The following is a 57,671-nucleotide window of genomic DNA, read 5'->3' on the forward strand; positions in this document are numbered from 1 at the left end:
TGGTGTATCCCGCAGCCTGTACATCTAAATAGGAAATGCCATGCTCGCGGCCGAAAGCCTCGCGACCATCTTCAAAATAGGTAATATAGTAGCCATGCCATACGATACCAAGGGGATCCGTTTCATTAAACCGAACTCGTATTTCTTTAGAAACCGTCAATTCAGGAATTTCCTTATACAAATCTCTTCTTCTTATCATAACCTACCGCAACCGCGACCATCAATACAAAAAATAAAAATAACAAAATTATCTCTGGAATAACTTCCAGAAGGCCAGAATGACGTAATATTATATCATAAAAGCCTTGTAATGCCCAGTTCATAGGTGATATCTTGGCTACATACTGCATTATATGGGGCATCGCAAATACAGGCACCCATATGCCACCTACAGCAGCGAGAATAACCACCAGCGTTGCACCAAAAGGTGCAGATTGCTCTTGTGTCTTAGCAATAGTTCCCAACAGCAGTCCGAGCCCTATCGCAGCCAAGCCCGCAAAGATAGTCACTACTGTCATCAGCATCAGCCTGCCCGATATATCCAGGGCCGGCAAACCGAAGTATGGGAATACAAAGACACCCATCAACAGCATCAGGTAAAATTGAACAAGACAGATGACCAGGTAAGTGACGGTCTTTCCGGCAATCAACATCCAATACGGGATGGGGTTAGTGATCAAGCGAATGAATGTTCCTTGGCTTTTCTCCTTGACGATGTTAATCGATAAAGGGACAATAACAAAGAATATGGCAAACAATGACCAAGCTGGAACATTGTGTTGTACGGCATTGGGTATCACTTCCTGCTTCCCTATCTTTGGACTAGCTTCTTTGAAGGTAATAAAATTTTGCGGTTGGATGGTTTTTTGGGTATTGCCATCCCCCAATTGATCTTGAAAAGCTCGATAAATCTGCTTAGTTTCGATTCCCGAAATCAATTTGTCAATTCCATTTTTGACTTCGTTCTTAAATGCCATTTGCGTAGCTGGGTCAAAAAAAAGTTTAATCTCCTTACCCGAGACTTTTGTCTTTAAAAGCGTAGAATCTACCTCTGTTAGACTATATTCTCCCAAAATACTTTCCACATTCTGGCTCACTTTAATATTCAAATCACGGGTCAGATACTTGGGTAGTATGATTGCCAACTGAAAAGCTCCACTATTGACAGCTTCTCTTGCAGCTTGCTCGGTCAGCTTTCTCCCGTCCAGGGTAGTCACGATTTGGAGTGCATTGGATTGCTCCAACTGCAATTGGATAGTCTTAGCGACTGTATCTTGATCCTCATCGACCAGCAGTACGGGAATCTTCCGCTCAGATATTGCATCAAAACTATCCTGCTGGATCAAAGTGACAGTAATTACCAACACCAACGGCATCACAAATAGAATGACCAACCCACCGAAATCACGCTTTAGTAGCAAGTATTCTTTGACAATAGATTGTCCTAATTTATATAGCATCGCGTAACTCCTTTCCTGTCAACTGTATGAATACATCCTCTAGATTGCGCGCATTGGGCAACGCTGCAACCAACTCTTGGGGCGTCCCGGTGCGAAGGATTTGCCCTTGATCAATAATGGACAAACAGGTACAAAAATCCTGTGCTTCTACTAGATGATGGGATGTATAAATGATGCTCGTACCTTGTGCATTAATCTCTTTAAGGAACTGAAGGATTGCATTTTTGGATTGGACGTCTACTCCTACAGTCGGTTCATCCAGAAACAGCACTTTGGGCTGATGTATTACACCAGCCAGCAGATTAACCCGCCGTTTCATACCTCCCGAAAACGTGTCTACACATTTGTTAGCAAACTTCTCCAGACCCATCTTCGTTAATAAGATATCAACTCGTTGATTCAACTCATGTCCCTTCAGGCCATACATACTTCCAAAATACACCAAATTTTCCTTTGCTGTAAGTGTCGGATATAATGCATACTCCTGCGGGACTACGCCTATAATTTTTTTTATGGCCATACCCCTATCGCTGTAATGTAGACCATCTATGGTAAAGCGGCCAGATGTAGGTCTCAACAAACCGCATAAGATAGAGATAAGAGTAGTTTTGCCTGCACCATTAGGGCCAAGAAGCCCATATATTTCCCCCTCGGGAATCTGTAAGCTCAAATCTTGCAACGCAAATACATCGGCATCTTTATACTTTTTTGAAATCTTATCAATATGGATGATTGGCAAACTTGACATCTCTTATATTGCTTTCTTAAGTCTCTTGAAAAAATCTTCTTCTAGGTCTGCTATGTGCAACAGTTGCTGCGAGAGCACCTGATAGACATCGTCCTGATTACTACGCTTCTTGTATACTCGTGAAGCACATAGTGCAAAATCGCGCCATAAATCACCGATGTCTGTCATTTCCTTTGAGAAAGTACGCATGGTCTCATGATTTAAAACCTCTGCTGCCTCTTGTAGGAATGCCGCATATATAAATCGGAAACCTCCACCCCCCGTCCCAATTTCTTCCTGCATCCTAACCATCTGCGCTAGATAATGATTTGCCTTTCTTACACCATGCTTCTTTGGCCACTTCACAAGGTGACGCGCCACCATTCGTATGCCTTTGACGCCAACGATGGGCACTGGCGCTAGCATATCACGACAAGTCTGTCTAATGGCTTTTCGGATAGCTGGTTCCAAATCCAGCTTTTCGGGAATATGAGTCGGATAGTAAAGATGTCCTTTGGGAGCCAATACGCCTTTTGCAAAACGTGCTTTTTCCAAATCACGGGCATGTAATCGTGTAACCTGTTCCATAACTGGATCGCTAACTAGGAATTCTTCACCCTCCTGTCCATAGATGACCAGATTATGTGCATTGAAATGAAAGCGATATTCATCTGGAAAGTAATTCAAATAGTATACACTCACCTGCAGTCCTGTGGGTATCTGCTGTAGAAGGTTGGCCTCTAGGGCTTCTTTCGCTTTACCTTTGTCCGAAAACTTCACCCGCTTGATTTTAATATTCAAGCGTTTGCTCATGCGGTTAAAAATCCAACCTGGCATGGGTCGATAGCTGATTGCTGGAGCATGATTGACCTTTAAAAAAGGAAGGTATACAAAGAAAAGCCCAGACCCCAACCCGAAGACCATCGGCTCACTGATATCATAGCCCTTGTCTCGCAGCAGATTAGAAGCTACTCCATTTTCGCAATGGGCTGTTTGGTGGTGCGTAAAATTCAGCTGCATTATTCTCCCTTATAATTTTGTAATTCTTCTATGGTGATATCGAATGCTTCTGCATATCGATTTAATAATTTGCAATTCATTTTCTTAAAAACATCTGGACGTATATGTCGCTTGACCCGCCATTGCCACATACCAACATAGCTGGACAAAATCTGCCAATCCATCTTGTGCAATTCCATAAAGTACAAGATGGGGCTTGCTTCTCCCTGTCGTACTTTTTGCCGGGCCTCTTCAATCCGTTGATTGATTGAATCTATTGTCTGCTTCTGAACAATGGTCTTCGCCTCCCAACCAGAGCTTAGTGCTGTACCGTAGTTTCCACTATCATCTACTGCGTAACAGATTTCCTTTATACTATGCTCTGATAGGTTGCTTTTATCTTGAGGGACCTCTGATTTTTTCATATGCTTGGTGTTAGTACTCCACAGAATTGGTATATCGTTGTATGCTATCCATATTTCGGCTGTCAACCATTGTCCAAAATTATAAAACGCTATTCTTCTTGTTTTTGTAGAAACAAATTAATTTCAGCTTCTGCAATAACAGTACCGGCTAGCAGAGTCTTGGTACTCAATGTGCATATCTGATAAGCAGAGCTCTCAAATTGATGAATCAATTCGGCTTGGGTAAAGATTTCATCGCCGACCTGAGGTAGGCTATATATCTTGACATATTTAATGGCACTGATGAATCCTATGACCTTGGCATCGACATTGCCATCTTGAAAATATGTCTGACCAAGGACTGACGAGCATGTCTGAGCTGCATTTTCAATAACACCAATTTCCTGTAATCGACCGTTTTGCACAAAAAGCGTATCCATCTTAACCACAAATGTACTGCTGACGCGCTCGGGATGTATATCTACCAAAATATCTACAAAGAGCATAGGAGCGCGATGTGGCAGGTAATTATTTATTTCAACAGCGTTATATTGAGGCGACTCCATTTCTATTTTACGAGTTTGCAATTACAGTTTTCATTTGACCAAAGGCTATGATTTCGTCTTCTATTTTTGTCACAACATCCACTAAAGTGACTCCCATAATTTCATGGAGGATAGTGGCGGTTGTCACCATCTGTTCCCCTACTCTTGGAAGACGAGTGATAGCCAACTGCTTGATGGCTCCAATGTATCCCATAGGAGCAGGTTGGTCCTTCAAAAAATATTGATAGCCCGTGAATAAGGCTACAGATTGGGCCATATGCTCTATCACTCCACATTCCTGAAAATAAGCATCTTTTACAAAAATAGAATTGTTCGATATGATAAGTCCTGCGATAACACTGTCCTCCTGATAGCCCAATAGACTATCCACCATGACGATTGGCTTTCTCTGCGGAATTAGCTGCTCCACTATCTTCGGGTCGAGTACAGGCATGGATAATATCGCCATATCAACAAACGGTTAAGTACGCATACGCATAAGAAAAACGCCCGCTTTCGGGGACAGATAATAGTATTCGTTCGCCCTTTTTCAAGTTTCCCGCATTCATTAATTCTTCCAACATGAGGTAGATAGAGGCTGATCCGACATTGCCTACATTGGCCAAATTGGTAAACCATTTATGCTTTTCGATGGCAATCCCAGCTTCGGAGAACTTTTGATAAAGTCCATCTATAAAATAGTGGGAGGAAACGTGTGGTAATAGATAATCTACATCATCTGGACCGATGGAGTGCTTCTCCATGGCTGCTTTCATACTCTCCACACCTTTTTCCAAGATATTTTTATCTAATATCTTCACATCTTGCTTAAGCGCAAAAACAGATTGCTCAAGCCACTCTTCGGCCGTGTAGTCACTCCATGGTTTCAGGGTGCCATCCACCAACTTATCTCCGCCAGCATACATACAGGCTTCCAGTTGATGTGCATAAGAAAAAGCTTCCATCCATTCAATCTTAAGGGATATCTCCCCCCTACGACGATTTTCCAATAAAAAAGCGGCGGCTCCGTCCGACAACATCCACCTCAAAAAATCTTTCTTGAATGCGACAATGGGTTGCTCGTTCAATTCTTTCAAATTTTCGATCTCTCTTTCAAATTTATTCGCCTGCATCCATGTTGACACGCGTTCGGATCCGGTACATATCGCATTTTCGGAATTACCTGATTTTACGGAGAGGTATCCATATTTGAGCGCATTCATCCCCGAGCAACAGACACCGCTGGAGGAGTTGAGCTCGACTGATCGATTGCCCAATAATCCATGGACCATAGCCGCATGCGAGGGTAATAAGTGGTCCGGGGTGGATGTCCCGCAGGAGAGTACTTCAACATCGTGTGCTGTAAACTCGTCATTAAACAATTTTTCAATCGCCAGCGATGTCAAATCAGCATTGGAATGCGTTGCTCTCCCAGATTTGTCCAAGGCGTAATATCTATTCTTGATACCGTTATTGCGCAATATCAACCTTCTTGCCTTTGAGGCCTTCTCATCAACCCTGCCTAAAAAATCTTCCATTTCATCATTAGAAATGGGTGAATTTGGCAAATATTTAGCGACTCTTGTAATATAAACTGCAGACATATAAACTAATCAACCCCCTGAAAATAAGCTTTCTCTCTTTTTATTTTAAAATATGTAATGGGCAAGAATATCGTATGTATCAAATGAACCAACGGTGACAAAAACCAAATGGCAAAAAACAGGTAATAATTGAAACCTATCAGCCATTTTTTTCTGGCCTGTCCCTGCTTATTTGCGATGATTCCTGACCATATCTTGAACATCCGATTTGCCTTTTTATCCATCGAGACCAAAAAATGTCTAATCTCGACGGCCTTGTTAGTAACAAGCTCTCGTTGTAGGGAACCGAGCTCCCCATTTCTCAAATGTGATACTATAATCTTGCCAAATTTAATACTTTCCTTTATTTCCTCATCGGAAATACCGGGTAAAGGTAAAATTCCGTAAACTTTCCGCTTCAAACCCGTGAACATCCAATCCACAATGGTGATTACGCTGACCAAATTAATATGACGATCGACAAGAGCAATATTTCCCACAAGATTAGCCGAATGGCTTTTAAGCAGTATCTTAACTTTCTCTTGTGCCATTACCCACATATTACGACTTCCACTAATCGTTACAACATTCGTATTATGTAATATCTTCTTAGCATAGTCACTTTTTAAAAAAGATGTAACAGGTATCGAGGGAGACAAGTACCAAACTTGGTAAAATAGCAGCACCAAATCGAACTTGGTATTCATAATCTCCGGAGATGGCTCTTCAATATCGACGGGAACTTGTCTAAACGACTCAGGAAACACCTCAAAAAAAGCTTCCTTTGGCCAAGGGAAAGGATACACCTTCTTAGGTTTAATCTCTAGGTATTGGACATGCACGTCTGTGGATTGGTCAAATGGTAAAGCAATACGTTGACTCACTTCTTTTAGTTGTCCAGATTGTGAATAATATACAACAAGTACATTTTTCATATGCATTTAATTTGTTCTTTATGGGTCATATGGAATGTCCAAAATAAATTATGACCCTATTTTTGTCTTAGCTGCTATTCATGCTGCTTCGCAGCCATTTGTACGTGGGCTGTATATACTCTAGGCGTATTTCATAATAATTTACACTATCAAGAAGGTAATGCTATCAGATTTATTCCATGAGCTCGCAAACTCGGTTTTCACTAATGTAAATGTTATAAACGATATTCAAGAGAGCTAAAGCCATTTATTTATTCATCCATTATGTGAGCCAAAAAAATCAAGATAGTTTCATAGTCAAGCATTGAGCTTCTTCCAGAAATCAAAAAAATTATACCATTGATAAGGATATCGCTTCACTACTTTTTCGAGGCTTTGGCAATAGCTGTTGAGCAGAGATTGTGCGTCCCTATGCTTCACTTCCGCCCTACGGGCGTAGAGGTGATAGTGGAGACGAGGTTCCTTCATCACATACACAAATACGACGGGTACGCCTAGTCTCGACGCAATCATAAATGGTCCCGCTGGAAAAAGAGCGTCCTCTCCTAAAAGCTGCTCTGATAACAATTTATTCTCCTCAAAATAGCGATCTCCTGTAAAACAAATCAACTCATTATTGGAGAGTGCATTGCTGATCTCGAATATATGGGACATGTCATCCTTAATCTTAATAAACTTGACATTAGACTGTTGTGATACTTGCTTTAAATATTCACTAATAGCCGTTTCTTCCAAATCAGCCGTCACGAGATTAATCTGGCATTCTAGGTTAATATCTTCGAAAAAGTGTTCGGCAACTTCAAAATTACCTACGTGTGCGCTAATGAGGATTCCACCTTTCTTTTCGGCCAATAATTGCTTTAAGATATCAATACCGTCAAATTCATAAGAATATCGATTGCGCAATCCGGACGTGATAGCCACTTTATCAATCAATGTTTTTCCAAAGGTGAAATAACTTCGATATAAGCCAAAAAAAGATTGCATCCAAGAGAATTGGAGGCGCTTGTGTAAATAATAAAATAGGGATCTATTGCTTTTAGGTGAAAATAAAAAGTAGTAAAACGACACAAAAATCAGCACGAGATAACTGGCCCTAATTCCAAAAGTCTTAATACAATTTACAAAAATTTTATAGCCTAATAGGGTCCCTTTCGACTTGCCGTCCCATTGACTCACCATTATAAGCTGCTATTTATTTGCTTCTATCTTTTTTTCAATAACATCATAGAAGTCTTGGAAAGTCTCCATGCCCGCAAAATCTTGCTCGACAAGTTTCACCCCGAAATTTGACTCAATAATAACGACCAAATCTACATAGTCCAAACTATCCAAATCCAATGTTTCTTTAAGATTTTTTTCAGGAGCAATGGTCTCTCGGTCGATTTCAAACTCCTCAACCAAAATTTCATTTAAATGCTCAAAGATCTTATCGCGACTCATTTCGTTATCTATAATATTTTTTTACAATCAAAGCCGAATTTGTACCACCAAATCCGAAAGAATTAGACAAATATAAATCAAATTCCTTATTTATTGTGCTTTTTACAATATTTAATCGAGTCGAATCCTCATCAGGATTCTCAAAATTAATATTCGGTGCGATGAATGAATTTTGCATCATAATAGTCGAATATACAATTTCACTGGCACCTGCCATCCAACATTCGTGCCCCGTCATCGACTTGGTTGAACTCACATAGGGCCTGCTCTCTCCGAAGACTTCGTGTATCGCTTTAGCCTCGTTTGCATCACCGATGGGAGTAGAAGTCGCATGGGCATTGATGTACTCAATTTGTGACGCTTGCAGATCTGCGGCTTGCAAAGCACGAGTCATTGCGAGGGCGGGGCCTGCTACATTAGGCGTCGATATATGTCCACCATTTGAAGAGAACCCGTAACTCAACACCTCTGCGACAATAGGTGCTCCTCGCTCTAATGCCGAGTCCAAGCTTTCGAGCACAAGAGTGGCAGCTCCCCCACTAGGTACTAATCCGTCACGGGCAGCATCAAATGGACGCGAAGCTAAAGCTGGTGCTCCCTCTTGATGAGAAAATACCCCTAAACCGTCGAAACTTGCCATTGCATACTTATTGATTTCTTGCGCCCCTCCACAGATAACCATATCCTGTAGCCCACCTTGAATCATCATCAATCCTAGACCAATTGAGTGAGAACCACTCGCACAGGCAGCGCTTATGGTCATATTAACGCCTCTCAATTTAAAAATCGTAGAGAGATTCATGGTAACGGTAGAATTCATGGATTTGAAAATAGCACCCGAACCAATCAGTGAAGTATCTTTTTTGTCCCGCACAATGTCAGTGGCTTCAATAATTGCTCTGGAGACACTGTCATTGCCGTATAAGATTCCTACTTCTCGTTGTTCCAACACCGCTTCGGAGAGACCAGCATTCTTTAGTGCCTCTACGGTAGCCATAAAAGCATACTCAGTTTCTTCACCGATGGAAATCCGTTGTCTACGTCCAAGAAGGTGTTTAAGGTCAGGGGTGGGCACTGTTCCTGTCAGTGCACAACGAAAACCGAATTGCTTACGTTCGTCATCGTATACAATGCCTGATTTGCCTTCATACAGCGACTGCTTAACTTCCTCGATAGAGGTACCTAAGCAAGAATAAATACCCATTCCTGTAATAACAACTCTTCTTTTCATCCGATTATTTTCTTTTCAATGGTAGATGAGCGCTCGAGCAAATAATAATTACCCCGTATATCCATATTATTTACATCTCGGTTTCATCCGATTATTATCTCTTATCTATTGCGTGTACCACCTCCACACACCAAGGAGCTTCTTACGAATATATTCCCCCATTGATGTTAATAACCTCCCCTGTAATGTAGGAGGCTTTTTTTGAGGACAGAAACACCACTAAGTCGGCCACCTCTTCTGCTTCTCCAAAACGATTGACTGGTATAATCTTGAGCAATTCTTGCTCATCAAGCTCCTTGGTCATATCGGTTTTGATGAACCCCGGTGCTACAGCGTTGACTGTGATATTGCGCTTTGCCACTTCTTGAGCCAATGCCTTTGTTGCAGCTACTACAGCACCTTTAGCTGCTGAATAATTGACCTGCCCTGCAGTCCCCTTCATACCGGATAGGGAGACTACATTAATAATCCTACCGTAGCGATTACGCAACATCTTTTGCATAAAGAAGTTGGTTACATTGTAAAACCCATCGATGCTAATATCAAGTACGGATTTCCAATCTTCCCATTTCATCCACATGAACAAGCCATCTCTAGTGATACCAGCATTGTTGACAATCACTTCGACGGTATATTCCCTATTTTTAGTCGTCCAATCCGTCAATACACGCTGGACTTCGTCAGGATCAGAGACATCAAATTTCAGGATTTCGCCTGTAGCACCTAGACCTTTGACCTCATCCAAGGTTTCCAAAGCCGCAGCTTCATTTGATTGAAAATTGATGAGGATATGATAATCCTGCTCCTCGGCCAACTTTTTACAGATTGCCTTACCGATACCTCTAGATCCTCCTGTTACCAATGCACACTTCATTTGCAAAAAATTAGTCCATTTTCATTAAATAATCCTTAACTTGTTGTACATATGGATACATCACTTGGTCATCCTTAAACACTGGGATGATTTGGCGAATACTATCATATATCTTTGACGTAGATTCCGAAACTTCGGCTTGACACCCCAGATAGTCCACAGCTTGAGCAATGGTAATCCATTCAATAGCCAATACTTCAAAGGCATTCTCCACCACTCGGCTAGCAAGTACGGCAGCATTTGTCCCCATACTTACAATATCCTGATTATCATTATTATTGGGAATACTATGCACATACATCGGATTGGATAAGGTCTGACTCTCGGCAGTCGTCGATGTCGCGGTGAATTGCACTCCCTGCATCCCGAAATTAAAACCTAACTGGCCCAAATTAACAAAAGGCGGCAGAAATTCATTGATGCGCGAATTCAGCAAATAATTAAGTTGGCGCTCGGCTAACATTGTCAGTTTGGTAACTACAATCTTAAGTTTATCCATTTCCAACGAAATATAGTCTCCGTGGAAATTCCCTCCATGATAGACATGCTTATTCGCGACATCCACAACAGGGTTGTCACTAACAGAGTTTACTTCGTCTTCTAAAATAGACGCGACTCCATCCAACGTATCCATCACCGGTCCCAAAATCTGAGGGACGCAGCGTAGCGAATAGTATTCTTGAACTTTTTCTTTGAATACTCGTTCTTGGTTATCACCTGTGTAAAGATGCTCTTCACGCTTGCGCGTACGCTTGCTACTTGCCAATATACTTCGCATAGATGCGGCTACATTACGTTGTCCAGTATGCAACTTTACATTATTCAACGGCTCAGAATAGTGGTCGTCATAAGAACGAACCAGCTCATTGATTGCACAGGTCGCCCTAATTGCACAATCTAATAATTTACGTGCTCTTAATACATTGGCAATACCTATTCCCGTCATCACAGAGGTACCATTAATTAGCGAAAGCCCCTCACGTACTTCAATCTTTATTGGCGAAAGGCCTTCTGCAGTAAAAGCCTCATGGGTTGGACAGCGTTTACCTTTATAAAATACTTCTCCCTCACCTATCAATACAAGTGCTAAGTGTGCCAGTTGTACCAAATCGCCGCTAGCTCCTACCCCCCCATGTGCAAAAATCAACGGTGTGATATCTCGATTAATAAGCTCACGCATCAATTCAATAGTAGAAGGATGTACCCCGGAATATCCAATTGAAAGGGTGTTCAAACGGGCAAGTACTGCCGATTTGACAAAAAGTGGGCACAAAGGCTCACCTGTCCCAGAAGCATGACTTCGAATCAAGTTATATTGCAGCTGTTGACGGTCAGCATCATCTATACGATATTGAGCCATGGGACCAAATCCGGTATTGACACCATAAATGACCTTATTTTCAGCAAATTCTTTCAGAAAATTGAAACTTTCTTCTACACGTATTCTTGCTTCCTGACTAATTTCAATTGTATCATTGTTAAATAGCACAGCATAAAAATCCTCAAGTCTTAAGCGCTCCTCAATATGTCTCATGTAGTTATTTAAGTTAATCCAAAATAAGATTTAGATTTCTTTTTTATTCGTTTTAATGTGTTTAATTTAGCTGGGCTAATTTTCTCCAAATTTAGCTTTTTTTTAATAAATATTATACCATCATGACAATTGAGGAAGTAGAGGTGTTAATCATTGGAGCAGGGCCTTCAGGGAGTGTTGCGGCGGGGTATCTTCACAAGAATAACGTAAAAATCAAGGTTATCGAAAAAACCTTGTTCCCTAGAATTGTAGTGGGCGAGAGCCTAATCCCACGCGTGATGGATCACTATGCCGAGGGAGGTCTTTTGGATGCACTCGATAGTCAAGGATTCGAAAAGAAATTTGGAGCACGATTTATTCGTGGGGAGGAAATCTGTATGTTCGATTTTAGCAATAAATTTGGCGAAGGCTGGGATTGGACGTGGCAAATACCCCGAGCCGAATTTGATTACGTCGGCACTCAAGAACTGATAAGAAAAGGTGTAGATATCGAATTTGAATCGGAGGTAGTAGCAACTGCTTTTGAAGGAGTGAACTCAACCACCACTGTAAGGATGAAAAATGGAGAACTGAAGCAAATAAAAGCTAAATTCTTAATAGACGCAAGCGGATATGGCCGAGTACTTCCTCGCTTACTGGAACTGGATGAGCCATCCCAACTCAGTCCACATTCGGCTATATTCACACATGTGTTAGATGTCAACAGACCTGAGGGGGTTGAGGGCACACAGATTTCATTTGATATTCTGCAGACAGACGTGTGGCTTTGGGTGATTCCATTCTCCAATGGAAACACCAGTGTAGGTATCGTAGGGCCGACTGCATTCATCAACTCTCTATCCGACCATAGTGACACAGCAGAGGCGCTTCAAAAAGCAATTCAACTGTCTGAATTCTATATCAATCGGTTTGGCAACTTGCCTTTCGTATTTCAGCCAAAAAAATTGACCAACTATTCAGCTGCTGTGAAAAAGATGTATGGCGAAGGCTACACGCTTACTGGAAATAGTTCTGAATTTTTGGACCCGGTATTTTCTTCAGGCGTATGTTTTGCCACCGAATCAGGTATTCTATCTGCGAAGTTGGCGCTACGTCAGCTACGAGGTGAAGTCATTGATTGGGAACGCGAATATTCAGATTATATGAAAGATGGTATAGCAGTATTCACCACCTATGTGAAGGAATGGTATACTGGAAATCTACAAACCTTGTTTTTTCATCAGCCAGAGAATCCCGATGTCAAACGAAAGATATGTGCAGTCTTAGCCGGTTATGTCTGGAATCAAGAAAACTCTTTTGTCAAAAAGCACGATCGTGTCATTCGTAACATGGCTTATATGATCAATAACAATAAAGAACTTATGGACTATATCAAGGAGGATAATCTTTAAGATTTTCCTATTCAAAGAAGGTCATATCAACGAGTTTATGCCCTTCTTTGAATAGAAATATATTCACATTAGAGGGCTTTTCTAAGGTTCACAACGCTTTCTTTTACGTCTTCTTTATTATTCTGCCAGTTATATTCATACTCCGCTGAAATCATTCCCGTAAATTTCTGTCTTTTCAACTCTTGTATAATTTTTTCCATCTCGATGACACCTGTACCCCAATGTACATCATGAGCACTTTTATCCCCAAAAGTATTTAGGTCTTTAAAGTGTATATGAAATACTCGACCTTCTAATTTTTTCAAGGACTCCACAGGGTTGAGACCGGATCTAGCCCAATGACCAACATCTGCAGCAGCACCCATTTTTGCACTTTTACCTTTTAGCAATTCCAATACTTTGTCTGGATTCCAATAAAAAGAAGGATTGGGGTGATTATGGATTGCAGCTTTGATATCATACTTGTCACACAACTGGGAAACAACGTTCAGATCAGCCTCCTTGGGCTCACAGTTGATAACGGCAACACCCATTGACTTTGCGAATGCAAATATCTTTTCCCATTCTGCAGCATCCTTGCCAGAGACTACTCCATATGCGTGCAGGGTGATATTTTTCTTTTTTAATAGTGCTTTAACAGCTTTCTTACTCGCATCGGACATGCTGTAATCCATCTTTCCTTCTATACCAGCACCTATAGTCTGCCCTGGAAAAGCTTCTACATATCGAAGGTCACAGCTATCGATTTTATCCAAAGCCTGTGCAAAGGTAAACAACCTAAATGTATAGGCTTGCGAACCCAACTTCCAATGCAACTTGTTCTCGGGATATTTCGAAGACTTTCGCTGACCATAAGTAGTGGACACCATGACCGTCAGTAAAACAAACAGACAGGTAATTAATTTGAATATTCTCATCGTAATTTATTTTTGTTTCGTATTGGTATGAGTTGACACATCAAAACTAACGAATCTAAGGCGCAAAGAAGAGTTGTGACGGATGAATATTTAAGGCACTCACGAAAATTTTACAAAAAAAAGCCTATCTGGAAACATAATAATTTCCAAACAGGCTCAAAAATATACTCGTCAATATTTATCTAAATAAAGGCAAAGCCTTTTCTATTCTGCGGATTACCTCGTCTTGACCTAAGAGTTCTGTAATTTGAAAAACATCTGGACCAAATTTACCGCCGACCAACATAATTCTATAGGGCATCATCAGCTCGCCCATTTTTAACCCAGAATTTGCAATCTTCTCTTTGAAAACAACCTCCAATACAGTTGCTTTCCAATCAGGCTGTTGCTTGAACAAATCTATTACCTCTTTAAAGAAGGACTCCTTTTGCTCATTCCACTTAGGCTTGACTGCTTCTATATCAAAGTTGTCGGGAGCCACAAAGAAAAATGAGGCCTGTGCCCAAAAATCCTCAACAAACGTCAAACGCTCTTTGACTGAAGAAAACACATTATTTAAATACCCTTCAGGAACATCACTGACCGTATGAGCTTGCAATATATCCTTCAATTGCGGCAACAATTCAGCATTATCAGATTTCTTAATCCACTCATGATTGAACCATTTCGCTTTTTCAAAATCAAACTTAGCTCCAGATTTATTAACACGTGAAACATCGAATTTCTCAATCAATTCTGACAACGAGAATAATTCCTGTTCAGTACCATCATTCCATCCCAACACTCCCAACATATTTACAAATGCTTCTGACATGAACCCCATCTCCCTAAATCCTTTGGTCAAATCGCCTGTCTTAGGATCCGTCCAATTCATTGCATATACCGGAAACCCTAGCCGGTCTCCATCCCGCTTACTAAGCTTACCATTGCCATCAGGCTTTAATATCAATGGCAAATGGGCCCATTTAGGCATCTGATCATTCCAACCTAAATACTCCCAAAGCAACACATGCACGGGGGCAGACGGTAACCACTCTTCTCCTCTAAAGATATGACTGATGTCCATCGCTTTATCATCGACGACAACGGCCAAATGATAGGTCGGCATGCCATCTGCTTTCAAAAGCACCTTATCGTCGACAAGACCTGACTCAAAACTCACACGTCCACGAATCATGTCTTCAAATGACACGGTCTCTTCTGCAGGCATCTTAATACGTATCGTATAGGGACGACCTTCAGCCAACAATTTTTCGGTTTCTTCGGGAGGTAGACTCAAAGAGTTTCGGAGATTTAATCGATTTTCATGACTATACCTGAAGTTGGGTTGCAATTTGCGTTCTTCTTCTAGCTCTTCAGGAGTATCGAATGCATAGTAAGCATATCCTTTTTCAATGAGCTCCTCTGCATACTGCCGATAGGACGCTTTCCGCTCGCTTTGGCGATAAGGTCCATAGGCGCCCTCATTCTGTGGGCTTTCGTCTGGGGTAATGCCACACCAGTTTAGACATTCATTTATATACTCTTCGGCCCCTGGCACAAAACGTGTCTGATCCGTATCTTCGATTCTTAAAATAAAATCACCTTGATGATGACGTGCAAATAGATAGTTAAACAAGGCTGTGCGTACACCTCCTAAATGTAGTCCACCTGTAGGACTTGGCGCGAAACGCACCCTAACTCTTTTTTGAGAACTCATGTCGCAAAATTACCATAAAATTTTCGATTTGCGACATCTTCGTGACGTACAACTGCCCAAGATGCATTTAAATCATCCATCTCAGTATACAACTCATGGATTTTAGCTATTTTGCATCATTACATTGCAAAATATAGTACATGAACCCTTATCGGTACAACAAACAACGCTGGAAATTCGTATTGCTGATTTTTGCCGCAATCATTGCGGGAGCTTCCTTATTTTACACCAATAATTTGGTCAAAAATCTATCATCCTCAGAAAGAACAAAGGCAGAGGTGTGGGCTATGAGCACAAAAAGCATTATTACAATGCCGGATGTGGATGACGAGTTTATCACATTTATCTATGCCGTCAGAGATAGCCTAGCGTTGCCTGCCATTATCACGGATGAAAAGGATAATATTATCTTCTGGCGTGACTTGGACTCTACGAAAACAAATATCAAACATACTGACCAAGACTCTGTCGCAGCTAATACGCCTATCTATGACCCCCAATATTTTGAGACTGCTTTAAAAGAGATGAAAAGAAGTCATCCACCAATTGTCATCAATCTCGACTCTGGAGATAAGTGGTTTGTCTTTTATAGGGATTCTGACGAACTTATCCAATTGCGCATCTTCCCATACATCCAACTCTCGGTAATTGCAATCTTCCTAATTATCGCCTATACTGTATTCAACTCAATCAAAAAGTCTGAACAGAATCTTGTTTGGGTGGGGATGGCGAAAGAGGCTGCCCATCAACTGGGCACCCCCATATCCTCTCTCATGGGCTGGCTTGAATTAGTTCGGATGAGATTTGATGCTGAAGATGACAACATTTTGAACGAAATGGAAAGAGATGTCAAACGATTGGAAATTGTAGCTGACCGTTTTTCAAAAATAGGTTCCACTCCTTCCTTATCCAATTACAATGTCTATCAGGTTGTTCAAGATTTTGTAAACTATTTCAGGGTAAGGACCAGTGATAAAATTACGTTTATATTAACAGGAGACAAACACGTGGAAGCCAATTTAAATGCTCCATTATTTGACTGGATATTGGAAAATTTATTAAAAAATGCAGTTAATGCAATCGAATCGGAAGGGACAATTACTGTTAACATTTCAGAAAACATTGCAAAAGAAGAATTTTTTATAGACATTAGCGATACAGGGAAAGGAATCCCAAAGTCAAATTTTGACACCGTCTTTCAACCTGGCTTTACGACTAGAAAGAGGGGGTGGGGACTCGGTCTTAGCTTGACCAAGCGGATGGTAGACTATCATCAAGGGCATATTTTTGTCAAAGAGTCTGAAATAGGTAAAGGAACAACATTTAGAATAGTATTAAAAAGCAATTTAAGATATGAACCCACTCAAATCTGACGAGTATCCAGCCATCTATGCAGATTACATCGAGACTATCGTTGGAGATGTGATGGAAGTTTTGGAAGATCAATTAACAGCATTTCCCGAATTTGTAGCATCCATTCCAAAAGAGAAAGAACTCTATAAATATGCAGAAGACAAATGGACAATCAAAGAAGTTCTTTGCCATATCCTTGATGCCGAGCGTGTCATGTCTTACCGTGCATTACGATTTGCCCGCAATGACATGACCTCATTACCCGCCTTCGAACAAGAAGAATTTGTGCAAAATGCACGTCACAATGAGCGAACTATGGAAAGTATCACAGAGGAATTCAAGTATTTAAGAAAGTCTAATCTTTTGCTTTTTCAAACGTTTAACGAGACCGAACTCACCCGAAAAGGGATGGCATCCGATAGACTAATCAGTGTAAGAGCATTTGTATACATCGTCGCCGGACATTTGAATCACCATAAATTTATTATTCAAGAACGTTATCTAAATCCTGATAATGAATAACATCTGGCACAAACCTTACACGTTAGAAGAAGTCAATTCCATTTTCGCAAAATATATGACTGGATATCTGGATATTCAGGCTACGGAGATTGGAACTGATTTGTTGGTAGCCACTATGCCGGTGAATGACAAAACAAAGCAACCTTTTGGCATTTTGCATGGCGGAGCTTCCGTAGTACTGGCAGAATCTGTAGGGAGCGTGGCGTCCAATATGATCATCGATACCGACAAATACATGGGAGTGGGATTAGATATCAACGCAAATCACGTAAAATCAGCTTCCGATGGTCTTGTGACTGCGACATGTACTCCCTTACATCTCGGGGCGACAACACACGTATGGGACATTAAGATTAAAAATGGCATCAACCAGTTGGTTTGTGTTTCGCGGCTTACTGTCGCAATCATTCCTAAAAGGTAATTTGTTACAAAACTTTTTAACCGCACCTTTGTCTAATAGTCATAGAAACCATTCAAATGGTTTTGGATACGGTTTAGTTTTTGAGCGCGTCTACGCCCAACGTAGACGCGCTCTTATTTTTGTAAAATCCTTAATATAATATACTGTAAATCATAAAATTTTTATTAATATTAGATGATTTTTTAAAAAGACTATTCAACAATCGTTTGCATAAGCATTTGCATTTCAAAAATGAAATTATTTCAGTAGTCTTGTATTTAAGAATTTTACCAACAAACAAATAATCTATAATCCTAAACATGGAACCACAAAAAACTCAACAATCTACCTTGGGACCAATGATTATCATTGGCTCGCTTTTCTTTATTTTCGGTTTTGCTACGTGGCTGAACTCACTTCTTATTCCTTACTTAAAAATAGCATGTGAATTAACAGAGTTTCAGTCTTACTTGGTCACATTTGCATTTTACATTGCGTACTTAGTAATGGCACCTGTTTCTACACGCGTGCTTAACAAATTTGGCTTCAAAAAAGGAATGTCTATTGCCCTTGGTATCATGGCAGTGGGGGCATTACTTTTCATTCCAGCTGCCTATATGCGTACCTATGCTATCTTTTTGATTGGCCTATTTGTGATGGGAGGCGGATTGGCTATTCTTCAAACGGCATCCAATCCTTATATCACGATTATTGGCCCTGTTGAGACAGCCGCTCGTCGAATCAGCATCATGGGTATCTGTAATAAATTTGCAGGTGCACTTGCCCCTATTATCCTAGGAATGTTCCTTAATCTGGAACAAGCCGACCAGGTAACCAAACAAATGGACAGTATGACTCCTGAGCAACATGCAGCTGCTCTAGACCAAGTCGCTCTTCAGGTCGTCAATCCATATATCGGTATTGTGGTTGTTTTATTGATTCTTTCGATATGGATCTCTCGTTCTAATTTACCTGAAGCTCAAGGAGATGAAGAAGAGACTGCAGATCATCACCATGTCTCTGACGGCAAAAAGAGTGTATTCGACTTCCCACACGTTATCTTGGGCTTTGTCGCACTCTTCATGTATGTGGGTGTTGAGGTATTAGCTGGAGACAGTATTATTGCTTATGGAACATCCCAAGGAATAGCATTAGGTACAGCCAAGTTCTTTACCTCGTTTACTATGGGCGCGATGGTACTGGGTTATCTTATCGGTATAGTAGCTATTCCTAAATATATGTCCCAAGAAAATGCACTTAAATTTTGTGCAATATTTGGTCTGCTTTTCTCTCTGGGAATCGTATTTACCAGCGGAATGGTTTCTTTAACATTCGTTGCTTTACTTGGATTGGCAAATTCGTTGGTATGGCCTGCGATATGGCCACTTGCGCTTAAAGGTGTAGGTAAGTTTACCAATGCTGTATCAGGCTTATTGGTTATGGGTATCGCTGGGGGTGCTATTATACCTCTTTTATACGGAAAATTATCAGGCCTAATTGGCTCACACCAAGCTTATTGGATTGCTCTGCCATGTTACCTGTTTATATTATATTATGCAGTAGCTGGACATAAAGCCGGAAAAGCGAAGAGCTAGCCGAAAATATATAACATAAAAAAAGGCAAGTATAAAATTTATATTTGCCTTTTTTTATATCCCTCTTCCTACAGTTATTTGGATGTAAACAACAATGTGCTACATAAGTCTTTTGTGTGTTGAAACAAAAACCCTAAATTAGGCACATATATAGTTATGCGACCAACGACAACTAGGTCATCTAATGTTAGTATGATTAATAGGTAGAAAAATAAAAACAAATAATAAAACAGATGAAAAAATCTATTTTAACAATTATCCTTGCTTCGACGCTTTCCCTTGGTGTACAAGCACAAGTCAAATTGCCTCAAGCGAGTAGCGCTACTGAGGTAAAACAAGCCGTAGGGATTCGCAACGTTACCTTGAAGTATAGCCGTCCGAATACCAATGGAAGAGTTGTCTTTGGAGAATTGGTTCCCTACGGCAAAGTATGGCGTACAGGAGCGAATACCGTGTCTTCTTTTACCTTTGAAGAAGAGGTGACCATTGCCGGAAAAAAAGTGCCTGCTGGAACCTACGGATTACTTACCATTCCCAATAAAAACGAATGGACAATCATTTTAAGTAAAAACAGTCAGCAATGGGGTTCGTACACCTACAAACAAGAAGAGGATGCTGTACGCTTTACGGTCAAGCCAACTGCCCTATCCAGTAAGGTAGAGACCTTCACAATCAGCTTTGATAACGTGACCACCAAATCTAGCACTGTCACTATCGCCTGGGAGAAAATAGCGGTTAAATTTGACATCAATGTAGACCAATCTAAAGAAATCTTAGCCTCTATCGACCAAGCCATGCAAGGTGATAAAAAACCTTATTTCCAAGCAGCACAATATTATTTCAACAATAATCTAGACATCAAGAAAGCCACAGAGTGGGTCATTGAGGCCGATAAAGGAAATACAGAAGCCCCTTGGATAAAATACTGGAAATCTCAGATTTTATTGAAATCTGGAGACAAAAAAGCAGCCCAACAAGCTGCACAGGAAGGCCTTGAGATGGCGAAAAAGAGTAGTAACGAAGAATATATTAAATTAAATACAAATGCGTTGAACAACGCCAAAAAATAAAAGCTGAGCTTTTATTTACAAATAAAGCCCTACTTGGGGCTTTATTTGTTTAAAAGGGCATCATATAGAATCTCTACTGGATGCAAAGCCCTTTTCTTGGTCCCATCATAGATTTGATGACGGCAACTTGTACCTGTCGCTGCAATAAGCTCTTCAGCGGATGTTGCTTGCACCGCTGGAAATAAAACCAATGCCCCAATTTGCATTGACATATCATAATGCTCTTTCTCATAACCGAATGAGCCCGCCATACCACAGCATCCCGAAGGAATAGAATCGACCTTATAATGTTCTGGAAAGCTTAATATCCGTTCGGAAGCATTCACAACCTTCCAAGCTTTTTGCTGACAATGTCCATGTAGCTTGATTGACATCTCAGCCGTTGAAAATTCCTCTTTTTCAATTTTTCCATTCTCCATTTCATTGGCCAAAAATTCATCAATCAACAAAGCATGTTTAGCAATATGCCGAGCATCTTCCACCATCGATTCGTCCACGAGGTCTACATACTCATCTCTAAAGGTTAAAATAGCGGAAGGCTCGAGTCCTAACAAAGGGGTTTCGGCGGAAATCCGATTCTTGAAGGTCTGAACTTGCTCCTCTGCTATTCTCTTCGCCTTTCTAAGAAAGCCCTTTGATAAAAGCGCTCGACCACTCTGGACATGACGCACTAACAATACCTGATAACGAAGTCCTTCTAAAAGCAAAATCGCTTTCTTCCCAATCTCAACGTCATTATAATTGGTAAATTCATCACAAAAAAAGTAAATCGTGCCCCGATTAAGAAGCGAAGCATTCGGTTTTTCTCGCGAAAGAAACCAACGCCTCAGGGACTGACGACCGATAGTCGGAAGCGACCTGAGGGATGCAATTCCCATGCCTCGTTTTATTAATTGGCTCATCACAGGATTAGAGACACTCCAATTGTAAAGTGCAGGCAATACTGCCCCTATCCTCGATACTTGGTCAATATGGGCAATCATTCTGGTCCGTAGCGGAATCCGGTTGGCATCATGATAGCCTTGCATAAAATCAGCCTTAAGCTTGGCCATGTCCACACTAGAAGGACATTCGTTCTTACAGCCTTTACAACTCAAGCAGAGATCCATGATTTCCTTGAGCTCTTCATAATCGTAGGGATTTTCTTGGTCTGAATATGTCAACATCTCCCTTAACATATTCGCCCGTGCACGTGTCGTATCCTGTTCGCTACGGGTAACCATATACGAAGGACACATCGTACCGCCCCCTAGATGAGTCTTACGGCAATCCCCCGACCCATTACACTGCTCCACATGCTGTAAAATATCTTGTCCAGGATATCTAAATACCGATTGTACTTTTTTCACCTTATGACTTGGGTCGTACCGAAGCATACTATTCATCGCAGGAGTATCCACAATCTTATTGGGATTAAAAATATGATGGGGATCCCACAGGTCTTTAATCTGCTTCAATAAGGCATAATTGTGCCCGCCAATCATATAAGAGATGAATTCTCCTCTTAGACGCCCATCGCCATGCTCACCACTGAGCGACCCCCTGTATTTCTTAACAAGTCTTGCAATATCTTTGGCTACAGTACGGAAAAGTGCAGTGCCTTCAACTGTTTTAAGGTTTAATATAGGACGCAGATGCAGCTCTCCCGTAGCTGCATGCGCGTAGTGCACGGCATAAAGCCCATATTTTGCCAGTATATCATTGAATTCTTGAATATATGCGGGCAAATCTTGCACATCTACAGCGGTATCTTCTATGACAGCTACGGCCTTTTCATCACCAGGTAGATTACTCAGCAAGCCCAACCCTGCTTTACGTAGTGCCCAAACTCGTTGCATATCTTGACCAAATATAATGGGAAAATAATATCCCAACCCTATGGTTCTCAGCTCTTCTTCAATAGCATGTACCTTCTGCAAAATGGCATGCTCATCATTCCCATCTAACTCAACGAGCAAAATCGCTTTTGGCTCACCTTCAATAAAAAAACGATTCTGTTGTTGTTCCAAGTTATTCTTAGTACACTCCAAAATATAATGATCGATAAGTTCGCAACTTAAGGGTTTGTATTTTAGTGCAATCAGATTAGCATTTAATGCTTCCTCGAGGCTAAGGAAATGAATTCCTAGTAATGCTCTTGGCTTTGTAGGTAGAGGGACTACGTGAAGCTTGATTTCCGTAATAAAAGCCAATGTACCCTCGGAACCGGCTATCAGTGTACAAAAATTAAAAGGCACTTCACCAGCTGTGAAAGGATCTGTATCTAGGAGCAAGTCGATGGCGTAACCTGTATTACGTCGAGGGATGCTTTTCTTTGGGAATTCTCGGCGTATTTCTAGTTGGTTCTCGTAATTACTTAACAGGGTTTTAATTTGATGATATATTCTCCCTTCTAATGTATTTAGTTCACTCTTTGCTACAAATTCATCAAAAGTCAATGCGTTGAATACTACTTCTGAACCATCACTCAAAAAGCCTTTGATTTCTATGATATGCTCCCTAGTGCTACCATAAATCAGCGAATTAGAGCCACAGGAATTGTTGCCTACCATGCCGCCTATCATAGCCCGATTGGCTGTGGATGTCTCTGGGCCAAAATAAAGTTGGTAAGGCTTGAGAGCCATATTAAGCTCATCTCGGATTACGCCTGGCTGTACGCGGACCCAAGAGGCAGCTTCGTCAATCTCCAATATAGCTGTGAAATATTTGGATACATCTACAACAACACCTGCACCCACTACTTGACCTGCCAGTGAGGTTCCTGCGGTCCTGGGGATTAAGGAGGTATTGGCATTTTTCGCAAATTGAATCAGACATTGTATATCCGCTTCAGTCTTCGGATATGCAACAGCCAACGGGATCTCTCGATAAGCTGATGCATCGGTAGCATACAAAATCTTGATTTTGTCATCCCAATACAACTCTCCTTCCAATTTTTTTGCCAATTCTATTAGCTTTTCCTCCATACCTTTGTCTGATTTCGACTGTTTATCCTTTATCTTTAATCTGGGCCGTATACGTACTTTCAAAGATTTTATCCGCATTATCCGCTTCAAATCCATCTCTACGTTGCTGTGGTGAAAGCTGACTTTTCGGGATATTTCGAAATTCGGGCAACACACTTCGCTCTGCAAATTCTACGTAACTTCCTGCTATTTGCAGTGTAATCCCATCTGCAAAGAGGGCATTATTCCATGCGGACACCGTGCTGGACTGCCTTAACAACCGATCGCCACTAGTCTTAATCTTTCCTCCAGCGGTATTGAGCTTAATCCCCAACCCTTCCACAAACGCGTTAAATTCTTCCAATGTATTGTAACCTTCTTTCAATTCATGAATACTAATGGTATAATGATTCAAATAATAGCGATTAAAAATGACCCAAGCCGCGTATTCGCTCTCTTCTAAGAGCTTGTTATAATCCTGCGAGGTTGGCAACTCCCATAGCGGTCGTTGTAGGAAATCGGCAATCTGCTGACCGTCTCCTAGATTCAATGAATCAACAGGATCGGCGACAATTGCATCTGTATATCTGTGTATGACTCCTTTGGCTGCATCACTTAATTCGGACACAATTAACTCGGACACAAAAATTCTTGGGTAATTGGGGCTCGGAGGTTTAAACCAATAGGCATTTAGCTTCTTGGCGGCAAAATGATAATGGTCCATCTTCCGATATCCATGTGCCAGAAAAATCTTTTCAAACGACGCAATTCCCATATGTGCTACCCCTAACGTACGAAAGGCTATATGATCATTGACAATATCAGCTTGGGACGCCACGACCCCTGCTTCTAAAAGAGCACTGGTAATGCGATCAACTGCGACAACATGTTGGCGATAGTGTTCAAACAAATCATTCAAGACAAAATCCAAAGCTGTGTTTTTCTCAAATTTCATAATCAAGGTTATTATTTTAACTAATTTTATCCTGCTTCTTTACTCGAATTTACCCTTTTTTATGATTAGTATTGATTAATAAATCTTAAATGATGATAAGTAAAACTAACCAAATAGAACTCCGTCAACTTAGGTATTTCAAGATGCTTGCAGAGGAACTACATTATGGACATGCTGCGGGAAAATTGCGTATCTCCCAATCAGCTTTGAGCCAACAAATAAAATTAATGGAACGACAACTAGGCTCTCCCTTATTTGATCGGTTTAAAAAGAAGATTTCATTGAGCGAATGGGGGCAACAATTGTACAGAGAAGCGACTAAAATTATCACCCAAGTAGATCGCAGCATGGATACACTTTCTTTACTAAGAGAAGGTCTACAAGGAGAATTGAGGGTCGGCTTTGTAGCCTCTGCTATGTCTTCCTTTTTGCCTACTGTTATCCAGCATTTTCATCATTCATTTCCCAGTATCCGCATGAGATTGGAAGAAATGAATAATCTAGCACAATTGGAGGCATTGGAAAATGGTGATTTAGACATTGGCTTTATGAGATCCAATCAAATTGGGCAAAACATGGAGTTAATGCCAGTTCTTAAAGAAACATTTACATTAGTACTTCCAAAAGGTCATCCAGAGTCGCGGAAAGGCTTTATCGATTTTCGACGTCTCCAAAGTGAAGATTTCATTTTATTTCCCAATACAAAAAGTGATTTTTACTTTCAACAGATTGTGAACATGTGTGCTGCCGCGGGATTTAGCCCTAAAATCACACATCAAGCTATACATGGACCAACTATTTTTACACTAGTGGCCTGTGGTATGGGTATCTCGATAGTCCCTACTTCGCTGGCCAAATCCGCGACAGAGCGAGTCGAGACAGTAGAATTAAAGGACATTACACATCGTACACAAATCTTTGCTGTATGGAAAAAGAATCAAGATCAACTACAAATTGAAAGATTCTTGAGTACAATTGCCCAACATGTCACCATGTTAACACCTGCAACTTAAAAAGGCAAAGAAAAACGTGTAGAAAAATGAAAAGAAGATTAGAGTTCGGCTTTCAAAAGCTCCTCAAGCTCTTCATGAGTGATATTCATATTGACATTTCCGTCTTTAGCGAAGGACATTTCACCTGTCTCTTCGGATACCACTACCGCAACGGCATCACTAATCTCGGTCACACCGATAGCAGCACGGTGCCGAAGGCCAAATTGAAGCGGAAGATCCTCACTATCAGACAAGGGCAATACACAGCTTGCAGACATAATCTTATTGTCCACGATGACGACGGCTCCATCATGTAAGGGACTATTCTTATTAAAAATACTTTCAATTAATCTTTTAGATATATGTGCATCAATCAACTCTCCGCTACTCTGATAGTATTCTTCATCAAAATACTTGGCAAACACCAACAAAGCTCCGGTACGAGATTTGGCCATACTACGGCAGGCATCTATGATTGGCTTCAAAAATTCTGTATTTTCCTGTGCGACTGCCTTCCTATTACCCAAAAAAGACCAAAGATATTTCTTTCTCCTCATAGATATATTCTTACCGACATGAAGCAAAAATCTTCGAATCTCCTGCTGGAAAACGACAATCAAAGCGATAGATCCAACAGAAATAAAACCTCCGAAAATCTCCGTCAAAAGACGCATCTCCATCTGCTTCACAATCAGATATATGCCATAGAAAAGAGCAACTCCAATTAAAATATTAACAGCAATGGTTCCTCGAATAAGGCTATAGACGTAATAAATAATAATAGCCACCAAAAAGATGTCCACTATGTCTAATAATCTAAAGCCACTTAAGAAACTTGAATCCATTCGCTAATCTGTATATGTTGCAAGTTAAAAAAAACTTTGATAATCCGCTATTGGCGAATTACAAACAACGGTGGATATTCCTTAAAATAATTCTCAAGACTGTAGGCACTCATCAATAGAGGACATCATTTCGTAAAAAAAGACGTCAAGTCATCACTTTATCTTTATGTTTGTATATGCTTAATGTTAATCATATTTGGAATGACTAGATTATCCGTAAATATCAATAAAATCGCTACCCTTCGTAATTCTCGAGGGGGCAATAACCCCAACGTTCTTGCAGCAGCGTTGGCTTGTGAACGATTTGGTGCCCAAGGCATCACTGTGCATCCGCGACCAGACGAAAGACATATTCGTTATGCAGATGTCTATGATCTAAAGACTGAAATCTCTACAGAATTTAATATCGAAGGCAATTGTAGAGAGAAAAAATTTGTAGAACTTGTCCTAGCCACCAAGCCTGCGCAGGTCACACTTGTACCTGACGAGGAAGGTCAAATCACCTCAAATCACGGATGGGACACCATAAAACACCGAGAATATCTAACGGATATATGCAAAATGTTCAAAGATCAAGGTATTCGGGTATCTATATTTGTCGATCCAGATGTAGAGATGGTAGAAGCTGCAGCAGCAACAGGAACGGACCGCATCGAACTCTATACGGAAGCGTATGCAAATGCTTTTTTAGATGAGCGCGAGATAGCTATACACCCCTATTTCAAGGCGGCCCAAAAAGCAAATGAGGTTGGATTAGGGATTAACGCCGGACATGACTTAGACCTGAATAATCTAACCTATTTTAATCAACACATACCTGGTTTATTGGAGGTCAGCATAGGTCATGCCCTGATTTCAGATGCACTTTATCTGGGATTGGAAGAGACGATAAAAAGGTATCTAAATGCGCTTAAATAACCCTTATTAATCCGCTATCGCAGAGATATAAAAAAGAAAAGGGCGTACTATTCGATTAATAGTACGCCCTTTATTATATCAAAATAAACAATTACTACTCAATTCCTCTAAATAACCTATTCCATCTAATCTTAGATAAGAATGTACCATCTTTATCCCAACTCAACCAAACGAAAATAGCTTTACCTACAATATGATTTTCGGGAACAAAACCCCACCCCCTAGAGTCTTCAGAATTGTCACGATTATCACCCATCATCCAATAATAATTCATCTGAAAGGTATACCTATCCGTCTTCCTACCGTTAATGTAAATACCATCCGACTTCAAGTCGACCGAGTTTCCTTCGTACACTCGGATAGCTCGCTCATAAAAAGGAAATGTCAAGGTATCCAACGTCACTGTCCAATCTTTCTGAGGAACGATCAATGGGCCAAAAGTATCAAAGGTCCATCCCGAGGTGCTTACGTGAGGAAAAGCAGAATTTTGATTGGAAAATGCAATTACTTGCTTCACATTGGACCATTTCTTAAGACCTGCCGCCTCATCTGCTGTTATATGTAGTAAATAGGGCTCAACAAAACTTCGATCAAATTCAAACCTATTCTGAACAAGTACTGCATCATCTAGTCCAGATCCATCCGTAAATACCCAATACGCCTGTTGCATATTTTTATCCGTAAATGCAGGCTGGTCATTTATAAACAGGTGCTTATTTTTCATGGAGACTTTATCTCCAGGCATTCCAACAAGCCTTTTGATATAATTTTCTCTTTTATCAATGGGTCTATTATAGGGTTCGTCAGCTTCCATCGGATAATTAAACACAACAACATCATTGCGCTTGATGTCTTGAAAACCTGGCAGTCTTTTGTAGGGAACTGTGATAAATTCGGAATATGCCTTCCCTCCTGTCACGGGCATCGTGTGATGCGCAAATGGGAATGCCAAAGGAGTCATCGGAACACGTGGCCCGTAATTAAGTTTGCTGACGAATAAGAAATCGCCAACAAGAAGGCTTCTTTCCATAGATCCGGTAGGAATCATATAAGCTTCAATCAAAAAACCTCGTATCAATGAAGCCGCAACAACTGCAAATACAATAGCATCTGCCCACTCTCTTGCAAACGACTTGGTGTAGGGATATTTTTCCTGAAATTCTTCCGTGTGATATGCCCCAAGATATTGAACATTTGAATCGTGAGCCCACATGGGAAGAACGACAAATGGTACCAAAACTGCGGCAGCATGCTCCCAAAAACGTCGGCGTCCAAAAGATTTTATAAAATCGAAATATATTCCATAGAAAACGAAGATATTAACGACAGGCACCAGCAACAGGGCTATCCACCAAGTGGGGCGTGCCGTGACTTGGGCTATCACATATTCTCTATAAAAAGGAATCAGCGTTTTCCATCCCTGTAGTCCCGCTTTTTCAAATAATCTCCACAATCCATATAATGAAACAAGGGACGCTATTCCCCCAATAATATACCACATGCTGACTTCCTACTCCCTTACTTAATCGTTTATACTCTTGAACGTCCTATTCCACCTAAAGCTAGAAAACCATGCTCCATCCTTATCTTTGCTGTACAACACGATTAGCGGCTTTCCGACAATATGGTCTTCAGGAACCAAACCCCACACTCTTGCATCTCTAGAATTATGACGATTGTCACCCATCATCCAATAGTAATTCATTTTAAAAGTATAGCTTGCAGACTTAACCCCATTGATGAAGATATCCTGCCCCTTCACTTCCACCTCATTTCCTTCATACACGCGTATCGCACGCTCGTACAAAGGCATGGTCAAACTGTCTAATTGAACCGTCCATCCTTTTTTCGGAATCTGAAGAGGTCCAAAATTATCCACATTCCAATGGTAGCTTGGATGGTGTGGGAATATGCCCTCCCCCTGATCTACGTCAGAAGGTTTTGCAATATTGGGAATAATCTGTTTGATATTTGGCCATGTCTTCATGTCGGCCAATTCGGCTTTTGTCAAAAATACCTGATAAGGTTCTTGACCTGCAGAATAAAACTCAATTCTCTTGTCCAACATACGTTCAGGATTCAAACCCGTACCGTCTGTAAAGACAAAATAATCCATCAATCCTTCCTCAGGGACAAAGCCCGGTTGACCATTTACATAAAGCACTGACTCTTTCAAAGTAATGATATCTCCTGGGGCGCCAACACATCTCTTAATCAGATTTTCTCTCTTATCAATTGGGCGACTTAATGGTGGATCTGCCTCTTCGGGTAGATTGAAGACAAAAATGTCATTCCTTTTAATCGCTTGTAATCCTGGTAGGCGACGGTAAGGCCATTGTATAAGCGTAGAGTAGGCTTTTGTACCCAATAATGGCATTGTATGATGCGCAAGTGGGAACGCCAGAGGAGTAATCGGCAAACGCACGCCGTAGTGAAATTTACTCACAACGATACAATCACCCGTCATCAACGTTTTTTCCATGGAGCCTGAAGGAATGAAATAAAGCTCGATCACAAAACTACGGATAAAATAAGCGGCGACTATAGCGAAGACAATGGCGTCCGCCCATTCTCTTGCCATTGTCTTCTTGTATGGATACTTCTTACGAAACTCTTCAGTGGCAGATAGTCCCAAATATTTGACTGTTGGATCATTAGCCCACATCGGTAATACTATAAACGGGACCAATACTGCGGCAGCATGCTCCCAAAAGCGAAATTTACCAAAGGACTTAACGAAATCAAGGTAAAGTCCATAAAAGACAAATATATTGACAATAGGAATAACCAATAAATAGACATGCCATGTAGGTCGGCCGGTCAACTTCGCAAATACATATTCCCTGTAAAAAGGGACGATGGACTCCCATCCTTGCTTTCCAGCTTTTACAAGAAGTTTCCATAATCCAAATAAGGCAACTATGGTTAAGATAACGAATACAATAATACTGATCATAGTCTCTATTTGTTAAAGTCAAACATTTCAGTTACTTGATAAAACCCCTTCTTCCCTTGAAGCCATTCTGCTGCAATAACAGCTCCTAGAGCAAACCCCTCTCTACTATGAGCAGTATGTTTGAATTCAATCTGATCAACCTCGGAGCTATATAGTACAGTATGTGTACCAGGCACCTCCTCAATACGAAGACTTTCGATCAGTAACTCATTGGGTTTAGGGATAATCTCGCTGCCGCCATTATCCACAAGCTCATTGACCCATTTGGATTTGCTATCACTGTTTTCTAAAATCCCCTCTGCTATCGTAATTGCCGTCCCGCTGGGCGCATCCAGCTTATGCACATGATGGATCTCTTCTACTTGGACATCATATTGGTGATACGGCTGGATGGCTTTAGATAACATTCTATTAATGTGAAAAAAGACGTTGACTCCGATGCTGAAATTCGAACCGTATAGCAAAGATTGATTGTCTGCTAAACAGATTTCTTTAACTTCTTCTAGATGGTCGTACCAACCAGTTGTCCCTACAACAAGAGGGACAGAAGCTTCGAAACAGAGACTAATGTTTTCCAATGCACCCGATGGGATACTAAAATCTATGGCGACATCGGCACCTTGAATATCTACAGCAGTTAATGTTTCTCTATTGTGCTGATCGACAATCAACATAATCTCATGCCCTCGCTTTTGTGCAAATTTTTCAATGAGCTGACCCATTTTACCGTATCCCAAAAGAACAATTTTCATCTGTATATATTTTGTTTTTATATCTATTAGAGGGACCCTTTGGTGATAAAATAGTCATGGCTTTTCAGCTTAATGATTCCCTTCAGGTTCATCTGTATATGTTTTGATCTCCACATTGTCATATAAGACAGCCACAATATTCGACCTCCAACATTCTATTTTCCCTCGAGGGAAAATGCTTTTGGGAGTATTGATATCGGCGTATTACTTTGCCAATGGATATTTCATATATGATTTTGTCTAAATAATACCTCTTTCATCACTAATCAGTGCTAGCATCACGTAATGAGCAAAGTGTCGATGAATAGGCTACTTCTCCAAGCCATTATAAATTATCACGCTAATTTAATGACTTAAACGGATTTACAAAGGGATTTGTATGTATTATTTGAATTGCAAGGTCATTTTGACTCCAAAATGTGGTTTTAGGAGGTAAGGTTGGAATGCATACTGCCCATTACCAGATAATACTGTAGGAGAAAATCGGTACGTGAAGCGCTTGGCATCCCCTATACTCCATCTGTTTTTAAGCATAGAGTCAACATATGCTTCAACGACATTTAGACCATACCATCCTAACGTACCCAGAATCGCCAAGTCACGGTTTCGACGATAACCATCCTTGATTCGAATCAGCCCGTCTGTAGATTGGTTCAGCATCTCCGGATCAAGCTTATCAGTACCTCCACTCTTTTGCCGAAAATCCAGCTCTTTGATGACACGTTTGTAATATCGATGGTTAAATTCGATAACGAGACCCGTTGAAACAAACCCTCCGTAAATAACTGGAACTTTGATCCACCAAAGTCCTCCATTGGAATATTGTCCCCATCCAGGAACCATCAGCGACCTTTTCCAAGCGACTGTTGACTTATGTTCTATGGCTAAACGTGCAGAGTCCTTTAGCGCATTTTCAGCTTCCTCTTTTGCTTCCTTCTCCGCCTTTTCTCGCCTCCGTCTCTCTTTACGTGTCTCCTCTTTTTTTACAGTGTCTTGGATTGCATCCATCTTTTCTGCAGATTTCTGCACCGAAATGGCTGTTTTGACACTATCTTGCTTTTGTCCAAAGACCGAAAGGCAAAAAGTAAAGAAAACGAGAAATAAAAAGAGGGACTTCGTCATTATGGATAAAGATTACCAATCCAAGAGTTCAAGGATTCTGCTCAAATCGTCTTCAGACTCAAAAGGAATCTCAATTGCACCTTTTCCTTTAGTTGATGATTTAACATTCAGCTTGACTCTAGAAGAAAATTTGGTTGCTAGGTCATCTTCAATTTTTTGAAACTGAAAGGGCAAAGCCGTTTTGTCCTCTCCCGGTGATTTTTTACGGGCTGCCGCCTGTTGAACCTCGCGAACAAGTTGTTCAGCCTTTCTAACCGACAAACCTTTTTCGATGATTTCTTTAAAAATAAACAATTGCTTGTCTACCTCTCCAACGTTAATCAATGCACGAGCATGCCCCATGGAGAGTTGTCCATCACGAATTGCAGCTTGAATCACTGGCGGCAATTTCAACAGTCTAAGGTAGTTGGTGACAGTGGAACGGTTTTTACTGACGCGATCCCCTAATTCCTCTTGCTTAAGATTACACTCTTCTATCATCCGTTGAAAGCTCAAAGCCACTTCAATGGCATTCAGATTCTCACGCTGAATATTTTCAATTAAGGCCATTTCCAACATTTGCTGGTCATTGGCCGTACGGACATAAGCCGGGATTTCTCTAATTCCGGCCAACTTAGAGGCCCTAAGACGACGTTCTCCACTAATGAGCTGATAAGCACTATCACCGACTTGGCGTACGGTAATAGGTTGAATCAGCCCCTGTAGTTGGATGGAGTCTGATAATTCTTGGAGTGCCTGCTCGTCAAAGTCTGTCCTTGGCTGAAATGGATTAACAGTAATCTCATCTACCCGTATAAAATTTATACTTCCAGAGGTCTTGCCTCTCTCCATTATATCCGACTCCGAGACGCTTGATGATCTCGACACTTCCATATTCTCATCTTGAAGCAAAGCTCCAAGCCCTTTCCCTAATCCTGTTTTACGTTGTTGTGCAGCCATACTATGCGGTTACCGTTTGCTTTTCCTCTTTAATCAATCCATTTTTTTCCAAAATCTCTCTGGCTAAATTCAGGTAATTGATAGCACCTTTACAAGACGCATCATGCATAATTACTGAAATACCAAAACTTGGAGCCTCACTCAATCGTGTATTCCGTTGAATGATAGTGCTAAATACCAAATCACTGAAATGGGTACGCACCTCCTCTACCACTTGGTTTGATAGGCGAAGACGCACGTCATACATCGTCAATAAAATACCCTCTATCTCCAAATTTGTATTTAACCTATTCTGCACTATCTTAATCGTATTCAACAATTTCCCCAAACCTTCCAAGGCAAAATACTCACATTGAACAGGTATAATGACAGAATCAGAAGCAGTCAAAGCATTAATCGTGATTAGCCCTAGAGAAGGTGAGCAATCAATAATGATAAAATCGTAATCATCCTTTATATCGTCCAGCACCTTCTTCATCTTATATTCCCGCTCATGCATATTGATCATTTCAATCTCAGCCCCCACCAAATCAATATGCGCTGGAAAAAGATCTAAGTTCGGGGTTTCGGTCGCCTGAATAGCGTCACGTGCAGCCAAATCATTCACCAAACATTCGTAGACGCTGGCCTTGATACCACGAGGATCAAACCCTATACCAGAGGTAGAGTTTGCTTGAGGATCGGCATCAACTAGAAGCGTTTTATACTCCAATACTGCCAAACTCGCGGCCAAGTTGATGGAAGTGGTTGTTTTTCCAACCCCTCCTTTTTGATTTGCGATAGCTATAATTTTACCCATTGAATGATAATCTAATTCGTTGTATACTTCCTACTCTTCTAAATCGCCGAAAATCAAGATTTATTAAACTCAAATCACAAATTTACTGACGTTTTATGAATAAAATGCTTAAATGATGTTAAATTCGTACTTTTGGTAGAGGTTTAGAACACTATACCACAGACCGCTAAGATACAAAAAATCAGCGATATCATAACCCGAAGCTGACGCGGTTTTTGTAAGTAACAAGACGACAATGGATTTAATTATATCTGGAACGAATAGACAAGGAAGCCACTCCTTAAAGGTAGCAAAATATTATCAACAAGAGCTCCAACGAAAAGGAGAGCAATGGCAACTTCTATCTTTGATAGACTTACCCGACAACATCATCGTTTCAGACCTGTATAACAATCGTAGTGAAGCCTTTAGACGCATACAAGAGCAGGTTTCAGAGGCAAAAAGAATTATATTCATAATCCCCGAATACAACGGTAGCTACCCCGGCGTCTTGAAGATTTTTATTGATGCTTGTGCTTTCCCAATCAGCTTTTTCAATAAAAAAGCTGCGTTAGTAGGAGTATCCAGCGGTAAGTACGGTAACATCAGAGGCATCGATCATTTTACAGGAGTATGCAATTACCTTCGAATGCATGTCCTCCCCTTAAAAATACATATCCCGCACATTCAGTCGGAGCTAAATGAGCAACAAGAGCTTTTCCAATCCACCACTATCAAATTTGTCAATGAGCAATTGGACGAAATTATACGCTTTTAGTCCAAGCGCTATTTCGATTTAAGAATATTTTCAAGAAGACTGTCAATCGTATCCTTGAACAAAAGGTCTGGAGCAGGATACTTCCCAAGAAGATGCTTACTACTTTCATAGTTAAACATTACCCACTCTCCTTCGTGATACTCGAGAGCGGTTAGATTTTCCACCCAATCGCCGGCATTTAGATACACGGTTTCTCCTTTTCTATTCTTAACCGGCTTAATTTGAGGCTGGTGAATATGTCCGCACACGACATAATCATACCCCTGCTCTATTGCCAGCTCCGAGGCTGTATCCTCAAAATCATTGATATACTTAACAGCCTTCTTTACGCTGTTTTTGATTTTTTTAGAAAAAGAATACTTCTCTTTCCCCAACTTGACTAAAAACCAATTGAAGAGGTTATTAAGCTGAATCAACTTATCGTATCCCCAACCACCCAATTTTGCTAACCATTTGGCATGATGTATAGAAACATCAAATACATCCCCGTGAAAAACCCAAGCCAACTTCCCTCCTAAATTAAGCACAATCTTATTGGCCAATAGAATATTACCAAAATGAACATTGACAAATTTTCGGAGCATTTCATCATGATTGCCCGTGATATAAATGACTTCGGTCCCTTGGCAAGCCATTTCAAAAACGTACTTAATGACCGACAGATGAGTATCGGGAAAGTAACTTTTCTTAAATTGCCAAATATCGATAATATCGCCATTCAAAATCAGTTTACGTGGTTTAATTGACCTCAAATATTGCAAGAGTTCATAGGCTCTACAGCCATATGTCCCTAAGTGCACGTCTGAAAGAATAACTAAATCTACTTCACGTTTCATAGGTCATTTCGTTTTTACAAAAAAGCAAAACGCATATTAATTAATCATTTTCAGACAATTAAGAAATTATAATTTTTATATCTTTACCGCTCATCAATAATCAACATCTGAATGGACCTGTTCAAAAAGTTTGTAATCCCCGTCTTAGCAATTGTTTTTCTCTGCCAAAGCTGTAGCCAACCAAAGCCTGATTCCAATGTACTATCCGCTGCGGAAAAGCAAGACGGCTGGAAACTGCTGTTCAACGGAGAAAACACCAAAGGATGGCATGTCTTCAACCAAACTGACACCAATACCAAATGGATTGTAGGTGAGAATATACTATCCTGCTCTCCCCACAAAAAGGATGGTGTATATGGGGATCTCGTTACCGACAAAAGCTATGAAAACTTTGAATTGACTTTTGATTGGAGTATCGGAAAGGGAGGTAATAGCGGAGTGTTCATCAATGTACAAGAAGACCCCAAATATAGCGCAACCTTTGTCACTGGAATAGAAATGCAGCTATTGGACAATGCAAATGCCGAACCTCGACACCAACAAGACAGCACCCATTGGGCTGGCTGTATTTACGACGTCAGCTGTAACGGCAGCCAGTCCAAACCCAATCCCTATGGAGAGTGGAACTCATCTAAAATCATTCAAAAAAATGGTATCATCACTTTTTGGCTCAACGGTCTCATAACCGCAGAGGAAAATCTCAACGGACCTTCTTGGAAAGGAAAAGTTCAACAAAGCAACCTAAAAATCCATCCCGATTTTGCTAAAATCCCATCCGGTAAAATTGCTTTTCAAAATCATACAGACTCCGTTGCCTTTAAAAATATAAAAATTAGAGAACTGTAAATCAATCTGACCCGCTACTCAAAAAATAGGTTTGACGGGTCAGACTGCCAAAAACACTAAAGCTTCACCAATGGAAGACAAGCCCTGCAGACGCTCCCCCGTGAAACGTATTGGACCGTTTGTCGGCTCCCCAAATTTTCCACCGCACGGATTCCCTTGTTTCTGCTGAAAGCATAGATTCGGAATAATTAAACGACGGCGCAACATAAACTTGTAGACTCTTTGTCAGATGATATCTAGGAATTACTCGAAAGATAGCCCGATTGACATCATCATCGAATCCAGAGGTAAAGCTTGTCCGTGTTGCCAACTCTGTCGCAAGTGAAAATCGCTGACGACGAATCAAATTAGCCCCTATCCCGAACTCGACCGCATACTTTGAATCCTCGCTATCAACATAGGCCCCCACCCCAATCAAACTGTACATCACGCGCCCTCCAGAACGGAAATTAAAAGCAACTAACTTGCTTTCGTCCACACTAATGGAGAATTCTTTACTTCCATTTTTTATAAAGTTGAAAACACCTATTGGATAGTCGCTGCTATCTGCAATATTGACTAGTCCTGCAAGCTGAATTCCTTTTACTTTTTTTGCGATATTGACACCTCCAGCTATCTGACTGCCCACATTAGCTCTTGATATATTCGTCACCCCGGCCAACTGTACACCTTTTGTACTTTTGGCAATATTCACTCCACCAGCTATCTGACTGCCCACATCAGCCCTTGATATATTTGTCACTCCGGCCAGTTGCACACCTTTAGATTGGCGAGCAAGATTAAGAGCTCCAGCAATTTGCGCTCCTGACTTGACTGTATCTACATTGTTCCAAATTCCACCAATCTGTACCCCAGAAAGATCGTGTACAACAATATTCCCTCCGCCAGCAAGTTGCACTCCCTTTACATTGCCTCCAACTACATTAAATAATCCTCCAACCTGCGTCCCCCTTACATTATATTGATTGATGTTAAATGCACCTGCCATCTCAAATCCATCTACACCAGCGGTATATCCACCTAGTACGTTTAAAGAAAACTTATTGACGACTTGAGATTCAAAAAAACCATGGGTACTCAATCCTGGAGTCAGCGACACTTGAAAGGGGCTATAAGCAAATACGCCCGCCAAATTGAGACTTTGAAGTCTTTGTGAGGAATTTGAAAAGAGTCCTCCAAAAAAAGTAGAGAAAACCGTCTTGCCCTGACCATAGTCACTGTAGTAACCTAATTTTCCTCCTTTTCCCAACAACTCAGCAGCCTCGACAGGCAGCAGCAACATGATAGAGGTGTCTCTATAGTCTTCTTTACTCATAGATATTGCAATTAGATTATCCGGCTTTTTTACGTCCAGCTCAAAGTAACCGTTACGATCTGTCAATGTAGACACGAAAGCCCCCCTATCATATACACTTGCATAAGGAATAGCCTTGTCGGTACGTAGATCTCGGATATACCCTGTAATCATCATCCTATTATTAATTTCTTCAGGAATGTTGACTTCTACATCCATACGTTGGGGAGCATAGTTTATAATAATATGGGACGAAGTCTCTTTAAAACTAAATTGCTGCCCCAAGACCTTTTCCAAATAAGCGACCAAGACGCCTTTAAAAGGTTTGACATTGACAACACTATCTGGGTTGAGCAATCGACTGTTATAAGAGAAGCTTATCCCCTCCTTTTCATTCACCCAATTAAAGATATCTCTAACAACCGCTCCCTTGAACTCGGGAACTCGCACCTCTTGCGATAATTTACTCTGCGCAATCGCATATGGACCAATCGCATGAGAACAGAATACGAGCGCAAATAATTTTAATCTTTGCACAAAAAAAACAACCAACTTCATTCGACGAACGATTTTAAATCTAAACATAATGCTTACTTAATGTGATAAACATGCCCCTTCTTTTCTATTCTCAGATCAAAGGTTTTCAGGATGACATCAATCATTTCTGACAATGTTTGTTGTTCGAAAGTCGCCGACAACAACTTTCTGCCATGCTCAGGATTATCTAATACAAATTGTATATCATAGGCCTTGCTCAAGACTTGGAGCACACGCGTAAGTGGAGTGTTTTCGAAAACAAACTCTTGATGAACGTAGTACTTATATAATTGGTCCGGTACGGTATCCACTTTGATACTATTCTTCACACTATCTGTTATCAACGCATACTGACGAGGTTTCAAAACCACCTCCTGATTACCAAACTGAACCCGCACAGACCCGGATGCGACAATTACCTCAGTATCACTCTTATCTTGACGCACGTGAAAACTGGTTCCTAATACGGTAATACGGGATTTGCCAGATTCTATAACAAAGGGATGCTTCTCATCACGTTTGACCTCAAAAAAAGCTTCACCATTCATTAACTTAACCTGCCTATTTTTATTGAACCATGACTCATAATACGTCAGTGCAGCGTTCCGATTTAAAGTCACCACACTACCGTCCGGTAGACTATCTCGTTGTATATTTGCCAAAGTTTGCAAATGCTTAGAATCGCTCCTACTCGCATCTAACCAATAAAACGAAAGTCCGATTAGCAACACAGCTGCTGCCGCCCATTGAATCCTCCGCTTAATCGAAACCACCGCAACTGATTTAGTGCTCATCTCCCGACCAGACCGCCGACTCACGAATGTAGCCCAAGCTTGATCCACATCGACGTCCTTCGGCAACTTGACATGAGCCCCGAGCTCCCATACTTTTTTCATCTCTGAATAAACTTTCTCGTTTTTTTTGTCCAGAAAAATCCATTCCTCAACAGCAATACGCTCTTCCGACGTAAGTTCTCCGACAATATATCGTATTAATAATTCTTCTTTCATAATCCAAACATTAAAGAAATGGCCAACACTGTTAAATATTCCACCAGATGCACACGCAGATGCCGCAATGCCTTACTCATATGCCCTTCTACCGTCTTGAGAGACAGATTCAGTACTTCTGCAATTTCTTTGTACTTCAAGTCCTGGAATCTACTCATTTCAAAAACCACCCTACTTTTCTCAGGCAAATGAGACAAAGCCAATCGAAGTTGTTTCTTCAACTCTGTATCTCCTTGATCGAGGTAAGTTACATCTTCACCTAAAGCTGTCTGATGCGTCTGATATTTTCTTTTCAATTGATCCCGTTTTAACGTATTGAGGCTCTCATGATACACCGACCGATATAGATAGGCTTTCAAGGAGGTATGGATCTCGTTTTCCCAATCTCTTTCCCACAGCCTCATAAATACCTGTTGGACGATTTCTTCCGCTACGTCCGAATCTTCCAAAAAGCGAAAAGCATACCGATGCAATTCCTTAAAATGTTCCCGAAAAATCTTTTCAAATGTTTGTTCCTTTTGAAGAAGCATATGTCTTGTAATGGCTATTGTTGGACTAATTAAAATGCACTCTGGACATCCAGTTTATATAGAGACAAGCAAACATCATTTTACCCTTGTTCCTATTTTATTTTTTTTCAAAACGACCATCAATAAGATAAAACTATTATGGCGAGCAAGGGTAAAAGTCTTATCAATTGTCAAAGCTATAAAACAATTCTTTAAGACATGACTATCCTTATACTATCTATCACCTCTGGGCTATGCCTAATCCTTTACACTTTTTGGATATTATGGAGAATATTAAGATCCATAGAAGAGAGCGCGGAATAAATACCTAACCGAGATAGAGCAACATGCATAGAGTACATCAATTCCTGGGGTTCCTAATTGGCCGTGTTTTTAGATACAGGTATACTGTTGTCGTTCAAAATTTAGCGCGGGCCCTCCCTGATACCCACTATAGCGACATGACCGCAAAAACCAATGCTTTCTACCAAAGCTTTGCTAGGCTATGCATAGAAATGTTGGCGCCCTGTGTCTCCACCGTCAAACTAACGGAACATGACATAGATACATTCCGTAGGGTACATGGAGAAGGTCGCAATATCATCATCATCATTGGTCACTACGGAAACTGGGAAATGCTAAATAGACTTCCACAACTATTGGATATTCCTGTCCAAGCACTTTACAAACCTCTGAAGAACAAATTTTTCGACACTGTCATCAAACACAATAGAACCAAATATGGATTGAGGTTACTCCCTTCCCAACAAGCTTTACGCACCTTATTAAAGGAAAAAGAAACACCTAAAATCACGCTCTTTATCGCAGATCAATATCCTGGTTTAAAAAACGGATACCCCGTCAACTTCCTGAATCAAAATACCTATGCATTTAATGGTCCCGAAAAAACCGCAAAATTACTTAATGCCTATGTTATTTATGGTGAGCTTCAAGCAATAGATGATCGCACATGGCAGCTATCCTGTAAAGCAATATGCGAAACTACAGTGCAGATTTCTGAAGGTGAAATTACAAAGGCCTATACGAAACTATTAGAAAATTCGATAAAGAAGAACCCCTCATATTGGCTATGGTCGCATCGACGATGGAAGTAATTAGCATAGAGACAAGGGTAATCTACATTTCGATTGTCTCATGAATAAACAAAGAAAAGATTAATATCAACTACAGTAAAAAAACACAACGAAAATGAAAACAAATTTAAAAACAAGCGTCGCTTTCTTAGCGTTAGTATTGGGGTTAAGCACATCTGTCCGTGCACAAAATTTTGACTACGGTATTAAAGCTGGCGGATTGTACAATAGCACATCTTTCGGAAACAAAAATGTGAAAGACAAATCAGGCAAAATTGGGGCTCAAGTTGGTGTATTTGCGAGAACCCCAGACCGTCTCTATTTTCAACCCGAATTGACTTTTACAATGTCAAGTGCAAAATACCGTTTTGAGAATGTAAACTACAAACCCAAATTCTATCAGGTAAATCTCCCCCTTCAAATAGGATACAAATTCTATGAGGACGAAGAAATTAACCTAAGACTCTCGGCCGGCCCTCAACTTAATTATGACTTTAAGAAGAACAATGCTACAGCCACGACCTCCTTTAAACATTTTTCATATGATGCATTGGTCAATATAGGAGTAGATGTCAACAAATTTACATTGGATGTGAGATACAACCATGGGCTTAGCAAAATCAACAAAGCCCTAGATTCGCGGAATCAGACATGGGGAGTATCTGTAGGCTATAAATTCTAAAACCCCATTCAATCGAACGATTTCTAAAAGAGCACCTTAAGGTGCTCTTTCTATTTATGCAATTCTGTAGAAGCCCATGCCAAATTGGGTCATGCCCACCTAATATCTGCCAAGTAGCTTCATATAACACACAGACGAGGGGCATAGAAAATTAGAGCAAAAAAAAGCATCCTGTAGAGGATGCTTTGTGTGGAGAATACTGGGTTCGAACCAGTGACCCCCTGCTTGTAAGGCAGGTGCTCTGAACCAGCTGAGCTAATTCTCCTTAAACTTTAAAATAGATATGAGTACCTCCAACACTGTCCACTTAAAAATGAACCTGTGAGACTGACCCTCTCTAAATTCGCGATGTGGAGAATACTGGGTTCGAACCAGTGACCCCCTGCTTGTAAGGCAGGTGCTCTGAACCAGCTGAGCTAATTCTCCAAATGCATCAAAATAAAAGAACGAATTGTTATTTCTGATTGCGTGTGCAAATATAGCCGTTTGTTTCGGTTTTCAAAACAATTTCTAACATATTTTTTATAACCCAAACGCAATTAACTCAAAAACAACCCAATAAAATTCGGATACTAATCATAAAATTTCCAGCTTACACCAAATCTTAAGTTGGCCTCATTCATCGGGTATCGACGCACGGTGTAATATCCCTTAGGATAGACAAGTTGGTTAAAAAAATTGTAGCTGACAAACAGATTGACCCGCTTTATATTTCCTGTCATCCAGACATCCATAATCGGATAGGTTGAAAACTCTAGTCCCACATTGTCATTATAGAACTGGCCGGAATTGATGGAATAGGAAGGCGTGCGAAAAGGGGTATTAAATTTCACGTCCATGCCTAAGTTAAAATCCATTACATTATACAGTTTATTATTATAATAAAAGCTGTGCCAGGTATACAACTCCGGAATTGCCAGAACAGCTGAAGCATCAGATTTTTGGTACACGATCAAATTATCAAACCGGAATCGTCCAAACTTGAAATTTTGACCTACAGAAGCCTTTAAAAGATTCATATTTCCGTATTGCGCAGGTTCGATTTTCCTATCCAAATCTTCGTTATTACTTGGATTATCAACCTCTTTAAAATACAGATAGTTGTTGATTAAGAAATATTCTACTTTTCCCGTAAAGCCAAGCTTGTGATTATTGTAGGCAAAAGAAAGATTTTGGGTTTTCGTCTTTTCGAAGCTCTCATCCCATTGATGATAGGTATAATTCAAACGACTAAAAATCATCTCTGGAGACTTATTCTGTGTATAAGCACGTAGACTAATTTTTCCAATATTCTCACTCAATAACAGATCTGCTTTTGCTTCGTATAGATAATCACCTATATGACGACCTAAAATTATCTGATCGACCTTTGCTTGAAATAGAACTCTATCGCTGAATTTATACCCCAAGTCGCCCCAAATGGTGCTGTTTTGCATGAAATCTTTTCCCGAAATATCCTTTGACATAGCGTACCAAATCAAATCGTTTTTAAATCCAAGGTTCAATTTGGCTTCGTTCTTTAATTTCCCCCCAGGCCGAAAGTAAAATGTGTAGGTGAATTCGTTGGATACTGTCGTTATATCTGTCGTATCACGAGCGAGATTATCCGTCCCAACGGGAAAAGCGTCATAGCGATCAGCCTCGTTCTTATGGAACATATACTTCTGCATTCGCACCGAAGAGTTGTGAGCAATGGCATTTGTCGGATGCACCTCCATTTCAGGAGTACCTACGTTAAGTGTATCTAATCGTCCTATATAATAAGACTGTCGCAAGAAGAATGAGTTGTCTTTCCATTTGTTATAGGGTCGATTTTCACCTTGCCCACTTAGTCTAGTCTGAAAAGTGTATGGAGCCTGTCCAGTAGGTTTACTAAACAATGAATCGTTGGTTATGGAACCGTTCTCCGTCGCATCCAAAGCATTAAACACAGCATTGACCAACAGATTATATCGGTGGTTTTCGGACTCGTACCATGAAAATACAGCAGCTTTTCTATCGCTGTACTTTTGATTGGTATAGTAACCATCCGTATTAGTTGCGTGATACTCAGCCCCAATATTCCATCTAGGATTAATATTCTGAGCCAATTTGGCTTTAAACACCTGATCATCAAAGAAAAAACCAACAGCGTACAGTTCGGAATAGCGGGCTCGAGCGCGATAATACTGGACCGAATCAGGGTCTAGCAGGTACCGTTCCAGTGCGTGGAATCCACTTTGGAAACCTATCTTTTTACTGGGTGTAAAAAGCAAATCTCGTGTTGCTAGACCATAAGACCCTAAATTAATACTCGGATTCCACGGCAAATTCTGCTTATTATAGTATTGAAAATTGCGATGGGAAGTATCAATCTGAACGGTATGCGTTGCTTTCTTAAGCATCTCCAACGTAGCATAACGTACGTATCGAGCAGAAAACTCAACAGAATCCTTTTTATTATCCTCTTTTGCTCTTGCAGAATCTAATGCCGTACTCCACTCCTCCTCTTGTTGGGCATTGGCGCTTTGCACACCTAGATAGACAAACCCTAATAACACTATTATGCGAAGTATAACTCTCATCTACAATCAATCGATATTTGTTTTATTATTCTTTGCTTCAAAAATAACGCTAAAAAATAAGATTATTGTAGTGCAATTAATTCTTTCATGATTGCTGTCATTTTTGGCTCGGCTTTCGCGGCTACATCTACAATTTCCTGAAGAGATACGGGCTTAAGTTGTTCATGGAATCCTTCGTCCGTTACCACCGAAATAGCAAAGACAGGCAATCCCATGTGGTTCGCTACGATTACCTCAGGAACAGTACTCATGCCGACGATATCGCCCCCAATAACCCGCATATATCGATACTCGGCTCGTGTCTCTAAGTTTGGTCCAGGAGTCGATACATAAACTACTTTATGAGCCTTAAAATTCAACCTCCCAGCAATTTCCAATCCCTGTTTCACCATCTGTTGTTCATACGGCTGACTCATATCCGGAAATCTTGGTCCAAAAGAACCGTCATTGCCTCCTCGTAAAGGATTATCAGGTAGCAAATCTATATGATCATCGATAATCCCCAAGTCTCCTTTCCGAATATTGGGATTCAAAGACCCCGATGCATTGGACACAAAGAGCTTTTGAATACCAAGCACCTTCATTACCCTTACTGGGAATGTAATTTCCCTCATGTTATAACCCTCGTAGTAGTGAAGGCGCCCTTGCATAGCGACAACCCGTCTGCCGTTAAGTGTCCCAAAAATCAACTTTCCAGAATGAAACTCTACCGTTGAAATAGGAAAGTTAGGAATATTAGAATACATAAGTTGGTAATGAACATCTATTTCATCGACCAACTTGCCTAATCCCGTTCCAAGGATGATTCCAAACTCAGGAGCGAAATCGCCAATTCTCTTTTGTATAAACGATACTGTCTCTTCTATTGATTGATACATGCGTGCAAATCTTCTTGAATATCAAACTTAATTCATTTTTTTTGCACGCACAAATATCGACTTATATTATCTTCCTCGCTTATAAAACTTTTGTATCAGAGTGTTGCTTTCCTGGTGAAGTGAGGACGAGCATCAACAGTGTCAATAACCCGTTATACACGATAAGCTCATGCCCGATACGATAGGTCGTATGGGGAATAAAGAAAAACGAATTTGCCAAGAACAAAATGATTGGAGAGATTACACAAATGATTGGTACAAGATTATCATTGACGCGATATCTTGTAAGTATCCCTAATGCAAATAATCCTAATAATGGGCCATAAGTATAGCTGGCAGCAACAAAGATGGCTGTCACGACCGAATCATCGTTCAATATTCTAAAAATAAGGATAACGACCAACATCAGAATCGAAAATCCAACATGCACATAGTTACGTTGACGAACCAAAGTAGGGTCATTGGGATTTTCCCTTTTATTGAAATTCAGAAAATCAACACAGAAAGAAGTTGTTAATGCAGTTAACGCAGAGTCGGTTGTGGCAAAAGTCGCAGCCGTAAGTCCCATCATAAAAATAATACCAGGCGCCAACGACAGATAATTTAAAGCAATCTCGGGATATAGGTAATCTGGAGTGCGCAATAATGATACATCAATATTATTTTCTGCCGCATAGATATACAATAATGCGCCAACGGAAAGAAAGAATAAATTGATGACCACAAAGATACCCGTGAATGTCAACATATTCTTTTGAGCCTCACCGATAGTTCCCATGCTCAAGTTCTTCTGCATCAAATCCTGATCAAGTCCCGTCATTGCAATAGTTACAAATATACCACCGATAAAGTTCTTCAGAAAATGATTTTTATCTCCTAAAAGATCTTCCCATACGAATATAGCAGAGTAAGAGCTATCCTTTACTTTCTCAAAAGCCTCCATGACAGATATCCCCAGTCCATCAGCCATAAAGTAGATGGAAAGCACTACTGCAAGTAATAGGAAAAAAGTTTGTAGGGTATCTGTAATAATAATTGTCTTAAGGCCTCCTTTATTCGTGTACAACCAAATAAGGGCCAGACAGATGATAATAGTCACGGCAAAAGGAACTTTGAATTCATCAAAGATAAACTTCTGTAGAATGATTGCGACTAGATACAACCGAAATGCCGATCCTATCGTCCGAGACACCAAGAATATCATGGCTCCCGTTTTATAACTCTTGTGACCAAACCGCTCTTCTAAGTAGGTATAGATAGAGGTCAGATTCATCCGGTAATAAAGCGGAAGTAACACATATGCAATCAGCACAAAGCCGACAGCATTTCCCAGTACAAATTGGAAATAACTAAATTCAGTGTGACCGACCGCTCCCGGCACAGAAATAAAAGTAACTCCTGACAGTGCAGTTCCAATCATTCCAAAGGCAACCATATACCATTTCGAATTACGGTTGGCGACAAAGAATGTCGAATTGTCAGCAGAGTTGCGCGACGTAAAATAGGCGACTCCAAGCAACACGCTGAAGTACACTAACAAAAATGTTAATAATATAATTGGTGACATCTGTTTAGTTTGTTTTTGTATTTATCTATTCCCCGAATAGTTTTCTATTGCTTTACGCACATTGCCAAATTCTTCCAAAAGGTGTGTAGCCGTTTCTTCATTTGCACCGGTCTCGTCCATAATGATACGGACCCCTCGAGCCACAAGCTTATGATTGGACAGTTGCATATCGACCATTTTATTTCCTTTTACACGCCCAAGTTGAATCATGACGGAAGTACTAAGCATATTCAACACCAATTTTTGGGCGGTACCCGCTTTCATTCGTGTTGACCCAGTCACAAATTCCGGCCCAGCGATGACTTCGATAGGAAACTGGGCAACCTCTGCAATTGGTGAGCCTCCGTTGCATACGATACACCCCGTTATCAAGCCGTTTTGGTTAGCTTTTTCAAGCCCGCCAATGACATAAGGCGTAGATCCAGAGGCCGCAATGCCCACAACGACATCTTTATCATTAATACCATATTCTTCAAGGTCTTTCCACGCTTGTTCCCCATCATCTTCAGCAAATTCCACTGCTTTACGGATTGCGATGTCTCCCCCTGCAATCAAGCCTATAATCCAATCAAACGGGACTCCAAATGTAGGGGGACATTCAGAAGCATCTAAAATGCCCAATCGACCACTTGTACCTGCTCCTATATAAAAAAGACGTCCACCGGCCTTCATCTTCGTCACTGTTTCCACCACCAATCTTTCGATTTGGGGAATGGCCTTTTCTACAGCCAAGGGCACGCTCCTATCCTCTGCATTTATGTTTGTCAACAATTCGTGTACAGACATTTTATCCAAATCCTGATAATTGGACTCTTTCTCCGTGGTATTGATCATCTTTATCATTGTCTAAGTCACTTCTAATTGCTGTGATAGCTATCACAGCATTTCTTTTATATCTATAAAATGGTATTCCTTTTGTTTTAATTCTTTAATCAGACGAGGCAACAAATCATAAAACTTATCCTTTCGTCTCGGATCGGTCCCCAAATGTACTAATATAATATGTCCATTTAATCCCCCATTCTCTTCCTTTTCAATCAACTGATTATAAATAGCTTGAGCTCCCATATATCGCTTTCCCATTTCGGGATAGGTATAGTCTGCTGGTGTACGTAGTCCAGGAGTAAAATTAATGACCTTAACCCCACCGTCACTCGCCCAATCCACAATATCTTTATTATACCATTCATATGAAGGGAGAAAGTAGTTAGCCTTCTCTTTAATGACGCCAAATTTCTGTAATTTTTGATAATTCTGCTCCAAATCCTGCAAAAATTCAACTTTACTTACTAAAGTTTGACTCCGATTAGCCCAATCACAATACAAGAGGTGCTCGTCGGAATGTGGCCCAATATAGTGCCCACCCTTTATTATCCCCTTTGTAATGCCTGTTGTCCGCCTATTTGTTAGGAATCTACCTGTCAAAAAGAAGGCCCCTCTCACCTTTTCCCTGTCCAACGTTTTAAGGATCTTAGTCCCTCCATCGTAAAATTCATCGGCAGTGAATACCAACGCTATTTGCTTTTTAGAAGTATCTCCCTTGACAAGAGCCCCATAAGCATCTTTTATAAAATTCTGCTCAACGATCTCTTGTGAAGCCAAGAGATAAATCAACGATGCTGTACCATCCATCGTCGGCTCGTTGGTACTATAATCCCCATAATCGTCGTGATACACGGCCAAGTCACTTTGGAATTCGGCATATTCATCAGCTTCATTCAGTTTTATACCGATCAAATTGTTGAATATAGAGGCATATACAGGCCCATCGACTAATCCGCCATCAATAGGATAGTTTCCTATTTTTGTAAATGCCGAATGAGGGTCAACAGGTGTATCTCCCCAAGCGGGTAGTCCATAGACCATGCTCGTACCCCATGGATTGACCCCAAATAGCCAATCAATATTAGCCTGCTCAAGCGCCGCAAACTCCCGACTTCCAGTTAGCTCTCGATACCACTTGCATTGGATAGCAAATGCCACAGTTAGGTTGTTACTACACCACACAAAAGGCACTCCTCTATAAAAAGCATTTTCCCTAGCTCTATGCCATACATGCTCAATTCCAGCTTTATAATATGACGTTAATGTATCTCGTCGTGCACTATCGGTTGATTTGGCCAGCTCATAGTGTCCAAGATTAATGAACGGGTAGTATTGGTAGTGGTTTGCAGTATCTCGAATCATCCAAGGTGTAATGGTCTCTTCATTGGCAAATGCAAATGCTCTATCGGCAAATTTTGAATCGCCTGTTCTCGCAAACATATTAGCTAACGCCAGTTGCATATCATCTACCCAATTATCTTCTGCATAGATATAAGGAGACTTAACGGACACCGTTTGTGTGACGCCAGGCTTTAGGTCAGCATAGTTCAACGCTGTCTTTGCTTTTTTATCCAACATGTCGGAGTAGTCGCTATCTATTTGTTCAAAAAGTATACTACCTAAATTAAATGCACTAGAAAATTTGGCAGCAGTTGAACTTGTACCCGTTGTATTATTTAAGAACTTGCCTCTTCGTTGCGGTTCCCCATCAATAAAATAAACCGGACGTTCATTGCCTCTTCCGTAAAAAGGATCCTCTTTTGGTATACGCATGCTGGCGTGATCTCGATCATCGGCAATCTGATTGTACATCTGATCTGCCTTTGGATGCATTTTGAGAAGCCAATCCAAGCCCCATTTTGCTTCATCCAATACATCCGCAATTCCATTCCGCCCATCTAATCCGTTCGCTTGCTTGCTATCTCCAAATACTGTTGGGAAATCACGATACGCTGCCAATAGGTGATAAGTAGCATTGGCTGAAGTCGTCGAATATTGGAGATAATCGGACGCATCGTGCCAACCTCCCCCGGCGTCAATCCTTGTGCTATCAGGAATGCCAACTTTCTTAGCATACATTGTAAAACCATCATGGGTATGGCAACTGTCCTTCAGAAAGGGATTGAACAACGTGCGTTGCTGCCGCATATACCGAAGCACAAAGTCAGTAGTGCCCTTATATACATCTTTATTGATTTTGAAGACGACAGAGCGGGTATCGCCAGTCTTTATGTAATACTCACCTTCCGCTTTAAATTCTGAAAAATCCAAACGTAACGAATTTGCAAATGGACCATAGGCTCCAAAGTTTTCACTCGCTTTGCCTTTATAAACTACTTTAAGTGTATGCTTTTCAATCACTTCAAACGAAGTAGGTATTACAACACCTTTAGAAACCCAAACAGCTACCTTCGGGGAAGATGGTATATAGCCAAGTTGATTGACCCGAATCCAAGACAGCTCTCTTGAACTAGCGTTATTAAAAGTAAAAACAGCAAAAACAAGCAAAATAAATTGCAAGCAAATAGCTCTAGATATATTCAAACTCCTCTCAATCATCTTTGTCTGGGCTAAGGTTGATATGATAAAGAAATGATCTTCCCATCCATAGTACTTACAATAATACTATTTTTTTTGCTTATTAATATAGGATTAACCATACCATTGGAAACTTTATACTGCCAAGCCACTTCGCCTGACTGTGCATTGACTGCCGAAACCAACCCAGAATGACTTGGCACAAACACGTAATTACCGTTCGACACGAGAGCCGAAGGGCTAAGTTCATAAGGCAATTGCAATTTTGATTTCCAAACGATCTGCATAGTGTTGTCATACGGCGATATTCCGAGGAGTTCTCCATCCATTGTCTTTACATAGATAGTTTTTCCATCCTTAGATACCCCCATAGACTCCCGCACGCGAAACGGATCTTTCTTCTCTCTCCAAATTACTTTTCCTGTTTCTAAATCCAAGGCAGTCATATATCGATCTGGAGCAACTATAAAGACTCGTTCATTTGAAACTACAGGATAACAGGCTGCCGCAGAAAACATTCGATTGGCATGTCCGTTGTTCCACTCCCATTCCAGCGCTCCACTATATTTATTAAGTGCATAAAATCCATTTCCCCATGAACCAAAAATCACTTTATCTGCAGCTATTGTCGGTAGTGTAGAGACATATCCTTTCACTTTATCAAAAACCCATTTAACCTTTCCAGATTTCACTTCAACAGCCCTAAATGTACCGTCAGAACCTCCAATATAGGCAATGCCGCGATTAATTACCGGCGATCCTAAAACAGCCTTTGCCGTTTTCAACTCCCACAAGAGAGCTCCTGTTCTAGCGTTGATCCCGTAAATGCAATGATCAGAAGAGCCTACCACTACAATATCTTTCCAAACTGCCGGGGTAGAGTACACCTTACCTTTGGTAGCAAACCTCCAGACCCGCTCACCAGTATTGATATTCAGGGCTATAACCTGACCAGCGGTATTTGCAGTAATCAACAACTTGTCATAGTAAGCCATACCTGTTCCGATATCGCTAGCATCTTCAAATGTCCAATTGACCCTGACTTGGTTCTGATATTGTGTATTGATTTGAAAACTTGGTCTTGGATAAGCTTTCCGATCCGCCAGAAAATGATGATGTCTTAACTCGATTTCAGCCCACGACGCAGCCGGTACTTCTCCCGGCTTTTTCACTTGATAGATTACTCGATCCTTTGATACAGTAACAATATTATACCCACCAATACTATCCTTGGCCCTTAGATTCGATCGCCCCATAACACCAGGAATTCCCTCCCAATCGTATAACATATTCGCATGTCCATGACCGCAGAGTGCTAGCTGGACATTCCTTTGCTTAATTCGATCAATAGCTTCATACCAATTGTTTAGCGAAGAATCCTGTGGATAGTGATTAATATAGATTAAAGGCGTCTCGGTATCTGGATTCGCTTCGAAGACAGAATCCATCCACACTAGGTTTTCACGTGGAATCTGACCTGGGCTCATGCGCATATTCGGACCGGAGTTGGTCCCCATAAACATAAACCCTTTATGTCTAAAAAAGAAAGTCTCTCCTCCAAACACAGTCCTAAACGTATTAGCACCATTTTCAGACCAATTACCATCGTGATTGCCCGGTATTACATACCACGGCAATTGTAGACTATCCAAAATTTGCTTTGCCAATTTCAATTCAGCATCTGCGCCAAACTCGGTGATGTCTCCTGAAAGAATTACAAAATCAATCTCTCCTTGATTATTTAAATCATTAACTGTCCTACGCAAATCATCTGCTCCCGTAGCTCCCCCGATATGAGTATCCGTGACATGTGCAAACTTGAAAGATTGCGCGTAGCCTTCAACAAAAGAAAAGAGAAAAACAATATATAATATACCCTGCCAGATGAACCTCATAATTTAAACCCTTCTATTATTTTTTTTCAATAGCAGAGGAGCGATCGCTCTCCTGATTATCCACATTCAATGTTGATACTGAGTAGAGCCCTTTTGCTGTAATCTCAATTCCCGAGTTCTTAGTAATAGTCAACACTTTTCCCTTCTCATCTTTGTTCGCAAAATAATAGACTATCGACTTTACGTCCCCAGACGCATTCCATTTCAATTGAGTTCCCTCGATCCGGACGTTAGTCGGAGCGGGTGGAACAGGCGCTACACCTCTTCCTAGAAATGGCATTACAACTTTGTCTTTATAAATCGAAGCCAACTTATCCGTAATACCAATTTTATTCATAGTTATGTATTTCGCACTATACATGGCATTGCCGAGCACACGTGTATCTCTATTAGTCAAATCAAATTGTTTTTGCAGTTCATCTGTGGATTGAAAAGCTGCAGGTGCAGTTGCATCTCCAAATTTGTAATAACCATGTCCAATCATCACCGCTGCCTTATACCGATTTTGTGCCCAAAAAGCTAAATTTGCTTGAAAATCATTAGACTTGTTACCAATCTCCTGATACAATTGAGGCATCACGATATCTATCCATCCTTCTTGACACCATTTAACAACATCTGCAAACAGGGTATTATAATTGTAATCCCTACTGGGCGCCGGAGATACAGAAAAAACAACAGCTGGCTTAGTGGCTACGATTATATCATATACAGCTTTAATTGCCTTGTCTACATTTCCTCTTCTAAAGTCTTGGACATTACTATATCCTTGACCATACTTAGTAAAATCAGTTTGATCGGAAACCATTTGCCCCGCACTTGAAGGATCTGGATAAAAATAGTCATCAAAATGGATTCCGTCAATATCATATTTCGTGATTATATCTTTAACGATATCGGCCAATCTCTGTCTAACTTCAGGGACTGCTGGGTTATAAATCTGAATCTTTTCATGATCGACAACCCATTCAGACTTTACTGACGTATGAAGAGCGGGGTATTGAGACCCAGTACCTGTCCTAGTTGCTATACGATATGGATTCATCCATGCATGAAATTCTATATCTCTGGCATGCGCTTCATCAATCATGAATTTAAGCACGTCATAACCGGGGTCTTTACCACGAGTACCAGTTATGGCTACACTCCAAGGCTCATATGGAGAGTTATAGAACGCATCCCCCATTGGCTTGACCTGAAAAAATATAGTATTAATATTAAGACTTTTAAACTTTTCAAGGTAATTTATGTATTGTTGTTTTTGGCTGGCCACATTATAATCCGTCTGAGGCCAATCCAATCCCCACGCTGTCGTCATCCATACCGAGCGCATCTCCTTTTTAGGAAACGAAAGTAAAGGACCTGTGATAGGCGGATCTGGATTAGGGACGTCCGGTCCATCTGTTTTTTTACTACACGCATTTAATAACAGTGCTGTACACACCACGATGACGATATATAAAGAATTTCTTCTCATTTTTTCTATTTAACAATACATGAAAAAAGGGATAATGACCTACTCTAAAAAGTGGATAGAGCATTGTAAGCGAACATAACTCTATCCAATTTTCTAGATTTAAATCATAAAAACTAATCTTCAGCAACTTTCTTTGGGAATTCAAAGAAAACAAAACCAGCGTCACTTGCTGCAGAATACAACATCAAGGACTCGTCTTTACCTTGTCCATCCTTTTTCACATACCAACCTGTTTGTGATGCTGGAGAAGTATTCACCGGTCCCATTAATGAATATTCAAATAGAGGTTTGATTGATACAGATGAGTTCAGATTTGCCAACGCTTCTGCTACGGTTCCCCCATTTGTGATATTGTAAACAATAAAATTCGTCGGTTCAGACCCGGTCCGGGCGGCTGTCGTCACAATAAGGTAGCGCTCTTCATTAAAATAAATAACCCTTGCATCCGAACTTCTAATAGGAATTGCTGTTCTACTCATCGTAAATGAGGGCGCCCCACCTTCGTTTACTAATGACACTGGCGCATCATGACCTGTAAAAATGTACTCTCCAGTATTTCCGATACGATTGTAAGAAGTCCATGACCCTGCTCCCGTGACAGGTATCGCGAAAACAAAAGGATCGCTTACAACAGTATAATTAGAAACTTTTAGGCGCAGGACTTTGGTGGCAGCATTGTCTCCTAGAAACATGTAACCATTACCTTGGTCATCTAAACTGACCGAAAAATTATCACCATGTCGAACTCCTGCCCCTGGAATTGTTCCAACATTAATATTAGCAATGACTTCCGGCGCAATACTTGGATCTGTCCAATGATATACTTTTAATGGACTCGCAGCAGTATTACTAGACAAGTTTACGACGTAGGAATGTCCATTTACCTGAGCTCCCATGTTCACCGTAAAAGTTCCTTGGGATACGCCTGTCATATTTAAAGTAAGAGGCTTTGTTTCATTATTTTTAAGGTCCGACACTTTAAGCAAGTGAGATCCCATTGCGTTACGTGTAACAATGAGCACATTCTGCCCGTCAAACCCGCTACCTCTTGTTGCGGCACCTGCAAAGGCCGCATAAATAGGGTTACCTAAGGGGTTACTCGTATAGTCAAATGTAACTCCTTTCTCAAAATCAGCTCCAAACACAGGGATTTTCAACCTCAATTTAGCTAAATACTCCCGATAGCGAGGTGCATTCGATACCTTTACGACGATTACCTTCTCTGACTCTCCTTCTTGAAAAGAAACTGGATAAGACTCTTTATCAAGCTGAGCCCCTTCGGTTAATTCCGCTTCAAACTTCAATTTAGAAAAATCCGTTTCAGGAACAATCCTTGGAAAAGAGATTTCTTTTGTTGTTTCATTAACCGTTCCTTCCAATACTATATCTCCATTTGCACCTGCATTTACTATTTTTATAGATTTCAAGACAGTCAGATTTGCCGATGTATCTAATGCTTCAGGCAGATCATCCTTACATGAGGTAAGGACCAGCAACACACAGAGTGTCGCAAGAAGCCCAATTTTTGAATTGTTATATATACTTTTCATTTTAATACAATCTAATAGTGTAGTTGATTAGTTCTGCGGCCATCCCTCGGTTTGTTTTAATAGATAGCCTCTAGTAGAATATTGATCGATCTGAACCAATCCAACAGGAGTTAAATAAGGATTGACGTTAGCTTGATTCAAGAAGGGTAGACGCGGCTTATTTATTGTGTTTTTGTAAAAACCATTCATTTGGGCACCATTAGTACCGTTGTAAATCGTCTCTTGCCCTAACACATTGACCACAGACAATACTCCAACATTTTTTGCAACCAATTCTGAAGGTAGTTCTGCACTAAAGTTTACCCAGCCTCCAGACAATAAATCTTTATTTAGATCATTATCCATATATTCCAACTTAGACCATCGTCTCAAATCAGACAATCTAAACGTTTCAAACGCAAATTCTAGACGTCGTTCTCTTCTAATCTCCCAAAGTAATGGAGAAACGGTGGCATCTCTACTAGGGTCGTTCGGAATATTGTCTATACTCAATGTTGCTAGTTGCTTGACGCCGCGATCGATGGCTTCTTGTGCAAGTGGACGTTTGCGAATTTTATTAATTGATTTGTCTATATCATCTGATGTCAATGCAGCACCACCAAAAGTCTCCAACTCAGCCTTTGCCTCTATCCAATTTAAAAGGACTTCAGCATAACGTAATACAGGAGCATCCGTTTCATTTTTATTACCAGTAAATTCTGCAGGCAATGTTTTCCCCTCTACTTTGACCATTTTTTCGACATCACGGGGAAGATATTTTGTGATATATACCATTGCCCCTTTATTTAAAGGATTGGGCTTACTGTAAAAAGTCGCTTCAAATCTAGGATCGCGAGTCTTAATCAAATTACTCAAATCGAACTTATTAGCGTTCATTTCTGAAGAATTTTCCCAAGAATAACCATCCGTACAGAGATAAGCCTTCATCAAATCAGAAGTTGGACCGTTATTGGTTGACTCTTGCAAGTTTCCAGCAGAAGCAACAGAATGCGTGACACCCACCGTAGCATCATACGTCCGATACAAAATCATCTCTTTGTTACCCTTCAAATCTTTTGAAGTAAATAATGTCTTATAATCTGTTACAATATCGTATTTACCGCTAGAAATCACCAGACTACCGGCTTCCTCGGCAAGTTCGTAGAACTTTTTTGCCCGATCCTGATTCTTGTAGTAATACTTTTGCCAACTAGCTTCATACAAAGCTAGGCGAGAAACAAAACCCGCAGCTATGTATCGGTTTAGATTTTGGTCACCATCGTTCAACCTAATATTTTGCAATGCAAACTTCCAATCTTCGTACACCGCATCCATAACAGCGTTACGAGAATCTCTTGGTTTATATAGGGCATCTAAATCTAAATCGGAGACGACATGATCATAGTAGGGTATATCTCCGAAGGACTGCACTAACGTTGCATATCTGAAACCTCTAAAGAATTTTCCAACTCCTGTCCAGTGAGCTTTGGCCTCGGGAGTAAGAATACTAGTCATTTTCTCTTCAATCCGATCCAACATAATATTTAATGAAACAATTGTAGTATAACTCCAAATCGAACTATTCGGTACAGATCTCGTAAAATTCATCTGATTTCCAAGTATAACCATATCATCACTATTAGTGAAACCAATCAATGGAGACCCACCACCAGAAAATCCACTTTCATATCCCACAAAAAATTCTGTATAATATTTATTGGCATAGAGTCTCACCATATCTTCACTTATCCATGCATTGACGTTATCGTCCAAAGTCGTCAATGGAGGTCGATCTAGAAATTTTTCACAACTAGAGAATAAAAGCACTAGAGCCACTACCGCAGATATATATTTAGTTTTCATCTTTTTCATCATTTAACGGTTAAAATCCAATTTGTATACCCATCGAAGCTGATTTAAACGTCGGGTTAGATGTACCCGTGCGTCCTAAATTATAGCTATTGCCAGATTTCAGCATTGAATATCCCGAAATAGCCTCAGGATCAATCGGAAGCCCCCTCAGCTTATCAAATGTAAACATGTTTTCAAGTGACACAAATATTCGTGCATTTGAAATCTTTATGCGATTTAACAAAGAAGTCGGAACAGAGTAGCCAAACGTTATATTTTTAATCCGCATATAAGCCATATTTAACATATACTTAGACTGCGCACGCATCACATATCCTTCATCAGCGCCATTTAAATTCCAAGCCCTAGGATAAAAAGCATCTATACGATCGGGTTTCCAATAGTCGCCAGCGATTGCCTGCGGCATAGCCCCTTCTTTGGCATAATATCCTGGAATTGCCAACTGCCCAGAACCCCAGATGCTTCTTTTACCTACACCTTGAAGAAACACAGACAAATCAAACCCCTTATAATCAGCACCTAACCTAAATCCATATTGATATCTGGGTGTAATATTTCCAATCACTACTCGATCTCCTGGGTCTCCATTCGTCCCCTTTCCTGCATCTATATATCCATCTCCATTAACGTCTACAAACTTCACATCTCCAGGACTTATCAATAAGGTCTGGTTACCATCTTCAAAATAGGTTTGATAAACAGGATTGTCACCCGCTAACATATTTGTTTTTTTGCTGGTTCCATTATAAACAATATTCGTTTGGACAAATGCTCCCTGATCATCATACACAAAGTCTTCCTTTTGAAATAAGCGATCTGTTACAAACCCATACACATCTCCAAATTTTCGACCCGTAGAATATGTCGTTCCTAAGCTTCTATTTTCCCAAGGAGTATTCCAATCTGCACTCTTGGTAATCATCGTTTCAGCATCTGAGATATTAGCATTAAGGGTCAATCTAAGTCCATTTTCAAATTGGTGGTTATAATCAATCTCCAATTCCCAACCTCTAGTCCTCAAGTTACCGTAATTGCCTAACGGAACACCTCTTCCAA

General features: G+C 40.5%; 51 protein-coding genes and 2 tRNA genes (2 of these 53 running past the window's edge). 12 read left to right on the forward strand and 41 right to left on the reverse strand.

Going from position 1 to position 57,671, the window contains the following annotated elements; all coding sequences use genetic code 11:
• The 14 genes from OQ289_RS20860 to OQ289_RS20925 all read right to left on the reverse strand — a co-directional run.
• Window positions 1-199 carry the 5' portion of an acyl-CoA thioesterase gene (locus OQ289_RS20860; RefSeq protein WP_270088659.1) on the reverse strand. It extends 254 nt beyond the left edge of the window, so the window shows 199 of its 453 coding nt (coding positions 1-199); the start codon lies at window positions 197-199; its stop codon lies off the left edge, out of view.
• Window positions 174-1,460 carry an ABC transporter permease gene (locus OQ289_RS20865; protein ID WP_270088660.1) on the reverse strand — a complete coding sequence of 429 codons (1,287 nt, stop codon included), beginning with the start codon at window positions 1,458-1,460 and terminating at the stop codon, window positions 174-176. The genes OQ289_RS20860 and OQ289_RS20865 overlap by 26 nt, the downstream gene beginning before the upstream one ends.
• Complete coding sequence (locus OQ289_RS20870) at window positions 1,450-2,208, reverse strand: ABC transporter ATP-binding protein (RefSeq protein ID WP_270088661.1); 759 nt, start codon at window positions 2,206-2,208, stop codon at window positions 1,450-1,452. The genes OQ289_RS20865 and OQ289_RS20870 overlap by 11 nt, the downstream gene beginning before the upstream one ends.
• Before the next feature lie 3 nt (window positions 2,209-2,211).
• Complete coding sequence (locus OQ289_RS20875) at window positions 2,212-3,207, reverse strand: BtrH N-terminal domain-containing protein (protein WP_270088662.1); 996 nt, start codon at window positions 3,205-3,207, stop codon at window positions 2,212-2,214.
• Window positions 3,207-3,611 carry a hypothetical protein gene (locus tag OQ289_RS20880; protein ID WP_270088663.1) on the reverse strand — a complete coding sequence of 135 codons (405 nt, stop codon included), beginning with the start codon at window positions 3,609-3,611 and terminating at the stop codon, window positions 3,207-3,209. The genes OQ289_RS20875 and OQ289_RS20880 overlap by 1 nt, the downstream gene beginning before the upstream one ends.
• 89 nt (window positions 3,612-3,700) lie before the next feature.
• Window positions 3,701-4,156 (reverse strand): hypothetical protein, encoded by a 456-nt coding sequence (locus tag OQ289_RS20885; protein WP_033565596.1) that lies wholly within the window; start codon window positions 4,154-4,156, stop codon window positions 3,701-3,703.
• Between the two features lie 7 nt (window positions 4,157-4,163).
• Window positions 4,164-4,604 carry a hypothetical protein gene (locus OQ289_RS20890; protein WP_270088664.1) on the reverse strand — a complete coding sequence of 147 codons (441 nt, stop codon included), beginning with the start codon at window positions 4,602-4,604 and terminating at the stop codon, window positions 4,164-4,166.
• Between the two features lies 1 nt (window position 4,605).
• Window positions 4,606-5,739, reverse strand: coding sequence for a beta-ketoacyl-ACP synthase III (locus tag OQ289_RS20895; protein WP_270088665.1), 1,134 nt, complete (start codon window positions 5,737-5,739; stop codon window positions 4,606-4,608).
• Window positions 5,740-5,744: 5 nt separating this feature from the next.
• Complete coding sequence (locus tag OQ289_RS20900; protein WP_270088666.1) at window positions 5,745-6,653, reverse strand: hypothetical protein; 909 nt, start codon at window positions 6,651-6,653, stop codon at window positions 5,745-5,747.
• 297 nt (window positions 6,654-6,950) lie between these two features.
• Window positions 6,951-7,640, reverse strand: coding sequence for a lysophospholipid acyltransferase family protein (locus tag OQ289_RS20905; RefSeq protein ID WP_270088667.1), 690 nt, complete (start codon window positions 7,638-7,640; stop codon window positions 6,951-6,953).
• A gap of 204 nt (window positions 7,641-7,844) precedes the next feature.
• Window positions 7,845-8,096 (reverse strand): acyl carrier protein, encoded by a 252-nt coding sequence (locus OQ289_RS20910; RefSeq protein ID WP_033565598.1) that lies wholly within the window; start codon window positions 8,094-8,096, stop codon window positions 7,845-7,847.
• 4 nt (window positions 8,097-8,100) lie between these two features.
• Window positions 8,101-9,327: a beta-ketoacyl-[acyl-carrier-protein] synthase family protein gene (locus tag OQ289_RS20915; RefSeq protein ID WP_270088668.1), complete on the reverse strand. Its 1,227-nt coding sequence runs from the start codon at window positions 9,325-9,327 to the stop codon at window positions 8,101-8,103.
• A gap of 142 nt (window positions 9,328-9,469) precedes the next feature.
• Complete coding sequence (gene fabG, locus OQ289_RS20920) at window positions 9,470-10,201, reverse strand: 3-oxoacyl-ACP reductase FabG (RefSeq protein ID WP_270088669.1); 732 nt, start codon at window positions 10,199-10,201, stop codon at window positions 9,470-9,472.
• A 10-nt stretch (window positions 10,202-10,211) separates the two neighbouring features.
• Window positions 10,212-11,735: an HAL/PAL/TAL family ammonia-lyase gene (locus OQ289_RS20925; protein WP_270088670.1), complete on the reverse strand. Its 1,524-nt coding sequence runs from the start codon at window positions 11,733-11,735 to the stop codon at window positions 10,212-10,214.
• 122 nt (window positions 11,736-11,857) lie between these two features.
• Here OQ289_RS20925 and OQ289_RS20930 point away from each other — a divergent pair, with 122 nt between their 5' ends.
• Window positions 11,858-13,126 (forward strand): NAD(P)/FAD-dependent oxidoreductase, encoded by a 1,269-nt coding sequence (locus OQ289_RS20930; protein WP_270088671.1) that lies wholly within the window; start codon window positions 11,858-11,860, stop codon window positions 13,124-13,126.
• Between the two features lie 68 nt (window positions 13,127-13,194).
• Here OQ289_RS20930 and OQ289_RS20935 read toward each other — a convergent pair whose 3' ends face one another.
• Both OQ289_RS20935 and gltX read right to left on the reverse strand, forming a co-directional pair.
• Complete coding sequence (locus tag OQ289_RS20935) at window positions 13,195-14,043, reverse strand: sugar phosphate isomerase/epimerase family protein (protein ID WP_270088672.1); 849 nt, start codon at window positions 14,041-14,043, stop codon at window positions 13,195-13,197.
• Window positions 14,044-14,221: 178 nt separating this feature from the next.
• On the reverse strand, window positions 14,222-15,742 hold the full coding sequence (gltX, locus tag OQ289_RS20940; RefSeq protein WP_270088673.1) for a glutamate--tRNA ligase: 1,521 nt from the start codon (window positions 15,740-15,742) through the stop codon (window positions 14,222-14,224).
• A gap of 140 nt (window positions 15,743-15,882) precedes the next feature.
• On the opposite strand from gltX, the gene OQ289_RS20945 reads away from it, so the two are divergent.
• The 5 genes from OQ289_RS20945 (at window position 15,883) to OQ289_RS20965 (ending at window position 20,682) form a co-directional block, all read left to right on the forward strand.
• Window positions 15,883-17,115 (forward strand): sensor histidine kinase, encoded by a 1,233-nt coding sequence (locus tag OQ289_RS20945; protein ID WP_270088674.1) that lies wholly within the window; start codon window positions 15,883-15,885, stop codon window positions 17,113-17,115.
• Window positions 17,096-17,617, forward strand: a complete 522-nt coding sequence (locus OQ289_RS20950) for a DinB family protein (RefSeq protein ID WP_033565606.1) — start codon at window positions 17,096-17,098, stop codon at window positions 17,615-17,617. The genes OQ289_RS20945 and OQ289_RS20950 overlap by 20 nt, the downstream gene beginning before the upstream one ends.
• Window positions 17,610-18,038, forward strand: a complete 429-nt coding sequence (locus tag OQ289_RS20955; RefSeq protein WP_270088675.1) for a hotdog fold thioesterase — start codon at window positions 17,610-17,612, stop codon at window positions 18,036-18,038. The genes OQ289_RS20950 and OQ289_RS20955 overlap by 8 nt, the downstream gene beginning before the upstream one ends.
• A gap of 299 nt (window positions 18,039-18,337) precedes the next feature.
• The gene (locus tag OQ289_RS20960) at window positions 18,338-19,612 is read left to right on the forward strand and encodes a sugar MFS transporter (RefSeq protein ID WP_270088676.1); all 1,275 of its coding nucleotides are present in this window, start codon (window positions 18,338-18,340) and stop codon (window positions 19,610-19,612) included.
• A gap of 233 nt (window positions 19,613-19,845) precedes the next feature.
• The gene (locus OQ289_RS20965) at window positions 19,846-20,682 is read left to right on the forward strand and encodes a DUF2911 domain-containing protein (protein WP_270088677.1); all 837 of its coding nucleotides are present in this window, start codon (window positions 19,846-19,848) and stop codon (window positions 20,680-20,682) included.
• 41 nt (window positions 20,683-20,723) lie between these two features.
• Here the strand turns inward: OQ289_RS20965 and OQ289_RS20970 are convergent, their stop codons facing one another.
• The gene (locus tag OQ289_RS20970) at window positions 20,724-23,648 is read right to left on the reverse strand and encodes an FAD-binding and (Fe-S)-binding domain-containing protein (protein ID WP_270088678.1); all 2,925 of its coding nucleotides are present in this window, start codon (window positions 23,646-23,648) and stop codon (window positions 20,724-20,726) included.
• A gap of 22 nt (window positions 23,649-23,670) precedes the next feature.
• Entirely contained in the window at window positions 23,671-24,582 is a 912-nt protein-coding gene (locus OQ289_RS20975) for a DUF1338 domain-containing protein (protein ID WP_270088679.1), read from the reverse strand.
• Between the two features lie 89 nt (window positions 24,583-24,671).
• On the opposite strand from OQ289_RS20975, the gene OQ289_RS20980 reads away from it, so the two are divergent.
• Window positions 24,672-25,595, forward strand: a complete 924-nt coding sequence (locus OQ289_RS20980) for a LysR family transcriptional regulator (protein WP_270088680.1) — start codon at window positions 24,672-24,674, stop codon at window positions 25,593-25,595.
• Window positions 25,596-25,633: 38 nt separating this feature from the next.
• Here the strand turns inward: OQ289_RS20980 and cdaA are convergent, their stop codons facing one another.
• Window positions 25,634-26,419 (reverse strand): diadenylate cyclase CdaA, encoded by a 786-nt coding sequence (gene cdaA, locus OQ289_RS20985; protein ID WP_270088681.1) that lies wholly within the window; start codon window positions 26,417-26,419, stop codon window positions 25,634-25,636.
• 201 nt (window positions 26,420-26,620) lie between these two features.
• On the opposite strand from cdaA, the gene OQ289_RS20990 reads away from it, so the two are divergent.
• A complete protein-coding gene (locus OQ289_RS20990) occupies window positions 26,621-27,337 on the forward strand; it encodes a pyridoxine 5'-phosphate synthase (protein WP_270088682.1) in 717 nt (238 codons plus the stop codon).
• Window positions 27,338-27,431: 94 nt separating this feature from the next.
• Here OQ289_RS20990 and lepB (OQ289_RS20995) read toward each other — a convergent pair whose 3' ends face one another.
• From lepB (OQ289_RS20995) to OQ289_RS21020, 6 genes are all read right to left on the reverse strand, one after another.
• On the reverse strand, window positions 27,432-28,838 hold the full coding sequence (gene lepB / locus OQ289_RS20995) for a signal peptidase I (RefSeq protein ID WP_270088683.1): 1,407 nt from the start codon (window positions 28,836-28,838) through the stop codon (window positions 27,432-27,434).
• Window positions 28,839-28,859: 21 nt separating this feature from the next.
• Complete coding sequence (gene lepB / locus OQ289_RS21000; protein WP_270088684.1) at window positions 28,860-30,293, reverse strand: signal peptidase I; 1,434 nt, start codon at window positions 30,291-30,293, stop codon at window positions 28,860-28,862.
• A gap of 5 nt (window positions 30,294-30,298) precedes the next feature.
• Window positions 30,299-31,045 carry a 4-hydroxy-tetrahydrodipicolinate reductase gene (gene dapB / locus OQ289_RS21005; RefSeq protein ID WP_270088685.1) on the reverse strand — a complete coding sequence of 249 codons (747 nt, stop codon included), beginning with the start codon at window positions 31,043-31,045 and terminating at the stop codon, window positions 30,299-30,301.
• 384 nt (window positions 31,046-31,429) lie between these two features.
• Window positions 31,430-32,167: a DUF5683 domain-containing protein gene (locus OQ289_RS21010; protein ID WP_270088686.1), complete on the reverse strand. Its 738-nt coding sequence runs from the start codon at window positions 32,165-32,167 to the stop codon at window positions 31,430-31,432.
• Between the two features lie 12 nt (window positions 32,168-32,179).
• Window positions 32,180-33,106, reverse strand: coding sequence for a ParB/RepB/Spo0J family partition protein (locus OQ289_RS21015; protein WP_270088687.1), 927 nt, complete (start codon window positions 33,104-33,106; stop codon window positions 32,180-32,182).
• A gap of 1 nt (window position 33,107) precedes the next feature.
• Window positions 33,108-33,905, reverse strand: coding sequence for a ParA family protein (locus OQ289_RS21020; protein WP_270088688.1), 798 nt, complete (start codon window positions 33,903-33,905; stop codon window positions 33,108-33,110).
• 235 nt (window positions 33,906-34,140) lie between these two features.
• Between OQ289_RS21020 and OQ289_RS21025 the strand changes: the two genes are divergently transcribed.
• Window positions 34,141-34,662: an NADPH-dependent FMN reductase gene (locus tag OQ289_RS21025; protein ID WP_270088689.1), complete on the forward strand. Its 522-nt coding sequence runs from the start codon at window positions 34,141-34,143 to the stop codon at window positions 34,660-34,662.
• Between the two features lie 8 nt (window positions 34,663-34,670).
• Here the strand turns inward: OQ289_RS21025 and OQ289_RS21030 are convergent, their stop codons facing one another.
• Window positions 34,671-35,498: a UDP-2,3-diacylglucosamine diphosphatase gene (locus OQ289_RS21030; RefSeq protein WP_270088690.1), complete on the reverse strand. Its 828-nt coding sequence runs from the start codon at window positions 35,496-35,498 to the stop codon at window positions 34,671-34,673.
• Window positions 35,499-35,609: 111 nt separating this feature from the next.
• Here OQ289_RS21030 and OQ289_RS21035 point away from each other — a divergent pair, with 111 nt between their 5' ends.
• Complete coding sequence (locus tag OQ289_RS21035) at window positions 35,610-36,344, forward strand: 3-keto-disaccharide hydrolase (RefSeq protein WP_270088691.1); 735 nt, start codon at window positions 35,610-35,612, stop codon at window positions 36,342-36,344.
• Between the two features lie 64 nt (window positions 36,345-36,408).
• Here OQ289_RS21035 and OQ289_RS21040 read toward each other — a convergent pair whose 3' ends face one another.
• The 3 genes from OQ289_RS21040 to OQ289_RS21050 are packed head-to-tail and all read right to left on the reverse strand — an operon-like array spanning window position 36,409 to window position 39,715.
• Entirely contained in the window at window positions 36,409-38,223 is a 1,815-nt protein-coding gene (locus OQ289_RS21040; RefSeq protein ID WP_270088692.1) for a hypothetical protein, read from the reverse strand.
• A gap of 5 nt (window positions 38,224-38,228) precedes the next feature.
• Window positions 38,229-39,185: a FecR family protein gene (locus tag OQ289_RS21045; RefSeq protein ID WP_270088693.1), complete on the reverse strand. Its 957-nt coding sequence runs from the start codon at window positions 39,183-39,185 to the stop codon at window positions 38,229-38,231.
• Window positions 39,182-39,715 (reverse strand): RNA polymerase sigma-70 factor, encoded by a 534-nt coding sequence (locus tag OQ289_RS21050; RefSeq protein WP_270088694.1) that lies wholly within the window; start codon window positions 39,713-39,715, stop codon window positions 39,182-39,184. The genes OQ289_RS21045 and OQ289_RS21050 overlap by 4 nt, the downstream gene beginning before the upstream one ends.
• Window positions 39,716-40,041: 326 nt before the next feature.
• Here OQ289_RS21050 and OQ289_RS21055 point away from each other — a divergent pair, with 326 nt between their 5' ends.
• Complete coding sequence (locus OQ289_RS21055) at window positions 40,042-40,809, forward strand: lysophospholipid acyltransferase family protein (RefSeq protein ID WP_270088695.1); 768 nt, start codon at window positions 40,042-40,044, stop codon at window positions 40,807-40,809.
• Window positions 40,810-40,903: 94 nt separating this feature from the next.
• Complete coding sequence (locus tag OQ289_RS21060; RefSeq protein ID WP_270088696.1) at window positions 40,904-41,470, forward strand: porin family protein; 567 nt, start codon at window positions 40,904-40,906, stop codon at window positions 41,468-41,470.
• A gap of 190 nt (window positions 41,471-41,660) precedes the next feature.
• On the opposite strand, the gene OQ289_RS21065 is transcribed toward OQ289_RS21060, so the two are convergent.
• From OQ289_RS21065 to OQ289_RS21120, 12 genes are all read right to left on the reverse strand, one after another.
• Window positions 41,661-41,735 (reverse strand) — tRNA-Val (locus OQ289_RS21065).
• A gap of 86 nt (window positions 41,736-41,821) precedes the next feature.
• Window positions 41,822-41,896: transfer RNA gene (locus OQ289_RS21070), tRNA-Val, on the reverse strand.
• Between the two features lie 146 nt (window positions 41,897-42,042).
• Window positions 42,043-44,034 carry a putative porin gene (locus OQ289_RS21075; protein WP_270088697.1) on the reverse strand — a complete coding sequence of 664 codons (1,992 nt, stop codon included), beginning with the start codon at window positions 44,032-44,034 and terminating at the stop codon, window positions 42,043-42,045.
• A 62-nt stretch (window positions 44,035-44,096) separates the two neighbouring features.
• Window positions 44,097-44,912 (reverse strand): purine-nucleoside phosphorylase, encoded by an 816-nt coding sequence (locus OQ289_RS21080; protein WP_270088698.1) that lies wholly within the window; start codon window positions 44,910-44,912, stop codon window positions 44,097-44,099.
• A 79-nt stretch (window positions 44,913-44,991) separates the two neighbouring features.
• Entirely contained in the window at window positions 44,992-46,479 is a 1,488-nt protein-coding gene (locus OQ289_RS21085) for a sodium:solute symporter (RefSeq protein ID WP_270088699.1), read from the reverse strand.
• Window positions 46,480-46,500: 21 nt separating this feature from the next.
• Entirely contained in the window at window positions 46,501-47,322 is an 822-nt protein-coding gene (gene murQ, locus OQ289_RS21090) for an N-acetylmuramic acid 6-phosphate etherase (RefSeq protein ID WP_443020415.1), read from the reverse strand.
• Between the two features lie 33 nt (window positions 47,323-47,355).
• Window positions 47,356-49,863 carry a glycoside hydrolase family 9 protein gene (locus tag OQ289_RS21095; RefSeq protein ID WP_270088701.1) on the reverse strand — a complete coding sequence of 836 codons (2,508 nt, stop codon included), beginning with the start codon at window positions 49,861-49,863 and terminating at the stop codon, window positions 47,356-47,358.
• A gap of 11 nt (window positions 49,864-49,874) precedes the next feature.
• Window positions 49,875-51,737, reverse strand: coding sequence for an outer membrane protein assembly factor BamB family protein (locus OQ289_RS21100; protein WP_270088702.1), 1,863 nt, complete (start codon window positions 51,735-51,737; stop codon window positions 49,875-49,877).
• Window positions 51,738-51,753: 16 nt separating this feature from the next.
• Complete coding sequence (locus OQ289_RS21105) at window positions 51,754-53,214, reverse strand: glycoside hydrolase family 10 protein (RefSeq protein ID WP_270088703.1); 1,461 nt, start codon at window positions 53,212-53,214, stop codon at window positions 51,754-51,756.
• Between the two features lie 113 nt (window positions 53,215-53,327).
• Window positions 53,328-54,764, reverse strand: coding sequence for a DUF4623 domain-containing protein (locus OQ289_RS21110; RefSeq protein ID WP_270088704.1), 1,437 nt, complete (start codon window positions 54,762-54,764; stop codon window positions 53,328-53,330).
• 27 nt (window positions 54,765-54,791) lie between these two features.
• A complete protein-coding gene (locus OQ289_RS21115; RefSeq protein WP_270088705.1) occupies window positions 54,792-56,606 on the reverse strand; it encodes a RagB/SusD family nutrient uptake outer membrane protein in 1,815 nt (604 codons plus the stop codon).
• Window positions 56,607-56,625: 19 nt separating this feature from the next.
• Window positions 56,626-57,671: the end of a SusC/RagA family TonB-linked outer membrane protein gene (locus tag OQ289_RS21120; RefSeq protein ID WP_270088706.1), read on the reverse strand. 2,419 nt of this gene lie beyond the right edge of the window; the window shows 1,046 of its 3,465 coding nt (coding positions 2,420-3,465); its start codon lies beyond the right edge, outside the window; it ends in the stop codon at window positions 56,626-56,628.

Source organism: Sphingobacterium sp. SYP-B4668 (genome assembly GCF_027627455.1).
In the GTDB taxonomy this organism is placed as follows: domain Bacteria; phylum Bacteroidota; class Bacteroidia; order Sphingobacteriales; family Sphingobacteriaceae; genus Sphingobacterium.

Excerpts from the sequence above, each read along its gene's own strand:
- OQ289_RS21055 (WP_270088695.1), top strand. The coding sequence starts at position 40,042 with ATGCATAGAGTACATCAATTCCTGGGGTTCCTAATTGGCCGTGTTTTT.
- OQ289_RS20975 (WP_270088679.1), bottom strand. The coding sequence starts at position 24,582 with ATGAAATTTGAGAAAAACACAGCTTTGGATTTTGTCTTGAATGATTTG.
- OQ289_RS21100 (WP_270088702.1), bottom strand. The coding sequence starts at position 51,737 with ATGAGGTTCATCTGGCAGGGTATATTATATATTGTTTTTCTCTTTTCT.
- OQ289_RS20930 (WP_270088671.1), top strand. The coding sequence starts at position 11,858 with ATGACAATTGAGGAAGTAGAGGTGTTAATCATTGGAGCAGGGCCTTCA.
- OQ289_RS21060 (WP_270088696.1), top strand. The coding sequence starts at position 40,904 with ATGAAAACAAATTTAAAAACAAGCGTCGCTTTCTTAGCGTTAGTATTG.
- OQ289_RS20875 (WP_270088662.1), bottom strand. The coding sequence starts at position 3,207 with ATGCAGCTGAATTTTACGCACCACCAAACAGCCCATTGCGAAAATGGA.
- OQ289_RS20910 (WP_033565598.1), bottom strand. The coding sequence starts at position 8,096 with ATGAGTCGCGATAAGATCTTTGAGCATTTAAATGAAATTTTGGTTGAG.
- OQ289_RS21025 (WP_270088689.1), top strand. The coding sequence starts at position 34,141 with ATGGATTTAATTATATCTGGAACGAATAGACAAGGAAGCCACTCCTTA.
- OQ289_RS20865 (WP_270088660.1), bottom strand. The coding sequence starts at position 1,460 with ATGCTATATAAATTAGGACAATCTATTGTCAAAGAATACTTGCTACTA.
- lepB (WP_270088684.1), bottom strand. The coding sequence starts at position 30,293 with ATGATCAGTATTATTGTATTCGTTATCTTAACCATAGTTGCCTTATTT.
- OQ289_RS20990 (WP_270088682.1), top strand. The coding sequence starts at position 26,621 with ATGACTAGATTATCCGTAAATATCAATAAAATCGCTACCCTTCGTAAT.
- gltX (WP_270088673.1), bottom strand. The coding sequence starts at position 15,742 with ATGAGTTCTCAAAAAAGAGTTAGGGTGCGTTTCGCGCCAAGTCCTACA.
- OQ289_RS21020 (WP_270088688.1), bottom strand. The coding sequence starts at position 33,905 with ATGGGTAAAATTATAGCTATCGCAAATCAAAAAGGAGGGGTTGGAAAA.
- OQ289_RS20955 (WP_270088675.1), top strand. The coding sequence starts at position 17,610 with ATGAATAACATCTGGCACAAACCTTACACGTTAGAAGAAGTCAATTCC.
- OQ289_RS21015 (WP_270088687.1), bottom strand. The coding sequence starts at position 33,106 with ATGGCTGCACAACAACGTAAAACAGGATTAGGGAAAGGGCTTGGAGCT.
- OQ289_RS21045 (WP_270088693.1), bottom strand. The coding sequence starts at position 39,185 with ATGAAAGAAGAATTATTAATACGATATATTGTCGGAGAACTTACGTCG.
- OQ289_RS20915 (WP_270088668.1), bottom strand. The coding sequence starts at position 9,327 with ATGAAAAGAAGAGTTGTTATTACAGGAATGGGTATTTATTCTTGCTTA.
- lepB (WP_270088683.1), bottom strand. The coding sequence starts at position 28,838 with ATGTGGTATATTATTGGGGGAATAGCGTCCCTTGTTTCATTATATGGA.
- fabG (WP_270088669.1), bottom strand. The coding sequence starts at position 10,201 with ATGAAGTGTGCATTGGTAACAGGAGGATCTAGAGGTATCGGTAAGGCA.
- OQ289_RS20905 (WP_270088667.1), bottom strand. The coding sequence starts at position 7,640 with ATGCAATCTTTTTTTGGCTTATATCGAAGTTATTTCACCTTTGGAAAA.
- OQ289_RS20950 (WP_033565606.1), top strand. The coding sequence starts at position 17,096 with ATGAACCCACTCAAATCTGACGAGTATCCAGCCATCTATGCAGATTAC.
- OQ289_RS20880 (WP_270088663.1), bottom strand. The coding sequence starts at position 3,611 with ATGAAAAAATCAGAGGTCCCTCAAGATAAAAGCAACCTATCAGAGCAT.
- OQ289_RS20980 (WP_270088680.1), top strand. The coding sequence starts at position 24,672 with ATGATGATAAGTAAAACTAACCAAATAGAACTCCGTCAACTTAGGTAT.
- OQ289_RS21030 (WP_270088690.1), bottom strand. The coding sequence starts at position 35,498 with ATGAAACGTGAAGTAGATTTAGTTATTCTTTCAGACGTGCACTTAGGG.
- OQ289_RS20870 (WP_270088661.1), bottom strand. The coding sequence starts at position 2,208 with ATGTCAAGTTTGCCAATCATCCATATTGATAAGATTTCAAAAAAGTAT.
- dapB (WP_270088685.1), bottom strand. The coding sequence starts at position 31,045 with ATGAAAATTGTTCTTTTGGGATACGGTAAAATGGGTCAGCTCATTGAA.
- OQ289_RS20960 (WP_270088676.1), top strand. The coding sequence starts at position 18,338 with ATGGAACCACAAAAAACTCAACAATCTACCTTGGGACCAATGATTATC.
- OQ289_RS21110 (WP_270088704.1), bottom strand. The coding sequence starts at position 54,764 with ATGAAAAGTATATATAACAATTCAAAAATTGGGCTTCTTGCGACACTC.
- OQ289_RS21085 (WP_270088699.1), bottom strand. The coding sequence starts at position 46,479 with ATGTCACCAATTATATTATTAACATTTTTGTTAGTGTACTTCAGCGTG.
- OQ289_RS20925 (WP_270088670.1), bottom strand. The coding sequence starts at position 11,735 with ATGAGACATATTGAGGAGCGCTTAAGACTTGAGGATTTTTATGCTGTG.
- OQ289_RS20935 (WP_270088672.1), bottom strand. The coding sequence starts at position 14,043 with ATGAGAATATTCAAATTAATTACCTGTCTGTTTGTTTTACTGACGGTC.
- OQ289_RS20885 (WP_033565596.1), bottom strand. The coding sequence starts at position 4,156 with ATGGAGTCGCCTCAATATAACGCTGTTGAAATAAATAATTACCTGCCA.
- OQ289_RS21115 (WP_270088705.1), bottom strand. The coding sequence starts at position 56,606 with ATGAAAACTAAATATATATCTGCGGTAGTGGCTCTAGTGCTTTTATTC.
- OQ289_RS21075 (WP_270088697.1), bottom strand. The coding sequence starts at position 44,034 with ATGAGAGTTATACTTCGCATAATAGTGTTATTAGGGTTTGTCTATCTA.
- OQ289_RS21080 (WP_270088698.1), bottom strand. The coding sequence starts at position 44,912 with ATGTATCAATCAATAGAAGAGACAGTATCGTTTATACAAAAGAGAATT.
- OQ289_RS20895 (WP_270088665.1), bottom strand. The coding sequence starts at position 5,739 with ATGTCTGCAGTTTATATTACAAGAGTCGCTAAATATTTGCCAAATTCA.
- OQ289_RS21095 (WP_270088701.1), bottom strand. The coding sequence starts at position 49,863 with ATGATTGAGAGGAGTTTGAATATATCTAGAGCTATTTGCTTGCAATTT.
- OQ289_RS20900 (WP_270088666.1), bottom strand. The coding sequence starts at position 6,653 with ATGAAAAATGTACTTGTTGTATATTATTCACAATCTGGACAACTAAAA.
- OQ289_RS21035 (WP_270088691.1), top strand. The coding sequence starts at position 35,610 with ATGGACCTGTTCAAAAAGTTTGTAATCCCCGTCTTAGCAATTGTTTTT.
- cdaA (WP_270088681.1), bottom strand. The coding sequence starts at position 26,419 with ATGGATTCAAGTTTCTTAAGTGGCTTTAGATTATTAGACATAGTGGAC.
- OQ289_RS20890 (WP_270088664.1), bottom strand. The coding sequence starts at position 4,604 with ATGGCGATATTATCCATGCCTGTACTCGACCCGAAGATAGTGGAGCAG.
- OQ289_RS21050 (WP_270088694.1), bottom strand. The coding sequence starts at position 39,715 with ATGCTTCTTCAAAAGGAACAAACATTTGAAAAGATTTTTCGGGAACAT.
- OQ289_RS21105 (WP_270088703.1), bottom strand. The coding sequence starts at position 53,214 with ATGAGAAGAAATTCTTTATATATCGTCATCGTGGTGTGTACAGCACTG.
- murQ (WP_443020415.1), bottom strand. The coding sequence starts at position 47,322 with ATGATAAAGATGATCAATACCACGGAGAAAGAGTCCAATTATCAGGAT.
- OQ289_RS20970 (WP_270088678.1), bottom strand. The coding sequence starts at position 23,648 with ATGGAGGAAAAGCTAATAGAATTGGCAAAAAAATTGGAAGGAGAGTTG.
- OQ289_RS21010 (WP_270088686.1), bottom strand. The coding sequence starts at position 32,167 with ATGACGAAGTCCCTCTTTTTATTTCTCGTTTTCTTTACTTTTTGCCTT.
- OQ289_RS20965 (WP_270088677.1), top strand. The coding sequence starts at position 19,846 with ATGAAAAAATCTATTTTAACAATTATCCTTGCTTCGACGCTTTCCCTT.
- OQ289_RS21040 (WP_270088692.1), bottom strand. The coding sequence starts at position 38,223 with ATGTTTAGATTTAAAATCGTTCGTCGAATGAAGTTGGTTGTTTTTTTT.
- OQ289_RS20945 (WP_270088674.1), top strand. The coding sequence starts at position 15,883 with ATGAACCCTTATCGGTACAACAAACAACGCTGGAAATTCGTATTGCTG.